Raw genomic sequence first — 43816 nt, 5'->3', positions numbered from 1 at the left:
ACCCCAAGCCGTTCATCTGGACCAAGACCGCCGACGACATCCTCGACACCCTCGCCGCATACTGCACACGAATTAACGACTCAGGACACTAGGAACCAGTGATTCCCAAGCTCAGAGCGCGAGTTCGATTCTCGTCACCCGCTCCACGACGAAGGCCCTGGTCGGAGACCAGGGCCTTGTTGCTGTCTCGACCACCGTCACGGCGCATGCCACTGGCATGCCGTAAGTGCCCTTCCAACCGGCTCAGCCGCGCACTGCAGCAACATCGCGCTTCCCTTGCCTGCGAGCGGCAACACCCCCACGGGACCGTGGAAACCGGCGCTCACCCGACGCGACAGCCGGGCTGTCAGCCTGACCGCCACCAGCTCAAACAACTAAAACGGCACACCGAAGAAGCCGACGGACCGACACGAAGGATCGAGGTTAACGGGCAGGTCAACAGACTGCCCGACACGCCGACGCCTACGAGGTCAAGATCATTCGCACCAAAACAGCTCCAACCCAAAGCCGCTTCACCGACCTTCGTAGCAAAAACCTCTGAACTGATCGAAGAGGTGAAGATACTCGGCCCTGAAGGACTCGCACCGATCACGTATCCGTTTGAAACTCTGCACGAGATCATCACGAACGCCGTAATCCATAGGGACTACGGAACCGCAGACGACGTGCACGTCAGAATTTTTGATAATCGGGTCGAGGTGGAGAGCCCCGGACGCCTACCTGCTCACATCACGACTCGCAACATTCTCAAAGAGCGATTTTCCCGCAATGGCGCAATCGTTCGACTAATTAACAAGTTCCCAGATCCGCCAAACAAGGATGTGGGTGAGGGTTTGGCCACAGCGTTTGCCGCCATGAAAAAGCTGAAACTGAAAGACCCCGTAATCGAGGAACTGGAAAACTCCGTCCTCGTCAACATTCGTCACGAGCGACTGGGATCACCTGAAGAAATAGTGATGCAGTACCTCACTAGTCACGAAGAAATCAACAACCGGACGGTACGATCACTAACCGGAATTGGGTCGGAGAATAAGGTTAAAACCATTTTCCTTCGTCTGATCGACGCTGGACAGATTGAGCGTGTCCCGGGGAAGAGGGGGAGCGCTTCCGCTTACCGAATGGCGACCAGCTCCGAGTAGAGCTTGGGGACGCCTCCGTAGCGAGGTAAACCAACCGCGTACCTCGTGCCCCGTCTCATTCAGGCCGTTCAAGTTAGTTCAGACCGGACCGCACAGCTTCTTGGCTGCCCAGACCGCACACCCCGTACGCAAGTGAACGGCCGCAGGCTCAAGCCGCCTGGCCGCGAAGCAGCGCACTTCCCCAGTCTGTAGTGGCGTCCGGCGGGTCGTCCGAGCTGGGGCGCCGGTCCCGCTCGGCCGGCGACCCCAAGCTCAGCGCGGGTTGCATTCTCGTCACCCGCTCTACGAAAAACCCCAGGCCAACGGCCGGGGGCTTCCTTGTATGCGGCATCTTGTCACCGTCCGGTCGGCTTCGGCGACCTCTCCCTGGATAATCGACGTATGGCATCACAGCCCAGCCTTTCCGATCTCCGCCGCGCCAAGTTCGCCCGGCGTCTGCCCGCAGCACTCTCCGAGCTCGCCGGCCCCGAGCACGGCACGGTGAGCCTGCCACTTCACCTGGCGTGGTCGGGACTGACCAGGTTCGATCTCGATCAGCCCCGGCTGCGGATGAGCTACTACCGCATCGTGCTGGCCGAGGGCCAGCACGACGATCTGGTCCGGTATCTCGATCGCGGCCTCCTCGTCAGCTTGTGGCCCACACTGCGCACTCTGATCAGCCGTGATGTGCGTGAAGTGTGGGAACGCTCCTTCGACGAACTCGCCCACAGCACCCGGGCCGCTGCGTGAATCTCACCGACCTTCACCGTCGCCTTCTTGCAGACGTGCTCGCCGTGGGCGGCTCTTACCCTTTGGCGCTAACCGGCGGCTACGCGGTCCAGGCACACGGCCTGGTCGATCGGCTCAGCCAGGACCTCGATGTCGCGACCGAGAACCCCGATCATATGGAAGACATTGCCGCTTCCGTGCGAACGGGCCTGGAACAGCGCGGATGGCAGGTCAGTGCTCTGGAAACAGACCCACTCTCCGCACGCCTGATCGTCACCGACCCGGCGAGCCGTGAAGAGTGCGAGGTCGACATCCTCAAGGAAGCACTCTGGCGGCCGCCCGTACATACCGAGCACGGCTTGGTCCTGTCCCTGGAAGATGTCGTTGGGACCAAGGTCCGCGCACTGGCCGACCGCGGACTCGCCAGGGACCTGATCGACGTACAGGCCGCCGCGAACCGCTGGAGCCATGCCGAACTCGAGGAACTCGGACGGCGTCATGCCCGCGACTCCTTCGATCTGAGCGAGCTCCAAGCGCGACTGGGTGGAGCCGACTGGATCGACGACACAGAATTCGCCGCCTACGGACTCGACGAGCAGGCAATCACCGGGCTGCGGCAGTGGGCACAGGCATGGGCCGACGACATCGGCGAACGACTCCAGGAGCTGGAAGCTCCGCACGAAGACTGATGACTGTATAGAGACCATGCGCTAACAGGATGCACATCAGGCTGCTCAGACCTCAACGACCGTGCCCCATCCGTGCCCTTCGGAGCGGACAACAGCGGTCAGGAGCAGTGCCCAGAGACCGCGCCAACCTCGCCCCACCCAGTCGAACATGCAGCTCAAAAGCACTTTGGCTGCCCAAGAACCGCTGATTCCCAAGCTCGGAGCGCGAGTTCGATTCTCGTCACCCGCTCCATGAAAAAGCCCCAGGCCAGCGGCCGGGGGCTTTCTTGTCGGCCCGAAGCGGAACGCGGATGTCGCCCATCGGCTTCGGTCACCTGCCAGGCCGGGGGAGTACATCAGCCCACGTAGGCCTGCCGGGCCGACCCCGGCCGCGCCTGTACGAGCGGACTTGCTCATGACACTGTCGCGTCTGTCCGGCGTGCGCTCACCAAGCCGCAGGACCCGGGCAGCGGGGAACTCCACCGGCCGAGCAGGCCGTCGTGTCGCAGCGGTGACGTCACCGGGGCCCGGGATGCGGCCGGGGAGTCAGGCGGCGATGAGGTCCTGCTCGCGGTCCGGTGTACCGACCCTGGGCTGCTTGTTCGGCAGTGCGAGCCGGAAGACCTTGTGCCACGCGGAGAACACCTGCTTGGGCAGCGGGCCGGTGACGTACTCCAGCTCGTACTTCTCGAACAGCGCGCGTACCTTCACCGCGACCTCGGCGTACCGGTTGCTCGGCAGGTCCGGGAAGAGGTGGTGCTCGATCTGGTGGGACAGGTTGCCGGTCATGAAGTGCATGGCCTTGCTGCCACTGATGTTCGCCGAGCCCATCATCTGGCGCAGGTACCACTGGCCGCGTGTCTCGCCCTTGATCGACCGGCGTTCGAAGACCTGTACGCCCTCGGGGAAGTGCCCGCACATGATCACTGAGTGGGTCCAGATGTTGCGGACCAGGTTCGCGGTGAACGTGGCGGCGAGTGTGCTGAGGAACGAGGGGCCCGACAGCAGCGGGTGGATCACGTAGTCCTTGAGCACCTGCTTGCGGATCTTGCGGCCCACGGCCCCGGCCCGCGCGCGGAACTCCGGGTTCTTGCGGCGGCGCTTGGTGAGGTTCTTGCCGAGCTCCAGGTCGTACGCTGCGATGCCGTACTCGAAGAAGCAGGCGTTGAGGAAGTTCCACAGCGGCTGGCCGAGGTGGAAGGGGTGCCACCTCTGGTCCTCGTCGACGCGCATGATGCCGTAGCCGAGGTCGTTGTCCTTGCCGATCACGTTGGTGTACGTGTGGTGCAGCTCGTTGTGCGAGTGCTTCCACTGGTCGGACGGCGAGACGTGATCCCACTCCCACGTGGTGGAGTGGATCTTCGGGTCCCGCATCCAGTCCCACTGGCCGTGCAGGACGTTGTGGCCGATCTCCATGTTGTCCATGATCTTCGCCACGGACAGTCCGGCGGTGCCGATCAGCCACGCGGGCGGGAAGATCGAGAACAGCAGCACACCTCTGCTGACCAGTTCCAGCTTGCGCTGCACCGAGATGACCTTACGGATGTAGGCGGCGTCCTTCTCGCCGCGGCCGGCGATCACCTCGTCACGGATGGCGTCCAGCTCGCGGCCCAGCTCTTCGATCTGCTCCGCGGTCAGGTGGGCGGTGGGGTCGATGGCGGTCAAGGTGCTCCTACCGTTCGATGTCACAGGGGCCCGCCGCGGCGGACACGCAGGTCTGGATCAGGACGCCCGGCTCGGCCTCGGTGATCTCGCCGGTGCGCAGGTCGCGGACAGCGCCGGCCTTGAGCGGCGTGACGCAGCCGAAGCAGATGCCCATACGGCACCCGGAGGGCATGAGCACGCCGGCCTCCTCGCCGATGTCGAGCAACGGCGTGGCGCCGTCCGCGTCGACGGTCCTGCCGGTGGCGCTGAACGTGACCTCGCCGCCGTCGCCGGTGACGACGATGCCGGGGCGGAACCGTTCGGTGTGCAGGCGTTCTTGGACGCCCTGTTCGGTCCAGTGCTCCTCGGCGGCGTCGAGCAGGCCTGCGGGCCCGCAGGCCCAGGTCTCGCGCTCGGCCCAGTCGGGCACGAGTTCCTGGAGACGGGCCATGTCGAGCTTGCCGTCGGTGTCGGTGTGCACCTCGGTGAGCCGAAGCTTCTTGTCCGCGACCAGGCTGTGCAGTTCCTCGCGGAAGATCACGTCCTGCGGCTGTGGTGCGCAGTGGACCATGACGACGTCGTCGAGTGCGCTGTCGCGCAGCATGCCCATCACGGGCGTGATGCCGCTGCCGGCCGTCAGGTAGAGCACCTTGGCGGGCTTGGCCCGCGGCAGGACGAAGTCACCGGTCGGCTGGTCGAGCTGGATCAGCGTGCCCGGTTTCGCCCTGCGGACCAGGTGGTTGCTGACCTTGCCGTCCGGGATCGCCTTCACGGTGATCGTGACACGGCCGTCCCGGCGGTCGGTCGGCGAGGTGAGGGAGTAGGCACGCCACAGGCGCACTCCGTCGACGTCGACCCCGACCCTCACGTACTGGCCGGCTGTGTGGCCGCGCCAGCCCCGCCCCGGCCTGATCACGACCGTCGCGGCGTTGTCGGTCTCGGAGTGCACGGCCTCGATGCGCCCACACAGGTCGGCGCCCGCACGCAGCGGGCTGACCAGGTCGAGGTAGTCCGACGGCAGCAGCGGCGTCGTGACCATCTCCAGCAGTTTCCACGCCCTGCTGCGGAGGGCTCCACTCGTCATGACACCAGCTTGCTGCGCCTCCAGGCGTAAAGTCCTGACCACAGGACGTAAATCTGGTCGACTGAATTGTTCGCAGGGAACAAAAATGAGCTATGCAATCCGGAGGGCCAGCGAACTGACCCTCGATGAGACGACGGTCACCGCCCTTCGGGCCGCGCTGAGGACCACCGCCGACGAAGTCGTCCAGGCGATCATCGACGAGGTTCCTCCCTACGCCCATGCCTTGTCGGGCCGCATGGGCGCCGCCATCCGCAGAGCCGTCCGCACCGCCCTGGGGCACTACCTGGACCTGGCGAGCGGGAACGCCACGGGCGGCGACGCCGGGGACGCCGCCTACGAGCTGGGCCGCGGCGAGGTGCGTGACGGCCGTTCGATGGACGCCCTGCTCAGCGCCTACCGCGTCGGCGCCCGGGTCGCCTGGCGGTGTCTGGCAGCGGGTGCCGTACCCGCGGGACTGCCCGCCGCCGAGGTCGCAAAGTTCGCCGAGCTGACCTTCGCCTACATCGACGAGCTCTCCGCCGCGAGCGCCGCGGGCCACGCCGACGAACTGGCCGCCCGGGGCAGAGCCCACGAGCGCCACCTGGAACACCTGGCCCGCGACCTCCTCGCCGGCGCGAGCCCGGACGTGCTGCTGGCCTCCGGCCAACGGGCCAGGTGGCAGCCTCCGGTTTCGCTGACCGCCGTCCTGCTGCCCGCCGCCCAGGCCCGGCCCGCCTACCGGAGACTCGACTCGAGCACCCTCGTCCTCGACGATCTGCCGGATGCCACCGGTGTGCTCCTCGTCCCCGATGCCGACCGATCACGTCTCCTGCGGCAGCTGACCGACCGCGCCGCCGTGGTCGGCCCGGCCCGGCCATGGACCCACGCGTCCGCCTCGTACGCACGGGCCCTACGCGCGCGCTCCCTTTCCTCCGACATCCGCGACACCGAGGACCACCTGCCCGACCTGGTGCTCAGCGCCGACGCGGACGCGTTCGCAGACCTGCGCGCCCGAGCCCTCGCACCGTTGCAGACCTTGCCCGCCGCAACCGCACGACGGCTGGAGGAGACGTTGCGGGCGTGGCTGCTGCACCAGGGCAGGCGGGACGAGGTCGCGGCGGCACTGTTCGTCCATCCCCAGACGGTTCGGTACCGGATGTCGCAGGTGCGGGAGCTGTTTCCCGATCTCGGGTCACCGCACCGGGTCCTCGAACTGACGTTGGCGGTCGGTCTCCGGGTCAGCTGACGCGTCACCTGTCCACCGCCGCGTCCGCGAGCGTCCGGACGTCGTGCTCGTTCCCGGTGCCAGGCCGCCACGGCCCGGAAAACGGCTTTCCGGCCCTCGTGCCACGGGCCCGGGCAGCTCGTCCCGGGGACCACCGCCGTCCCGCGACGGCCCCTACCCCCTTCCGGCAGCCGGCCAGGGCCGACCTGGCACATCGCGCGGGGGATGATGGGACGGAGTACGGAACATGAGGTCAGGAGCTCCCATGACGAAGCAGGTTCACCGACCTCGTGAGGACGCGGAGTTCAGTTTCATCCTCGGGAGAAGCACGGTTCCGGTTCTCGCGTACTTCACCGGGGCATGGCCCAAGGCAATCGAGCCCTGCCGGGCGATGGATGCCGTCGTGGGCGACATCGCCGCCGCCTACACGGGCCGCCTGACGGTCGTCCGCACCGACATCACGCGTTGCCCGGCGGCGACCGAGCGATACGGGATCACCGGAGCCCCGTCCTGCCTCCTGCTGAAGGAGGGCGCGGCGGTGGCGCACGGCACGGGGCCCATGACCATCGACGAGGTACGGCAGTTCCTGGACGATCACCTCTGAGCGGCCGCTGCGGCCGAAGGGAAGCTTTCCCGCTGTCCGGACCTCGACCCGTGGTTGTCCGGAGTCCGACGTGTGCCGTTCGCGTGCCGTCGGTGCGCCGACCCGGTCCCGACCTCGCCTCCGCATCGGAGGCTAGGCTCCTGGCGGCGTCCCCGACGCCGCTGCGGCCCGTCCGTCGCTGCTGAATCCGCAGATCACCTCACACCATCCCGGGAGAGCCCATGACCGTGAGCAAGAACATCAACAACCCCGTGGGCATGGGCGGCGGCCAGCGCAAGAGGCTGTCCCGCGCCGAACGGCAGAACAACGGTCCGCACCGCAACCTCGACCGCAAGGGTGCCGCCGACCAGAAGGCGGAACTGGTGCGCAAGATGCGCGAGAAGGCAGCCGCAGCCGAGTCCGCGGAGCAAGCGGGTGACGACACCGCGCAGAGCTGACACACCGCTGCGGTGGTCGCCGGGCTGGACGGCCCGGTCTGGGCCCTGTGTGAGCACGCCGGCCCGCTCCTCCATGGCACAGGGCCGGCGGCCCTCCGTCGTCGCACCGGACGCGCGCCTGCCTTCCGGCTGCTGATACCGCTCCCGGCACCGAGGCGGTCTGACGCGGACAGCGCGTGAGCGATCCGCCGGACCGGACCCCGGCCCCTGCCTCGGAGCACAGGTGCCCGAGGTCCGACGGCCGCGCGGCGCCGGGAACTCCGCCGGACGCCGGAACCCCCGAACCCCGGTGCCGGCACCGGCCCGGAAACCCGACGCCAGGACCCTCGGTTCTCCGGAACCCGTGCCCCGGATCCCGGCTCCCGGAAGCTGATCGGGTGGGCCGGGAACAGCAGGTGCGGTCGGCGCCGTTGCATCGTCCGGAGGCCCGGCTCCGCACGGGAGGGACCACGGGGACCGTACGGTCGCCCGTCCACCAGGATCCCCACCCGGATCCCGACCAGGATCGCCACCCGGGATCCTCGCCGGACCCCCGTGAGGATCCCGGTCCCAGGATCGTGTGCGCACGCCGCGTGTCCGGACCACGACGTAGTTCCGCAGGAGGACTGTTTCCCATGACTGACCGGCCCTTGACGCTCATGGCAGTGCACGCCCACCCCGACGACGAGGCCACCGGGACCGGAGGGGTGCTCGCGCGGTATGCCGCGGAGGGCATCCGCACGGTGCTCGTGACCTGTACCGACGGGGGTTGCGGCGACGGGGCGGGGGGTGTCAAGCCGGGCGATCCCGGGCACGACGCGGCGGCCGTCGCCGTGATGCGGCGGCAGGAGCTGGAGGCGAGCCGCGAGGTCCTGAAGATCAGCGATCTGGAGACGCTGGACTACGCCGACTCCGGGATGATGGGCTGGCCCAGCAACGACGCACCCGGGTCCTTCTGGCAGACCCCCGTGGAGGTGGGTGCCGCCCGGCTCGCGGAGCTCATGCGGCAGTACCGGCCCGATGTCGTCGTCACGTACGACGAGAACGGCTTCTACGGCCACCCCGATCACATCCAGGCCCACCGCATCACGATGGCGGCGCTGGAGATGACCACGCTGACGCCGAAGGTGTACTGGACGACGATGCCCCGCTCGATGATGCAGCGCTTCGGGGAGACCATGCGCGAGTTCCAGGGGGACGCGCCGGAGCCGGATCCCGCCGAGGCCGCCGCGATGGCCGAGATCGGTCTCCCCGACGACGAAGTCACCACCTGGGTGGACACCACCGCGTTCAGCGGCCAGAAGTTCGACGCGCTGGCCGCGCACGCCAGCCAGGGGGAGAACATCTTCTTCCTCAAGATGGGCAAGGAGAAGTTCGGCGAGCTGATGGGCATGGAGACCTTCCTCCGCGTCCAGGACGCCACGGGCGCGGCCGTGCCCGAGAACGACCTCTTCGCCGGACTGCGCTGATCCACCGGCCCGGTGCCGGGACGCCTGGCCGGCCGCCCTCCCCGCGGGGCCACCGGCCGTGGCGGGGAACCCCCGACCGGGCCACCTCCCCCGGGGCCGGGACGCCGGCCCCCGGCGGCGCCGGCCGCTGGTGGTCCCGGAGGAGTCGCGAGCAGCTGTTCCACGGGGCCCGGGCTTGCAGCGGGCCCCCGTTCGCAACGAAGAGCCCGACCGTCACCGGTGCCTCCTTCACCGAGCGCGGACCCTGCCGCCATAGGGGCCTGCCGGCCCGCGTACCGGGGGACAGCGTCCCCACCGCTGCCGACGCGGACCGGTACGGACCCGTGCGGACCGCCGCGGCTCCGCGGCGGGATCTGCGGCCACGGGGAGCGCGGACCGGCACCGCGCACCCGCCCCCGCACACGCGGAGGAGCCCGTCAGCGAACTGACGGGCTCCCCGGGGATCTGATCTGCGCTCAGGTCAGATCGTCGGCGTGTCGTCCACGACCTCCTTGTGCGGTTCGACCACGAACTTCCAGCCGTCGCTGGGCTCCAGGAAGCGCACGCGGGTCGGGTAGATGTCCAGGGCGCGGCGGTCGCGGCTCTGCGGGTTGTTCTTCCGCCCCCGCGCCGGCTCCTCGTACAGGTCGATCTTGACGTCCGGCACCGCGACGGCTTCCTCGCTCCACCGCTGGACGATGCCCGCACCGAACGCGTCGCGCGCGGCGCCGTACAGCGCGTCCAGGGAATCCCTGTTCCCGTCGGGCACGAAAAGGGCGAGGTTCAGGAGAACGCCGGCGCTCTTGAGCACCTCGACCTCCTCCCCCGTCTTGTCAGCGATCCAGATACCGCGCTCTTCGACATTGTCCGGGAGGACGTGAATTTCCTTGCCGAAGATCGTCCTCACGGCGAAGGAACCACCCTCGAAATTCTTACCCGGCTCCGTGAGGAAAGCCGGGGCGAAGCAGTCGAGAGGAAGGTCATCCATCTCCGCCGACACGAAGATGCCGTCCTGGAGGCCCAGTTCCGAAACCTGTTCGGCCGTAAGACGTCGAGCCGTAACCTTCTCGGTATTCACGCCATTCCCCTTTTTTCGCGGCGTCCTGCAAATCCATCAGGACTATATCACGAAAATGATCAGCCAGTTCCTTGCGCTTACCCCGCACGCGCGGCAGCACGGCCAGACTTACCGGCAATTCTCTCCGGGAGGGCAGCGAAAGGCAAATACCCTCGCATCATCGGAGAAATTCGACGCTCCGCCGAGAAATGCGTGCGGACGCGGGGGCGCAGCCGGCTCGGGGCACCCGCGCCGGCGCCCGGCGGGCGCCGTGGACAACGCGGCGGGGCGGGGAGCGCGGCGGGGCGGGGAACGCGGCGGTGGGCGACGCCGGACCCCGGAGACGCCGGACCCCGGGGACGCCGGACCCTGGAGGCGCCGGGAGGCGGCGGTGCTTCCGTCGGGCCGTGGTGGCCGCGCAGAGTGGGGTGCATGACGACACCCGCGGAGTCGCTCCGCTCACTCGCCCGCACCCGCGCCTCGCTCGACGGCGAGGAGGTCACCTACTGGTGGTCGGGGGACGTGTACTCCTGGGCCCCGGACGAGCCCTACCGGCGCGTGTTCGGCTTCGAGGGGCTGAACGTCGCCCGGCTGGTCCAGGACACCGAGGCCGGACCCGACGCCTTCCGGCTGCTCACCCGCGAGGCCGCCTTCTACCTGGACCCCGTCACCCGCGAGATCCTGGAGACCTGGGAGGACCTGCCGGTGGTGCACGTCTGGAACGACCCGGCGAACCAGACGTGGCGCCCCTTCCCCGTCCCGACGACCGAGCTGGGCGGACAGGTCTGCTTCAGCATGGAGATCCCCCTGTCCTACCCCTCGCCGCTGCCGGTCGCGCAGTACCCCCTCCACTCGGCCGGCGACACGTACAAGGCGCTGGAGCTCTTCCAGTTCTTCGCCGACCGCGCCGACCTGGCCGGATCCGCCCCCGGCGTCCCGGCCACCATGTCGTGGACGCGCATGTCCCCATGGCTCCCGTGGATGGCCCGGGGGCAGCGGCCGGGCGGCCTCACCTTCCACTGCCGGGGCCGCAAGCTCGGCTCGTACGCGGAGGCACCCGAGCGGATCCGCGCCCATATCGCCGATCACCACCCGGAGTTCGCCCACGCCCCGGAGACGTGGAGCGAGCCGAACGAGACCAGCTGGACGTACTTCCGCAGGCTCAACCCGCCGGAGTAGGCGCCACGGCGGGGGACTTCACGGAACACGGGACGGGGAATCCCGGCCGGTCGGCACAGCCGCGCCACACTCACCACCTTGGGTCCCTCGGACGCCACACAGGGCGACACCGCTTTCGCGCGGGGTGCATGCGGCCCGCGGCGCCCCGGAGTGCGTCACGGAGCTCCGCGGCCGACGCGGTCCGGGCCCGCCCGGCGCCCGGTTCACCGCGCTCCGGCCGGCCCGGGCGGGAAGGGCTTCCCCGTCGCCCGGCCGCCTCCGCGCCCGCCGTCCGGTTCGGGGAGACCTTGACCACATCCGGCCCGGCATGGGGATGCCGGGGCGCCGCCGCCTTGTTGGCGACGGGTGGACCTGACCCCATCCCGAACAGGACGCACCGTGACCGACGAACATGCCCGCCGTGCGGCGGACGCCCTCTCCCGCCCCTTCTCCGTCCGCGGACTGACCTCCCGCAACCGCATCGCCATGGCGCCGATGACCCGGCAGTTCTCCCCCGACGGCGTCCCCGGCCAGGACGTGGCCGACTACTACGCCCGCCGGGCCGCCGGAGGCGTGGGACTGATCATCACCGAGGGCACGTACGTCGATCACGCGTCGGCCGGGACCAGCGACCGGATCCCGCGGTTCCACGGCGAGGACGCGTTCGCGGGCTGGTCGGCGGTGGCCGACTCCGTGCACCGGCAGGGCGGGGCGATCATCCCGCAGCTGTGGCACGTCGGTGTCACGCGCACCGAGGGCGCGCCGCCGGTGGCGGACGCGGAGCCGGTCGGCCCGTCGGGCGTGTCCCTGTCCGGCGAGCCCAAGGGCCGGGCGATGACGCAGAAGGACCTCGACGACGTCATCGCGGCGTTCGCCGACGCGGCCGCCGCGGCGGAGCGCCTCGGCTTCGACGGCGCGGAGCTGCACGGTGCGCACGGCTACCTGATCGACCAGTTCCTCTGGGAGGGCAGCAACCGCCGCACCGACGCGTACGGCGGCGGCATCGTCGCGCGGACCCGGTTCGCGGCGGAGATCGTGGCGGCGTGCCGCGCGGCCGTGTCCGACTCCTTCCCGCTCTTCTTCCGCATGTCGCAGTGGAAGATGGACGCCTACGAGGCGAAGCTCGCCCGGACGCCCGAGGAACTGGACGCCCTCCTCACGCCGTTGGCCGAGGCCGGCGTCGACGTCTTCCACGCGTCCACCCGCCGTTACTGGCTGCCGGAGTTCGAGGACTCCGACCTGAACCTGGCCGGCTGGGTGAAGAAGATCAGCGGCAGGCCGACGGTCACCGTGGGGTCGGTCGGTCTGGACGGCGACTTCTTCAGCGCCTTCCAGGGCAACAGCTCCTCGGTCACCGGGATCGACCAGCTGCTGGACCGGATCGAGCGCGACGAGTTCGACATGGTCGCCGTGGGCCGTGCGCTGATCGCCGACCCGGAGTGGGCCGCGAAGACCCTGCGCGGACGCACCCGGGACATCACGCCGTTCGGGGCGGAGATGCTGACGACCCTGCGCTGACCGGACGGGCCCGGGGACGGGGGCCGGCCGCACCGTGCGGTCCGGCACGCTGCGGCCGGCCTCCCGCCGTACGCCGTCCGCCTCCCGGCCCCGGCCGTACGCCGGCCGCGGGTGCCGGAGCGGCGGGCAGGGCAGCCCTCCGCTCTCTGGTTCCGCCCCCGTCCGGACCCGCCGCGAGGTACAGTTTCCGGGTCCTGTCGTCTCCGATAGAGGTGGACGTTGCGCATCTGAGGTCCGCGATCATCGCGCGGTACGGCCCCTGCCGTAGCCCGTCACGTCCTGTCGGCTTTCCTGCCGCCCCGTGACCCTCCGCGTCGATGCGACCTCGGTGCATCAGCCGTCCCCCGCACGTCCGGAGGATTGCACCTCCCCCTGTCCCGGCCGGTCGCCGCGTGGTGCTCGCACACGAAGCCCCTGTTCCCACGCTTGCGACTGCGAGGACCCATGGCACACCCCACCCCACCCGCCGCCTCCCTCGGCTGCTCCGCCCTGTCCTTCCGGTGGCCGGACGGTACCGAGGTCTTCGAGGGGCTGTCCCTCTCCGTCGGCCGGGGCCGCACCGGGCTCGTCGGGACCAACGGCTCCGGCAAGTCCACCCTGCTGCGGCTGCTGGCCGGTCTGCTGGAACCCTCCGCGGGCTCGGTGACCGTCGGCGGGCACCTCGCCCACCTCCCGCAGGACCTCACCCTCGACACGGACCTCCGCGTCGAGGACGCCCTCGGCATCACCGCACGGCGCGCGGCGCTGCGCGCCATCGAGGCCGGCGACGTCGCCGACGGCCACTTCGAGACGGTCGGCGACGACTGGGACGTCGAGGAACGCGCGCTGGCGACCCTGGGATCGCTGGGGCTCACCGGTCTCGGTCTGGACCGCACCGTGGGACGGATGTCCGGCGGCGAGACCGTGCTGCTGCGGCTCGCGGCGCTGCTGATGGAGCGCCCCGACGTCCTGCTGCTCGACGAACCCACCAACAACCTGGACGTGTTCGCGCGCCGACGGCTGTACGAGGCCGTCGAGTCCTGGCGCTCCGGTGTGCTGGTCGTGGTCAGCCACGACCGGGACCTGCTGGAACGCATGGACCGCATCGCCGACCTGCGGTCCGGGGCGGTGAGCTGGTACGGCGGGGGCTGGTCGGCCTACGAGGAGGCCCTGGCCGCGCAGCAGGAGGCGGCCGGACGCATGGTCCGGTCCGCGGAGTCCGACGTACGCCGCCAGAAGCGGGAGTGGGAGGAGGCACAGATCAAGATCGCCCGGCGACAGCGGCACAACAAGAAGCTGGACGGCCAGCGGCGGGCGCCGAGAATCGTCGCGGGCGCGCACAAGAGGTCCTCGCAGGAGGCTGCGGGCAAGCTCCGCGGCCTGCACGAGGACCGGCTCCAGGAGGCCCGCGAGCGCCTGGACACGGCGTCGGAGGCGGTCCGGGACGACGCCGAGATCCGGGTGCGGCTCCCCCGCACCGCCGTCCCGGCGGGCCGTACGGTCCTGAGCGCACACGGGCTGCGTCCCCGTTTCGGCTCCCTGCGCGACGGCGTGCTCCAGGTCAGGGGACCCGAGCGCATCGCGCTGATCGGGCGCAACGGAGCCGGCAAGACGACCCTGCTGCGCACCCTCACCGGGGAGCTCGCGCCCGAGTCGGGCGAGGCCAGGACCTTCGTACCGCTGCGGTTCCTGCCGCAGCGGCTCGACGTCCTCGACGACGGGCTGAGCGTCGCCGCGAACGTGGCCCGTGCGGCGCCCGGCATCACCGACAACGAGATCCGCTCCCAGCTGGCCCGCTTCCTGTTCAAGGGGGCGCGCGCCGAGCAGCCGGCGGGCACCCTCTCGGGCGGTGAGCGCTTCCGCGCGGCCCTCGCCGCGACGTTGCTCGCCGCACCGGCCCCGCAACTGCTGATGCTGGACGAGCCGACCAACAACCTGGACCTGGCGAGTGTGCGGCAGCTGACGGGTGCGCTCGCCTCCTACGAGGGCGCGCTGATGATCGCCGGACACGACCTGGCGTTCCTCGCCTCGGTCGGGATCACCCGCTGGCTGCTCGTGGGCGAGGAGCTCACGGAGCTGAGCGGGGAGGAGGTCGGCGAGCTGCTCGACGCACCCGACACGATCGGCTGACCGGAGCGGTGCGGAGCCGGCCGGCCGGGACCCTCACCCGGGGCCCCGGCCGCCCGGCCCGCACTCCCGCGGCCCCGGCCACCCGGCCCGTGCGAGCCAGAAGCGCTAAGGCCCGTGCGGACCGCACGGCGCCAAGTGTGCCTCCGTCAGCCGCCGTTCAGGTCGTCCGGCAGCTCCAGCCAGCGTGCCGTGCCGGGATCGACGACGTACGCGCTGCCGTCCAGCCGGACCCGGACGCCCGGCCGTCCCGAGTCCGGCACGGCGATCCGCAGGCGCTCGGCGCGCAGGCGCAGGTCCACGTCCCAGTGCCGGCGGAAGCGGATCCGCATACGGAACTTCGAGAGCTGCGGCAGCGTGGCCGGGGCGAGCCACAGGGCGTCGTCGCGGGTCTCCAGCCCCGTCATCCCGCGCTGCACGAAGTCGAGGGTGCCCGCCATCGCCCCCAGGTGGATGCCCTCCTCGGTCGTGCCGCCCTGGATGTCGGCCACGTCGCCGATCAGCGCCTCCTCGCAGTACCGCCAGGCCTCGTCCCGGTTGACCCGCGCCAGGACCCAGGCGTGGACGAGCGAGCTGAGGGTGGAGCCGTGGCTGGTCCGCGCCGCGTAGTGGTCGACGTTGGCCCGCCACGCCTCGTCGTCGAGCGTGTGGCCGAGCCGCCGGAACAGTGCGGCGAGTTCCCTGGGGGAGAAGAGGTAGCCCAGCATCAGCACGTCGGCCTGCTTGGACGCCTGGTAGCGGTTGGCGGTGTCGCCCTCGGCCTCCAGGATCCGGTCGAGGCGCCTGATGTCCCCGTACCGCCGCCGGTACCCCTCCCAGTCCAGCTCCTCCAGGTCCCCGTAACCGGCGAACTGGCTGATGACACCGCGGTGGTGGGGCACGTACAGCTTCCGGGAGACGTCCTCCCAGCGGTCCGTCTCAGCCGGGTCCATCCGGATCAGGTCGAGGAGCCGCTCCCGGCGGCTGGGGGGCAGGTCGCGGAAGAGCTCGCCGGCCCGTGCCAGCACCCAGGACGCCGTCACGTTGGTGTACGTGTTGTCGTCGAGGCCCGCCGCGGCGGAACCCGGATAGGCATCGTGGTACTCGTCTGGCCCGACCACGCCCCGGATGCGGTACCGCCCGAGGCCCGCGTCCCACTCGGCGCAGTCCGCCCAGAAGCGGGCGATCTGCATCAGCATCTCGGCGCCCTTGGAGTAGAGGTACTCCGTGTCGCCGGTGGCCTGGCAGTACTGCCACACGTTGTACGCGACCGCCGAGCCGACGTGGTGCTGCAAGCGGGAACGGTCGGGCAGCCAGCGCCCCGAGCGCGGGTTGAGGTGGACCTCCTGGGTCTCCTCGCGTCCCTCGTCGGCGCTCTGCCACGGGTACATCGCCCCCGCCCGGCCCGCCGCACGGGCCGCCGCGCGGGCCGCGGGGAGCCGGCGGTGGCGGTAGTCGAGCAACCCCCGGGAGACCTCCGGGAGATGCATGTTCAGGAAGGGGAGCACGAACAGCTCGTCCCAGAAGACGTGCCCCCGGTACGCCTCCCCGTGCAGCCCCCTGGCCGGGACCCCGACGTCGAGTTCGGCGGTGTGCGGGGACAGCGTCTGGAGCACGTGGAAGAGGTGCAGCCGCAGGATCCGCCCGGGCTCGCCCGGCACCTCCAACTTCACCTGGCGCCACAGGTCTTCCCAGGCCCGGCGGTGCGAGGACCGGAGCCGGGCGTACGCCGGCGCCGCGGTGACCGCGGACACCGCGGCCCGCAGCGGACTGCCGATCGCCGGGTCGCGGGAGGTGTAGAGGCCGACCGTCTTGTCGACCACGGCACCGGAGTCCGGGGCGAGCGGGAGCAGCAGCGCCTGGTGGACGGCGCGCGGTTCCTGCCGGGGTTCCGCCCGGTGGTCGCCGTCGTGCTCCGGGCCGCAGGAGGCCACGGTGCGGGCGGCCAGGGCGACGCCGATGTCGGACTCCAGGGTGCGGCAGCGCAGCCACACCAGGGAGTCCGGTTCCGTGCCGGTCTCCCAGCCGGTGAGGTGGCGGTCGGCCAGTGCCCGGTAGCGGGCGACACCGCTGTTGCGGACGTCGCCGTCGATCCCCGACTCCACCTCCAGCCGCCCCGTCCACCCCTCGGCGGTGAACACCGTGTGCAGCGCGGCGAGATGGGGGTCGCCCATGTGCACCAGGCGTTCCTGTTCCACCGTCAGCCGCCGGCCGTCCCCGTCCTCGTACACCGAGCGGCGGGTGAGGATCCCGCCGCGCAGGTCGAGCCACTGGCGGTGGTCCACGAGCTGGTCGTGGTCGGGGGTCAGCCAGGGGCCGGGGTGCGCGCCGTCCGGGTGGAGGCGGTAGCGCAGCGGCAGCCAGTCGGGGAGGTTGACCAGGTCCTCGTTCTCGATCCGGCGGCCCTGGACGGAGGAGGTCAGCCGGTTGTAGCAGCCCGCCACGTAGGTGCCCGGGTAGTGCGTCCCGCCCGCGGGTGTCTCGGGTGCGGCCCCCCGGGTCGCGAAGTAGCCGTTGCCGAGCGTGCACAGGGCCTCGCGCAGGCGTTCCTTGTCCGGTTCGTACCCCTCGTACGTCCAGGTCCAGCCGCGCGCCATCAGTCCTCCCCGGTGATCAGCAGCTCCCCCGGGTCGGCGACCACGACGTCCGCGCCGTGGCGGCGCAGGTCCGCGGCGCCCCGGGCGCTGTCCGACCGGTCGACGCCGACGACCAGCCCGAAGCCGCCCCGGCGCCCCGCCTCCACCCCGGCCAGTGCGTCCTCCACGACGGCCGTGTCCCCCACCGGCACCCCGAGGCGCCGGGCCGCCTCGGTGAACAGCGCGGGGTCCGGTTTGCCGGGCAGGCCCAGGCGCCGGGCCTCGTTGCCGTCGACCACCGCCGTGAACAGTCCGAGGAGGCCGGCCCCCGCGAGCAGCTCGGTGGCGTGCCGGGACGCGGACGCCGCGGCGAGCGGCACCCGCGCGTCGTGCAGCACCCGCAGGAGGCGGACCGTCCCCGGCCAGACGGCGACCGGGTGGCTGCGGATGCTCCGGGTGAACTCCTCCTCCTTGCGGGCGGCGACGGCCGACACGGTCCCGGTGCCCGGCGGGTCGTCGGGGCTGCCCTCGGGGAGGACGAGGCCCCGGGACGCGAGGAGGGCGGCGGCACCGTCCCGGCGCGCTCTGCCGTCGACGTGCCGGCGGTACTCCTCCACCTCGTCGAAGGGCGGCTGGCCCTCGTGCAGGGCCAGGCAGGCGTCGAAGGCCGTTTTCCAGGCGGCGGCGTGCGTCGGAGCGGAGTCGGTGATCACACCGTCCGTGTCGAGGACGACGGCGTGGACGGAGAGCAGGACCGCCGCCGGTGACGGTGCGCGTGCCATGACCGGGTGATCCCTTCGTCGGCGCGTCGTCCCGTTGCGGGGCACCGGGTTCCCGGAGCGCCCCTCGTGGGGTGCCCGGTGGGTCGCTGCGATCGGGCGGGGCTCCGGGGCGGAACGCCGGCGGAGCGGTTCGTCGTCCTCCTCGGGACTACCGTGGAGGTATGGCCAGAACCGAGCTTCAGACCGGCCGGCGGGCGCAGTACCTGTGTCCGGACTGCAAGCACCCTGTCGCGACCGTGCTGGTGCGGCACAAGACCCTCGGTATCGTCGTCCCGCTCTGGGGCCCGGGTCCGTGTCACCGCACCGGGTGCCGGAGTCATGGGACCGGGTCGTCCGAGGCCTCCCGCACCGTCCGGAGGACGGGCTCCGTCGGCAGGTGAGGAGCGACAGCCGGATCGCCGCACCGTCGTGCCCCGTGCAGCCGGACTGCCGGACGGCCAAGCAGTCAGCGGGTCAGGCGGTCAGGCGGTCAGGCGGTCAGGCGGTCAGGCGGTCAGGCGGTCAGGGCGAGACGCTGACCGGGGAAGATGAGGTGCGGCCCCCGGTCCAGGATCTGGCGGTTCCGCTCGTACAGCGCCTGCCACCCACCGGACACGTCCGCACGCTCGGCGATCACCGAGAGGCAGTCCCCCGGCTCGACGACGTAGGAGTCCTCGTCGGCGAGGTCCTGGGAGTACCGCGTCACGCCGTCGTCGCCGGAGCGGTCGTCGCTGCCGGACGGGCGGCCTTCGGTGCTGCCGGTCGAGGTCCCGCCGGACGAGCCGCTCCCCGAGGACGCGTCGCTGTGCGTGCGGCCGGCCGGACCGTGGCCGGAGGCCGAACCGGCCGTGTCGCTCCGTCCGGCACCGCCGGAGGAGGAAGAGGACTGACCGGAGGACGCACCCGAGGAAGAGGACTGGCCCGAGGACGAAGAGGACGACGACTGGCCGGTGGACCCGCTCGCACCGAGGCGGCCGCAGGTCGGCCAGGCGCCCATCCCCTGGGAGCGGGCGACGCGCTCGCCGACGGCGATCTGCTCGGACCGGGTGGCGAGGTCGGCGCGCGGTGCGTACTGCCGGCCGCCGTAGGCGCGCCAGGTGGAGGGGGCGAACTGCAGTCCGCCGTGGTAGCCGTTGCCGGTGTTGGTGTTCCAGCGGCCGCTGCTCTCGCACTCGGCGATGCGGTCCCAGTCGGTGCCCGCCGTGACGGTCGGCGCGAGGACGGCGCGGGCGGGGGCGGCCTGGGCCGGCACCGCCCGGGCGGGGACCTCGGCGGAGGACCGGGCCGGGGCGTCCGCGGCGCTGCGGCCGGCGAGACCGAGCACGCTCAGGAGGACGAGCAGAAGGGCGAGCACCGTTTCGACGGGCCGCTTGGCGAGGGGTGATGCCGGCATGACGGTATGTCCTCCGCTGCGCTCGAAGATGTGCAAGGGCATGAACAGATAAGCCGCCGATAATCTTTTTTCAGGGCTTCGACGCGATCGACGCCCGCTCATTCACTCGGGTGGAGGGACTTCCATGGCACTGTTCGGCAACGCGCACACCGTCGATCCGGCTGCGGCCCAGCGCGACTACGCGCGGCTCCTCGGGCAGGGGGAGCAGGTGCACGCCGCGTACCTGCTGATCCGGGACACGATCCTGTTCACCGACCGCAGGCTCGTCCTCGTCGACAAGCAGGGGATCACCGGCAAGAAGGTGGAGTACCACTCCGTCCCGTACCGGAGCATCACGCACTTCTCGGTGGAGACGGCGGGGACCTTCGATCTGGACGCCGAGCTCAAGATATGGCTCTCGGGCTCCGCGACCCCGATCCAGAAGACGTTCACCAAGGGCGTCGACATCTACGAGGTGCAGGCCGTCCTCACCCAGTACGTCGCGGGATAGCCGCTCAGCGCTTCCGGGCCCGGTCCCGCAGCCTGGCCATCTCGGCCCGGATCGCGGGGAGTCGTGCGTAGAGCGCCTCGCCGGGGCAGTACGTCCGGAAGGTGTCGCGGTGCCCGGCCACGGCGTGCAGGTGGACCGCCTCGCCCCGCTCGTAGAGGCTCTCGCCGTTCGTCGAGACCATCCGCACGAAGCCCCGGGGGTCGATGCTCCGGTCCAGCTTCCACGCGCCGACCCTCGCGATCCCCTCGATGAGCGCCTTCGGCACCGGCACCCCGGGGCCGAAGGTGCCGAGGGCGGCGATCCCCACACTGTGCGCGTTGAACCCGGTGGCGTGGGCCCCGCGCACGGAGCGTCCGACCCCGCCCGCCCGGCCCTCGTACACGGTTCCGCAGCGGTCGACGACGAAGTTGTACCCGATGTCGTCCCAGCCCTCGCCGCGGACGTGCATCTCCTCCATCGCCCGGAGCATCCGGGGGGCGTCGGCGCAGTCGTACGCGTTGGTGTGGCCGGTGTGGTGGACGAAGACGGCCTTCACCGCCCCCGTGTAGACCGCGTCCTCCTTCACCAGGCTCTCGTCCGCGTGCCACTGGGCCCGGCTGACGATCGCGGGCCGCGGGACCCCGGCCGGCGCCGTCGGCTTCGCGGCGGCGTGCTCGGGCCCGGCGAGCCGCACCGGCGCGTCCCGGAGGACCAGGAAGGCCAGCGGCACGACCGCCGCGCACACGACTGTTCGGCGAAGCCACATAGGGCCACCCTGCGTGCTGACCAGCGGCGTCGCAGGCACCACGCACCCGAACGGGTGATCGGCGCCGGTGCGGCGGAGGCCGCCGCGGACGGGGTCAGGAAGCGACGACCGCCTGCTGCTCCATGATCCGGGCCGCGCGGTGCGGGGAGGTGTCGAGCCGGGCCAGCACCCCGGGGACCGCGTTGTTGGGGAGGATGAGCTCGAAGAGTGCGGATATCTCGGCGACCAGGTCCGGCGGCTCGGCCATGGACTCGGTCACCAGCTGCACCCCGGTCCACGCTCCCACGACCAGCCTGGAGGTGGCCTCCGGATCGACGTGCGGAAGGAGCTCGCCGCGCTCCTTGGCCTCGGTCAGCATCTCGGTGTTGAGCGCGATCCAGTCCGGCCAGCGGGTGCCGAAGAGGGTGCGCGCCCGCGGGTCGACGGACAGCCGGATGGAGGCGCTGAGCATGGGTTCCCGCGGCAGCCGGTAGGCGAGCAGGAGCGCCGTGTCCACCCATTCCTGCAGCTTGAAGGTCTGCGGGGTGACCCCGTCCGAGGTCACCGCCTCCTTGAGGACACCGCGGGCCAGCTCCTCCTTCGACGTGAAGTGGAAGTAGAGCGCACCCCGTGTGAGACCGGCCCGGTCGAGGATGGCGGCGATGGTGGCGGCGTCGTAGCCGTGCTCGTCGAAGACCTCGGCGGCGGCTTGCAGAAAGATGCGACGCGTGCGGATCGCCCGTTGCTGTCGTGCCAACTCGCGCTCCCCTTTGAACGTGCATGACGCTACTTCAAAAAGTACCGGTGAACCGGTATCCTATCAGCGCCGTAACAACCATTTTGCGCCATGTCCGGGGAGGGTCGTGCCCGACATATCCTCCGTTCCGCGCCCACCGCTCACGGCGGCCGGGGAGCGGAACGGTATCCACAAGGAGTACGTCCACCTGGGACGATCCGACATGGTGCTCCTCACCTCCTGGCAGCGTGACGAAGATGGCGAGTTCTCGCTCTCCGGGAGGTGGCCGGCCCCGGCTTCCGGCCTCCCTTACGACCAGCGGATGCTCACACAGACCGTCCGGCAGAGCGGTCTGACCATCGCGCACGCAGCCTACGGCGCACCGCTCTCCGATCACACCGTGCTGAACTACTTCGACTTCACCGTCGCCCCGGGGTTCCGGCTGCCCGCCGGCGAGCCCAGCGACATCATGGTCGAGGTCACGGTGAAGAACGCCAAGGAGCGCGGCCGGAAGGTCAGTTCGCTCGACATGGAATTCCGCATCCACCAGGGCGGACGCCTGGTGGCCCGCGCGGACTCCGAGTTCGGCTGGCTCTCCACACGCGTCTACCGCCGGCTCCGCGGCGAGCACTTCACCGTCGACTGGAACGCGTGGCCGCTGCCCGCGCCGGTCGACCCGCGCACCGTCGGCCGGACCGCCCCCGTCGACGTGGTCCTGTCCGCCGGTGACGGCCCGCACCACTGGCGGTTGCGCAACGACGTGGACGACACCGTGCTGTACGACCACCCGGTCGACCACGTCCCGGGGCTGGCGCTCATGGAGGCGGCCCACCAGGCCGCGACCGCCGCCGTGCACCCGGCGCCCTTCGAGGCGACCACCGTCACCAGCGCCTTCGAGCGCTACGCCGAGTTCGACCGCCCCTGCTGGATCGAGGCGGAGGTCCTGCCCGCCGCCCCCGGAGAGACCTCGGTCCTCGTCACGGCGGTCCAGGACGGGGAGACGGTCTTCCGGAGCCGGCTGAGCGGACCCCGCGGCTGACGACGGGCGGGGCGCCCTACTGGTTGACGAACCCGCCGTCCACCGGCAGGACGGTGCCCGTGAGGAAGGGGCAGCGGTCGCTGAGCAGCCAGGCGGCCGCCTGGGCGATCTCCTCGGGTGCCGCCGTACGCCCCTGCGGCGTCATGCCGTTGACCATCTCCTCCAGGCCCGGGTTGCGCCCGAACCAGTCCGCCGTGATCTCGCTGCGGGTGGTGCCGGGGGCGACGGCGTTGACCCTGATGCCCTGCTGGGCGTACTCGTCCGCGGCGGCCCGGGTGAGGCCGACGACGGCGTGCTTGGCGGCTATGTAGGCCGAGGCCGCCGGTATGGCCACCAGTCCGCCCACGCTGCTGTTGTTCACGATGGAGCCGCCACCGGGGTTCGTCAGCATGGCCGCTATCTCGGGCCGGAGGCAGTTCCAGGTGCCGCGCACATTGGTGTCCATGACCGCGTCGTAGACCTCGTCGCCCATGAGGTGGAGGGGGGTGCGGTCGCCTCCCAGCCCGGCGTTGTTGAAGGCGGAGTCCAGCCGTCCGTGGGTGTCGACCGCGAAGGCGACGGCCCGCGCGGCGTCCTGCGGGACCGTGACGTCGCAGACGACGTAGGAGGCCTCGGCGCCCTTGTCCTTCAGCTCCGCCACCAGCGAGGCCAGCCGGTCCTCCCGGCGCGCGGCCAGGACGACCGTCGCGCCCTCCTCGGAGAACACCCGTGCCGCCGCCGCACCGATACCGCTGCTCGCCCCGGTGATCAGGACGACTCTGTCGTGGAGAAGATCGCTCATGGCCGCAGTGTGGCAGCACGTTCCGGCCACGGCCACGGCCGATTCGTACCGTGCGGTCCTGCCCGGATCCGCCCCGGCTGCGGTGTGTGCACGAGCGTGCACACCTGCGCGGCATATGCCCCGCTCCGCACCCGCCGGGCGCGGCCCGGAGTGACGAGAAAAACATACCGTTTGTGCTGTTTTTGCGCTTTTTTCTCTCCTCTTCCTGAGAAAAAACAGACGGGGACCACCGGATCCCCGGACCCCTGCACGCCCCGCGGTACCGTGCGACATGCTCGCTATCCAGTTCGACCACTTCGGTGGTCCCGACGTACTCCGCCCCGTGGAACTGGCCTCCCCGGTGCCCGGCCCCGGGGAGCTGCTGCTCACCGTCGAGGCCGCCGGGGTGAACTTCGCCGACACCCACCAGACGGACGGCTCCTACCTCGGCGCCGACGCCCTGCCGCACGTGCCCGGCAGCGAGGTCGTGGGCCGCACCCCGGACGGCAGGCGGGTGCTGGCCCGGGTCTCGCACGGGTACGCGGAGCAGGTGACCGCCAAGGAGTCCGCCGTCCTGGACATCCCCGAGGACCTGGAAGCGGCTCAGGCCCTCGCCCTCATGGTCCAGGGGCTGACCGCCTGGCACCTGCTGCGGTCCGCGGCGCGGCTGCGCCGGGGCGAGAGCGTCGTGGTGCACTCTGCGGCGGGCGGCGTCGGCAGCCTCGCCGTGCAGCTGGCCCGGGAGTTCGGGGCGGGCCGGGTGCTCGCGCAGGCCTCCACCCCGGCCAAGGAGCGGCTCGCCCTGGACCTCGGCGCGGACGGGGTGGTCGCCTATCCCCTCGCGGAGAAGGCGGACGTCGTCCTGGACGCCGTCGGCGGGGAACTCTTCGACCTGGCCCTGGACTCCCTGGCGTCCTTCGGCCGGCTGGTGACGTACGGGAACGCCGCGCGCACCGGCTTCACCCCGGTGGACCCGGCCCGGCTCGGACGCCTCAACGCCTCCGTGACCGGGTTCTGGCTGCGCCCCGCCCTCGCCGCCCCCGACGCGGTCGGCGGACCCCTCGCGGAGCTCTTCGCGCTGACCGCGGCGGGCCGCCTGAAGCCCGTCACCGGCGGCAGCTACCCGCTCGCCGAAGCCGGGCGCGCCCATGCGGACCTGCTGGCGCGCCGGACCACCGGGAAGCTGGTCCTCACCCCCTGAGCCCGAGGGGGGACGCACCGCACCCCCGGACCGGGAGGTCTCGGGGGTGCGGTGACGGCCGGGCGTGCGGCCCGACGGGTTACGCGGCCTTGTTCGTCCGGCGCTGGGCCGCGGCGGCCCGCGCCTCCGGCGTCGGCGTACCGGCGTTGGAGCGGCGCCCCTGGCCCGGACGCGCACCGCGCCGGCCGCGGGGGCGGGAGCCGTTGCCGCCCCCCTTGCCGCGCTCGGTCACCGGCGAGCTGATCACCACGGGCACCCCGGACGGCGCCTGGGCCCCCGTGATGCGGCTCAGCTCGGCCTCGCCGGAGCGGACCTGGGCGACCTGCGGCGTGATCCCGGCGTCGGCCATCAGCCGGGTCATGTCGCGGCGCTGGTTGGGCAGCACCAGCGTGACGACGCTGCCGGACTCCCCCGCGCGCGCCGTACGACCGCCGCGGTGCAGGTAGTCCTTGTGGTCGCTCGGCGGGTCGACGTTGACGACCAGGTCGAGGTTGTCGACGTGGATGCCGCGGGCCGCGACGTTGGTGGCGACCAGCACCGTGACGTGACCGGTCTTGAACCGGTCCAGGGTGCGGGTGCGCTGCGGCTGCGACTTCCCGCCGTGCAGCGCGGCCGCCCGCACACCGCTGTTCAGCAGGTGGTCGGTGAGCTTGTCCACGGCGTGCTTGGTGTCCAGGAACATGATCACCCGGCCCTCCCGGGCGGCGATCTCGGTGGTGGTCGCGTACTTGTCGGCCCCCTGGACGTAGAGCACGTGGTGCTCCATCGTCGTCACCGCGCCGGCGGCGGGGTCCACCGAGTGGACGACCGGGTCGTGCAGGTACCTGCGGACCAGCAGGTCGACGTTGCGGTCCAGGGTGGCCGAGAACAGCATCCGCTGCCCCTCGGGGCCGACCTGGTCCAGCAGCTCGGTGACCTGCGGCATGAAGCCCATGTCGGCCATCTGGTCGGCCTCGTCGAGCACCGTGACGGAGACCCGGTCGAGCGTGCAGTCGCCCCGCTCGATCAGGTCCTTGAGCCGGCCCGGGGTGGCCACCACGACTTCGGCGCCCCCGCGCAGCGCGCTGGCCTGGCGGCCGATCGACATACCGCCGACGACCGTGGCGAGCCGGAGCCGGAGCGAGCGGGCGTACGGGGTGAGTGCGTCGGTGACCTGCTGGGCCAGCTCCCGGGTGGGCACCAGGACCAGGGCCAGCGGACGGCGTGCGTCGGCGCGCCTGCCCGCGGTCCGGGCGAGCAGGGCCAGCCCGAAGGCGAGCGTCTTGCCCGAACCGGTGCGGCCCCGGCCCAGGACGTCCCGTCCGGCGAGCGAGTTCGGCAGCGTCGCCGCCTGGATGGGGAACGGCACCGACACACCCTGCGAGGCCAGCGCCGCCAGCAGGGGCTCCGGCATGTCCAGGTCCGCGAAGGACTCGGCGGCGGGGAGAGCGGGGGTGATGGTCACGGGCAGCGCGAACTCCCCCGTGACGGCGGAGGGACGGCGGCCGTGGCCGCCGGAGCGCCGCGGTCCGCCGGAGCGGCCCTGCGCCCCGGGGGCGCCCGGCCGACCCGACCCCGCCGAGCGGAACCCGTTGGCGGTGCGGCTGCCGGCGGACCCGCCGGAGCGGGTCCGAGAAAATCGGTCATTCGTGCGAGCGGTGCGATCGCGGTTCATCCGGAGAACCCTTCCCTCGAATGGCACGTGTCGAGGGATTCTTTCCGGGCGGCTGCAGCCAGGTACGGCGCCAAGAATCGCAAGAACGAGCCGATGAAATAAAGAAGAACAATGCCCGACCATCGGAATAACGATCCGAATTCGGCACTTCATCATGACTGCATACGACCGCCGCGCCACGAACCGCGCGCACCGGGAATCGTCCCGATCGGTGCGGCGGCCCCGGCGCGGCCGGGGAAAAACACAACGAGCCGGGGCCCGCACCCCAAGGTGCGGGCCCCGGCTTCGCCGTACGTCCTGAGGATCAGGCGGGGGTGATGTTCTCGGCCTGCGGGCCCTTCTGGCCCTGCGTGACGTCGAAGTTCACCTTCTGGCCTTCCTGCAGCTCGCGGAAGCCCTGGGCGGCGATGTTCGAGTAGTGGGCGAACACGTCAGCGCCGCCGCCGTCCTGCTCGATGAAGCCGAAGCCCTTTTCCGAGTTGAACCACTTCACGGTACCGGTAGCCATGTCATATCTCCTTCGGGGCGTTGCCCGTGGGCCCACACCGTGCGGGCCCTACGTCGCCGCAAATGATTGCCCCGTCCGGAAAAGACCGGAAATACAGAAGTGCCCCCACCGAAACGATGACGGTGAGCGCACTCGAAGTTTTGGGAACCACAACTGCAACTGGATCAACCGTAGCACGATTCGGCCACAAGCGCGGCGCAGGGCATATCACCGCGCCACCACTCAGCCGCGAACGGCATAAACTCTCACCGCTCATTACGCGTATTTCTGTGCCGGCCGAAACAGATATGCCGCCGTACGCCGCTCAGGAACCGGCGCCGCCGTCGCCGTCCGCCGGCCGCCGCAGCTCCTCGTTGAGGCGCAGCGCCTCCTCCAGCTGGTCCTCCAGGATCACGATGCGGCAGGCCGCCTCGATCGGGGTCCCGGCGTCGACCAGCTCGCGCGCCCGCGCCGCGACGCGCAACTGGTAGCGGGAGTAGCGGCGGTGACCGCCCTCCGAGCGCAACGGCGTGATCAGACGGGCCTCGCCGATGGCCCTGAGGAAGCCTGGCGTCGCACCGATCATCTCGGCGGCCCGCCCCATGGTGTACGCGGGGTAGTCGTCGTCGTCGAGACGGTCGCCGGCACGCGACGGGGATTCCGGGGGCATCTGCACCTCTTCTGCTGCGCACCGGGCCACTGATATGACCTGGCTGCACCAGAAACCCTAGGCGTAGGGGTAGGTCATGTCTATTGCCACCGGACCAGGTTTCCGCGGTCCGGTGGGCTCCGGCGCCCCGGCGGGTGCGGCGGGACGGCCGGCGCGAGGTCTCCGCGGACCCCTCTGACGCCCCAACAGGGCTGACCGATCGGTCAGTTGTCGGGCGACCTGCGACCGGTCATACTGCACGGGTAGCCCTTCACGCATCCCCCGTCGTGAAGGGCTACGTCGACGCCCGGCCGGGTCGTCGCGCGGGACTGGAGCACACACGGCATGAGCGGCACGCGCACCACCGCGGTGGCCCGCACCGTCACGGACGTCCTGCAGCCCCGCAACGTCCTGCTCGTCGGCATGCTCGTCCTCGGTGCGGTCGCGGCCGGTGACTGGACCGGCCTCCCGTGGGGCCTGCTCGGCGCCGTCTGCGCCGGCCTCGTCCCGGCCGGCTACATCGAGTGGGAACGTGCGCGCGGCACCTGGGGCGACCGGCACGTCGTGGACCGGACCCAGCGGGCCCCGATCTTCCTGGTGATCCTGGGCTCGCTCGGCACCGGCGTCGTGATCATGGTGCTGGGCGGTGCGCCCCGCGCCGTCCTGCTCGCGATGATCTCCCTCTGGGTCATGACGACCGTGCTGCTGGCGGTCAACGCGTTCTGGAAGATCTCGGTCGACTCGGCGGTCGCCTCGGCCGTGGTCGCGCTCCTCTGTGCCGCGCACTCCCCGTGGTGGCTGTGCGCGGGCGCGGCGGCGCTCGCGGTGTGCTGGTCCCGGGTGGCGCTGGGCTACCACTCGGTGGCCCAGACGGTCGCGGGAGCGGCCGCGGGGGCCGCGACGGCCGCCGGCTTCCTCTTCGCCTGACCCGCGGGACCGGACCACCGCGCGGTGCCCGCCGCCCCGGCGGCCTCGGGCACCGCGGCGCGGCCGGCCGGGCCGGACGGCTCCGGCCGCCCGGATTGCGGACCCGTCCGGGAGCCGGTTACGTGGACCGGGGGACCGCGCAGCGATGCAACCGGAGGCACCCGGATGCCCAGGAAACCCGCGAACTCCACGGCCGGCCTGCTCCTGAGTCTGGGCGGCAGCGCGGCCGCCGTGGTCCGTACCGCCCGGCAGCTGCGCAGGACCCGGGGGACCCGGGACAGGCTGACCACCGCGAACACCGTGGCGGGGCTGCTGCCCCTGGTCACGTCCGCCCTGCTCGTGCTGCGCCGGCTGCGCGGGCGCTCCCGGCGGTCCGCCGGCTGACCGGCGGGAGCACCCTCCCGCCGGCTCGCTCAGACCGCCTCCGCCCGGGGGCGGTTGCGCAGTGTCTCCAGCACCCGGGCCCGCAGCAGCTCGTACTCCTCGCGGAGCCGCACGATCTCCGCCGGCCGCTCGACGGGGACACCGCCGGTCACGCTCTCGCGCGGGGCGAACTGCTCGCGGGTCAGGTCGATCTCCAGGCCCGCGTCGAGGCGGTTCCACCAGTGGTGGTCGACGCGCTCGCCGTCGACCCGCACCTCTCCGCGCAGCAGCTCGCCGCCCAGCAGGTCGTGGATCACCAGGGCGGTGACGCCGCACTGGTCGCGGGCCGGATTCCCCGGATCCCAGTGCGGCCGGTGCACGGGGGTGGTCGTGTCCGCGCCCCAGCTGCGGCGGACGGCGTCTTCGATGTCGGTGAGGAGCAGAGGTTCCATGCCGGGCATCGTCGCACCGGCCACCGACAACGCCCCGGGGAAGGCCCCGCCCCCCGGTCCCGTGCGAACGCCGCCGCGGGCACCGGGCGTTCAGCAGCCCCGGCTCCGCGAGACGAGCACCGCGATGTCGTCCTCGGCCGTGTCCGCGTACCGGTCCACGACCTCGTCCAGCAGGTCCTCCAGCCGTCCGCTCGCCGGCAGGGTGAGCCGGGTGAGCCGCTCGAGCGAGACGTCGATGTCCTCGTCCCGCCGCTCCACCAGCCCGTCGGTGTACATGAACAGCACGGTCCCGGGGCCGCAGGGGACCACCGTCGTCCGGTACCCGCCGAAGCCCGTCCCCAGCGGGGGCCCCACCTCCAGTGGCGGCATCCGTGCCGCGGGCGCCCCGGGGTCGATGAACACCGGCGGCGGATGCCCCGCACTGGCCACCTCGCAGACCCCCTCGCGCCGGTCGACGACCGCGACCAGACAGGTCGCCGCCCGGTCCAGGCCGGAGTCCTCCACCGCCTTGTCGAGGCGTTCGAGAATGCGGTGCGGCGGCTGGTCCTCCTCGGCCATGATGCGCAGCATCGAGCGGTAGTTGCTCATGGCGACCGCGGCGTCGACCCCGTGGCCCATCACGTCGCCCATCACCTTCAGATGGCGTCCCCCCGTCAGCGGGATCGCGTCGAACCAGTCACCGCCCACCAGCGCGCCGTCGCCCGCGGGCAGGTAGAGCGACGCGATCTCGATGCCCGGGTTCGGGCTCCGGGGCTCGGAGAGCAGGGACCGCTGGAGCTCCCCGGCGATGCGGTGCTCGTGGGTGTAGCGCAGGGCGTGGTCCAGGTCGACCGCGGCGCGGCCCGCGAGCGTCCGGGCGACGACGACGTCCAGCCCCTCGGTGAACGGCGGCGAGGACCCGGCCCGCAGCAGACTGAGCGTCCCCAGCGGGTGTCCCCGCGCGGTGAGCGGGACGACGACCGCCGAGTGCAGACCGATCGCGCGGTAGGCGGCGGCCCGCTCGGGAGCGGGTGCGGAGCCGCCGGTCCGTTCGTCCCCGCTCAGGTTCACGAGCACCGGTGCGTCGGCGGCCAGGCAGCGGGGCACGGGTTCGTCCTCCTGGTGGTCGACGTCCGTCCCGGCCTCACCGAACCGGGCCGTCCCGCCGGTGAGCGCGGGGACGGCGGCGACTCCGGTCCGCCGCAGCCGGAGCACTCCGGGCGGTGGTTCACGCCGGGTGCGCCCGTCGGCCACGGGGATCATCTCCACGACGGCGACGTCGGCCATCACGGGCACCACGAACTCCGCGAGCTCCTGGCAGGTGGTCGGCACGTCGAGTGTCGTACCGATGCTGACGGCGGCGTTGTCCAGGAGCGTCAGGTAGCTCCTGGCCCGCAGCAGCTCCTCCCGCTCGATCCGGGTGGCGGTGATCTCCTGGACGATCACGACCACTCCCCGGACCCGGCCGTCCTCCTGGAGGCGGTGGCAGGTGCCGCGCCAGTAGCGCCGCTTCACGGCGGACTCCACCCGGGTCTGGCCGCTGGTGGTGATCTCGCGGGGCCGCCCGTCGGCCAGCACCCGGTGCAGGTCCTCCAGCCGGATGTCGATGTCCGGCAGCACCTCCCCGATGGTCCGGCCCAGGTGCGCGGCTGCGGGCACGCCGTCGAGCCGTTCGAGGGCCGGGTTCACGTAGACGTAGCGCAGCTCCTCGTCGAACACCGCCACCCCGGCCGGGCTCCCGCCGAGCAGCGCGTCCAGCGCCGGCACGTCGACGGGGGACGGGTCGGCGTGCTCGTCGGCCGGCACAGGAGCCTCCAGAGGGATGCGTACCCCGGCGGGTGCGGGACGGCCGGCCCGGCGGACCGGCGTCCGGACCCTCATCCTCTGCCGGAGCGCACCGCCCCGCATCCCGGCGGGTGCGGCGCCCCGGTGTCGAGGCCGTCCACGGACAGGGTGCCCTCGGAGGCCGTGGCGTCCGGCGGCAGGGCGAACGCCGCCCCGACCGGGCCGGGCAGCGGGGCCGTCCCCAGCAGCCCGGTGACCAGCAGCCCCGACAGCCGGTGCCAGACCGGGGCCCGGCGGATCATCGCGTGGTCGCTGTCCGGGATCGTCACCAGGCAGGTACGGGCGCCGGCACGGCGTGCCCGGGCGGTGAGCGACTGGGACGCCAGGGGGCTGGTGATCCGGTCCCGGGTGCTGTGCAGCAGGACCACGTCGCGGCCCGCGAGCTGCGTCACCGGGTCGCCGGGCGGGCACCACGGGGCGAGCCCGACGACCGCGCGGACCAGCGGATGGCCCGCGGCGTGGAGGGCGGCCCGGGCGCCCATCGAGTGGCCGAGCAGCACCACCGGGACGTCGCCCGCCTCGGCCCGCAGGGCGTCGAGCTCCCGCAGGACGTCGTGCAGCGGGTCCGCGCGGGAGCCGTTCCAGCCGCGGTGGGTGTAGCGGACCCGCCGCACGTGCACGCCGCCGTCCGCGCGCACCGCGCGGGACACGGCGCGCGCGACCGGCAGCATGCGCAGGCCGGGCAGGTTCAGGACTCCGGGCGGCGGCGCCTCCAGGCCCGTCTCGTAGCCACCGTGCAGGATGAGCACCGCTGCCGAGGGCGGTCGTCCGGACAACACGTACCTCCAGATCGTGGCGCGGGCTCCGGCGCCCTCGCCCTGCCCGGTATTCGGTGCCGGAGGGCGCGGGGATGGGTCGCACGCGCCGACGGCGGGAGAGCGGCTCCGCCGGAGGGGCGGCCGGGCCCTCCCGCACCGCGCGGCCGGCCCGCGGTCCCGGGCCGCGCGGCACCGAGGACGGTCCACAGGGTGTGGACAGCTGCCGCCCCTTCCCCCGGTGCCGCGTTCCGCCCTCCCGACGCCTCTCCGCGCGGCCTTCCGGCATCAGGACGCCGCGAAGACTGCCGGACTCCGGCAGTACCACCGGAGAGCGCCGTATGGGACCATTCAGCCAGTTCGACGGAAACATTTCGGGGGATTTCCGAACACCGGGGGAGTGATCACGTGACGGTATTCCTGGGTCTCGGCATTGCGGGAATCGTTCTTCTGGTCCTCTCCCTGATCTTCGACGGAATCCTCGAAGGTCTCCTCGGTGACGCGCTGGGCGGGCTGCTGAACGGCCTCTTCGACGGCCTGCTGTCCCTGCCGGTCATCGCCGGCTTCCTCTCGATGCTCGGCTTCGGCGGCGCGATCGTCCTCGGCACCACGGACGTCGGCACCCCGGTGGCCGTCGCGGCCGGTGCCGTGGCGGGCGTCGTCGCCGGCTGGCTGACCTGGAGGCTGAGCGCGGCCCTGATGAGGGACCAGACCACGGCCACCCCGCGCGGCGAGGACCTCGTCGGCACCTCGGGATCGGTCGTCACGCCGATCCCGGCCGACGGCTACGGCGAGGTCCTGCTGCGACTCGCGGGCCAGACCGTGAAGTTCGCCGCGAAGAGCGCCGTCCCGGTCGAGCGCGGGGCCGAGATCTGGGTGGAGGCCACCCTCTCGACCACCTCGGTCACCGTCCGTCCCGTCGAACGCTGATCACCACCGAGCCATCCGTCTGTCCGAGAGTCGTACAGCCGCACACACCGCCGTCCCGTCGGGAGGGCAAGGGGGACACCACTCATGAGTCCAGTCATGATCGCCGTCGTCGGAGTCGTCGTACTCGTCGCACTCCTGGCGCTCGCCGTGATCACGCGCTACAAGGTCGCCGGGCCCAGCCAGGCCTTCATCATCACGGGCCGCCGCGGCAAGAAGTCCACCGACCCGGTGACCGGGCGCACCAGCATCGACAACAGCGGTCAGAAGGTCGTCGTCGGGGGCGGCGTCTTCGTCGTGCCGTTCGTCCAGCAGAAGTTCACCCTGGACCTCTCCAGCCGGCACATCCCGGTCGCCGTGCGCGGCGCCGTCACCCTGCGCGGCGTGAAGTCCCACCTCGAAGGCGTCGCGATCGTCAAGGTCGGCGGCAGCGAGGACGCGATCCGGGCCGCGGCCCAGCGCTTCCTCCAGCAGCAGAACGGCATCGTCGGCTTCACCCAGGAAGTGCTGTCCGGGGCCCTCCGCGCCATCGTCGGCCGCATGTCCGTCGAGGACATCATCCGCGACCGCGCCGCGTTCGCCGGGCAGGTCGCCGAGGAGGCCGAGGCCAGCCTCTCCGGCCAGGGCCTCATCCTGGACGCCTTCCAGATCCAGGACATCACCACCGAGGGCTCCTACCTGGAGGACCTCGGCCGTCCCGAGGCTGCCCGCGCCAAGCAGGAGGCCGACATCGCCGAGGCCATCGCCCGCCGTGCCTCCGAGCAGGCCCGGCTGAAGGCGGCCGAGGAGATCGCCGTCGCCGAGCGGACCTTCTACCTCAAGCAGGCCGAGATCAAGGCCGAGACCGAAGCCGCCGCCGCCAAGGCCAACGCGGCCGGCCCCCTCGCCGAGGCGGCCCGCCAGCAGGAGGTCCTCAGCGAGCAGGAGAAGGTGGCCGAGCGCCAGGCCGCGCTGACCGACCGCGAGCTCGACACCAAGGTCCGCAAGCCCGCGGACGCCGCCCGCTACCAGGCCGAGCAGGAGGCGGAGGCCCGCCGGATCGCCCAGGTCAAGGAGGCGGAGGCGGACGCGGAGCGCTCCCGCCTCACCGGCCAGGGCGAGAAGCTGCACCGCTCGGCCCTCGCCGACGCCGTACGCATCGAGGGCGAGTCCGAGGCCGCCGCCATCGCCGCGAAGGGGGCCGCGGAGGCCGAGGCCATGCAGAAGAAGGCCGACGCGTTCAAGCAGTACGGCGACGCGGCCGTCCTGCAGATGCTGGTCGAGGTGCTCCCGCAGGTCGTCGCCAAGGCGTCCGAGCCGCTGAGCGCCATCGACAAGATGACGGTCATCTCCACCGACGGCGCCGGCCAGCTGTCCCGCACGGTGGCCGACAACGTGACCCAGGGGCTGGAGCTCCTCAACTCCACCACGGGCGTGGACCTGGCCGCGCTGCTGAGGAACCTGCAGGGCAAGGCGGGCGCCACCGCGCCGGCGGTCCCCGCACCGGCCCCCGCGGCCGACGGCGAGAAGATCGAGATCAAGGACTGACCCCGCCCGACCGTGTGCCCGGCCGGAGACCACCACCGGCCGGGCACCTCCGTGTCCGCCGCCGGTCCTCCGGAACGCACGAGGGGCCTCGGTGCCGAGCGGCACCGAGGCCCCGAAGGAAACTGCTACACCATCCGCCGGCGCCGGTACCGCGCCGGCCTGCCGTGTCCGCACGTCCGCCCGTCTCCGGGGCGGGGGTGCGGGGATCGCGTCTGCGTGACCCGAGACCACCTGCCTCTCGATGCCTGCCGTACCCGGGCACCGACCGCTCCGCCCGGGAGATCCCGATGGTGTCGGACTCCTCCGTTCTCCCTCAGGAGCGCTCACCGGAGCGCCCGCTCTCCGTGCACCTGCGGTGACGGCCCCTCGTCGTGCGGCCGTCCGGTCCGGTCGTCAGTCCCGTCGCCGTCCTGCGAACACCGTGGCTCCGCAACTCCACCACCGCACCGTCCTGCGTGTGGCACGAGCCGGCTCCCGGCTCTCCGCCGGGCCTTGCCGATCTCCTGCGACGAGGTCGACGTTATGCCGGGGGACGGCGGATGTCTACAGTCGCCACGACAGATTTTCTGCGGGCCTCGACGGCGCACTTCTGCCGTCAGCACGACGCGATCCACCACTCGTCCGTGGACCGGAGTAGTAGAAACCGCCCGAGCGGGCAGGAGATGCGTCCAGGCACGAGTGGAGAACCGATCCAAGCGAGGTGGACGCGCATGACTCACACGACGATCCCCGACACCTCGGCGTCGGCAGCGCGGTCCGTGGTCCGGGGCGACAGCACGGAGAGCGTCCACTGGGCCCGCAAGGCGGCCCGCACGTTCACCGACCGCCTCTCCCCCGCGCCCGATCCGGACCTGGCGGACACCCTCGTGCTGGTCGTCTCCGAACTGGTCACGAACGCGCTGCGGCACGGCGGCGGCCGGTTCACCCTGCGCCTCTCCGCCGGCCCCGGCACGGTGACCGCCGCGGTCAGCGACCCCAGCCCGGTCCGCCCGCACGGACGGACCCCGGACCTGGACGGCGCGACCGGGGGCTTCGGCTGGCACATGGTCCGCCGCCTCAGCCAGGCCCTGACCGTCACGCCCGGCCCGGGAGCGGGCAAGACCGTCCGCGCCCGGTTCGCGCGCTAGCACCGCAACCGGCCGCGCGCCCGCGCACGGGCGCACCCTCCTCCGCCGTCCCCGCACACCACCCCGCACCGGGCCGTGTGCGGGGACGGCCGCGTCCGGTGCCGGTCCGCGCCCCGCGGCGTCCCTTTCCGGCCTGCCCCGGCCTGCGCCCATCCGGGTGGTTTGCTCGGCCGGATAAGGTAATGGGCGACTAAAGAGATGATCAAAAGCGTCGCCCCGCCGCCGCACACCTCGGGAGGAAGCCATGGGAACGCACCGCACGTCGCTGCCAGGAGTCGGCGTCCAGTACGACTACACCACCGAGTCGGGCCAGCACATCTCCGTGGTGGTGCACCACGACGGGCGCCGCTTCCTGGGGTTCTACGAGAAGGACGACCCAGATTCGTGCCTGCTCTCGGTACCCCTGACGACCACCGAGGCCACCGGGCTCGCGCACCTCATCGACGCGGCGCCCATCGACGCGGTGCGGACCGAGGGGATCGACCTGGTCACCGAGCACATCCCGCTCGGCACCCGCTCCCCGTACGGCGGCCGGCTGCTCGGGGACACCCGGGCGCGGACGCGGACCGGTGCCTCGATCGTGGCGGTCCTGCGCACGCACAGCGCGCACCCGTCGCCCGGTCCGGACTTCCGGCTGGCCATCGGCGACACGCTCGTAGTTGTAGGAACGCGTGAGGGCGTCGACACGCTCTCCGAGATCATTGCGGAGGGCTGACCGTGCACGACACGACTGCACTGCTGGTGGAGCTGGGCTCCGTCATCCTGGGGCTCGGCATCATCGGCAGATTCGCCGGGCGGATAGGCCTCTCACCGATCCCCCTCTACCTGCTGGCCGGTCTCGCGTTCGGGGAGGGCGGTCTGCTGCCGCTCGGCGCCAGCGAGGAGTTCACCGCCATCGGGGCGGAGATCGGCGTCATCCTGCTGCTCCTCCTGCTCGGCCTGGAGTACAGCGCCTCCGAGCTCGTCACCAGTCTCAAGACGCAGTACCCGTCCGGGGCCGTCGACTTCGTCCTCAACGCGACCCCCGGGGCGGCCGCCGGTCTGATGCTCGGGTGGGGACCGGTGGGGGCCGTCGCCCTCGCCGGGGTCACCTGGATCTCGTCCTCGGGCGTGATCGCCAAGGTGATGACGGACATGGGCCGGCTCGGCAACCGCGAGACGCCCGTCATCCTCGGTGTCCTCGTCATCGAGGACCTGGCCATGGCCGTCTACCTGCCGCTGCTCACGGCGATGCTGGCCGGCGTCGGCCTGGCCGGCGGGAGCATCGCGCTGCTGATCGCGCTCGGCACCGTCGGTTTCGTGCTGTACCTGGCGCTGCGTCACGGCCGTCTCATCAGCCGCGCGGTGTCCTCGGACAACCCGGAGATGCTGCTGCTGGTCGTCCTCGGACTCACCGTCCTGGTCGCCGGGGTGGCCCAGCAGCTCCAGGTGTCCGCGGCCGTCGGGGCGTTCCTCGTGGGCATCGCCCTCTCCGGTGAGGTCGCGGAGGGCGCGCGCAAGCTGCTGACGCCGCTGCGGGACCTGTTCGCCGCGGTGTTCTTCGTGTTCTTCGGACTGTCCACCGACCCCGCCGAGATCCCGCCGGTGCTGCTTCCGGCGGCGCTGCTGGCGCTCGTCACGGTCTTCACGAAGATCGGCACCGGCTGGTACGCGTCCCGGCGGGCCGGGATCGGGCCGCGGGGCCGCTGGCGCGCCGGCGGCACCCTCGTCGCGCGCGGGGAGTTCTCGATCGTCATCGCCGGTCTGGCGGTGGCGACGGAACCGCGGATCGGGCCCATCGCGACCGCGTACGTGCTGATCCTGGTGATCGTCGGACCGCTCACCGCGCGGTGGACGGAGCCGGTCGCCTCGAAGCTCCAGGGGGTGCTGGCCGGCAAGCGCAAGAAGCCGGCCGTCGTGGACGAGGGCCCGATGCCGTCGCACGACGACCTCACGCCGGAGCACGCCGGGCGCGACTCCGACTGATCCGCCGAGGGGTCGCGGCCGAAGGCCCCGGGGGTCAGAGCGGGGTGGCCGCGTGGAGGATGCCGACGAGCGTCACCGTCGCGTTGAGCGACGACAGCGCCGAGGCGGCCGTCCCCGCCGTCGCGGTCACCGCCGCCACGGCCAGGTGCGCCGAGGCCGGGGGCCAGAGCCCGGCCGAGGGCTCGGGGTCGAGCAGGGCGGCGACCCGGCGCGGCACCGGGCCCGCCGCCTCCGCGAAGCCGGGGAGGACGGCGGGCCCCGGCTCGCGGTGGGAGAACAGGGCCGCCTTGCCGACGGCGGTGGCGACGTCCCGGCGGCTGCCGACCGCGTACGCCGCCTCCTCGTCCGCCCAGCGTTCGGTGCTGTACGCCACCGAGGTGCGCAGCGGCACGAGGAACGGGTTGGCCCGCGCCGCCAGTTGGGTCGCCAGCAGATAGCGGTGGTGACGTCCGGTCAGATGGGCGCGTTCGTGGGCGACGAGCGCCCGTCGTTCCCGGGCGTCCAGGCACTCCATCATCGCGGTGGAGACGACCACCCGCCCGGAGTGCCGGCGCCCGCCCGGTAAGGCGTACGCGAACGGATCGGGTGACGGGACGACCGCGAGGTCGCCCCCGGTCTCCCGGTCCGCCGCGGGCCGCAGCGCGTGGGCGGCGCGGATCCGGGCCCTGCGGTGCCGCAGCAGGGTGCTGCCGCAGGCCGTCAGCACCGCTCCGAGGACGCCGATCGCGATCAGCCCGGCCTTCTCCTCGAACGGCACCGCGGCGCGCACCTCCGGGTCCGACCAGCCGTCGGGCAGCGGGTTGCCGGGGAGCTGGGCCGTGCCGACCACCATGAGCAGGGCCAGGCACAGGGTGCTGCACAGCGCCAGCGTCGAGCCGGTGACGGCGAGCAGGCGGGTTGCGCTCCTGGGGTGCAGGTGCTGTTCGGCGAGGCGCGCCATGGGCAGCGCGGTGAGCGGCAGGACGAGTGGCAGGTAGACGAAGACGCCCATCGTGGTGGCTCTCAGCCTTCCGCAGCCGTGGAGTCGCCCCCGCCGGGGTCGTCGGGGCCGTCCGGGCGGGGCGGACCCCCGTCGGGGTGGTCGGCCGCACGGGAGAGCAGGGCGCGCAGCCTGGCCTCGTCGCCGGGGGACAGCGCGGAGACGAACCGGGCCAGGACGGCCTCCCTGTCCCGTTCGCCGTCCAGGACGCGGCGCATGCGCAGGGCCGCCAGGCCGGCCTCGTCGGAGGCCGGGGTCCAGACGTAGGAACGGCCCTGCCGGGTGCGGGTCACGGCCTTCTTCGCGTAGAGCCGGGAGAGGATCGTGATGACCGTGGTGTAGGCGAGGCCGCCGTCGAGGTGCTCCTGCACCCAGCCGGCCGTGGCCGGACCGCCCGCCGAGCGCAGCACGGTCAGGACCTGGGACTCCAGCTGTCCCTGGGCGCGCCGGGGCAGGCGTGGTCCCTCCCGGGTGCCGCCGTCGTCCGTACCTGTGGGCCTGTTCATCCGCCGCATCCTACTGAGTGGCCGATTACCGACCCGTCGCACGCCGTGCGGCCGGTGTCCGCCCCGGGTTCTTCTACACATCTGTAGAGTTCGACCGGTCACCGCAGCACAGGCAACACACCACAGGGAGACGGCATGGCGCTTTGGGATCGGATCAAGGAATCCGCGTCGACGATGCAGACGCAGCTGGAGGCGAAGAAGAACGACCTGAAGAGCGGGGCGTTCCGGGACGCGAGCATGGCCATGTGCGCCCTGGTCTCCGCCGCCGACGGTTCCATCGACCCGTCCGAGCGGCAGCGTGTCGCCACCCTGATCGCCACGAACGACGTGCTGCAGAACTTCCCCGCGGACGACCTCCAGCGGCGGTTCAACGACTACGTGAACAAGCTGACGGCCGACTTCGCCTTCGGCAAGGTCAGCGTGCTCCAGGAGATCGCCAAGGCCAAGAAGAAGCCGGCCGAGGCGCGTGCCGTCATCCAGATCGGCATCGTGATCGGCGGCGCCGACGGGGACTTCGACGCGTCCGAGCAGGCCGTGGTGCGCGAGGCGTGCTTCGCGCTGGACCTGCCGCCGCACGAGTTCGACCTGTAGGGCACGACCCGCGGGTGTGCGGCCCGGCCGGCCGCACACCCGCGGAGCGCGGCGTCCGCCGAGGCGCGGTGTCCGCCGGGGCGCGGTGTCCGCCTCGGCCGCCCGGGGCGTCAGACCACCGCGGCCACCCGGGCCGGTCTCGCCCCGGGGTGTCAGGCCACCCGCGCCATCGCGGCCTCCGGGCCCGCCTCGCCCGCCGGGGCGTCAGGCCGTCGCGGCGGGCGCCCCGGGCCGCGGTCACAGCTCCTTCGCCGGCCAGTCCAGCAGCCGGGCGCCGATCACCGCGGTCTGCAGGGTGTAGCGGTGCATCGGGTCGGACGGATCGGATCCGGTCAGCTGGTGTATCCGCTCCAGCCGGTACGTCAGCGCGCGCACGCTGAGCGACAGCCGGCGGGCCGTCTCGGCGGCGACGCAGCCCGCGTCGAAGTACACCGACAGCGTCCGCAGCAGCGGTTCCGCCCCGCCCCGCGCCTCCCTGAGCGGGCCGAGCTCGCTGCGCACCAGATCGGCCATCGCCTGCCGGTCCCTGGTCAGCACCGGATAGACCAGCAGGTCGGCCGCGTACAGGACGGGCTCGTCCAGGCTCATCCGCTGGGCCAGGTCGAGGGCGTCCAGCGCCTCGTCGTAGGAGTGGACCACCCCTCCGGGGCCGCGGTGCGGGCGGCCCACCGCCACCTGGTGGCCGTCCGTCGCGGCGTGGGCCTGCTTGGCGAAGTACCGCAGGACGTCCGGCTGACTGCCGGGGGCTATGCAGACGAGCCGTCCGTCCTTGGTGGTGAGCAGGATCTTCCGCCCGCTGAACCGCGCGAGCATGGCCGCCTCCACGCTCCGGGGCACCGCGTCGGACTCGGTGTACGCCTCGGGGCCCGCCGCCACGGCGACGGCGTGCGCCCGCGAGAGCCGCAGCCCGAACCGGGTGGCGCGCTCCGCGAGCCGGCCCAGGTCGCTGCGGCCGTAGAGCAGGTCGTCGATGAACTCCCGCCGCGCCGCCTCCTCCCGCCGCACGGTGAGGCGCTGCGCCCGCTCGAAGCCCTCCGCGAAGGCGTCGACCACCTGTTCCACGGCGCGCAGCACGGCATCGGTGGACGAGGAGCGGGCCGCGCCCTCCGGCCAGGCGGCGCGGGCCTCCGCGAGATGGCGCCGCACCAGCGCGCGCAGCTGGTGTCCCGCCTCGGCGGCCTCGCGTCCGAGCGTGCGCCGCACCTCCAGCTCGTCCCGGGTGAGCCGGCGGCCGGTCTGCGCGACCTCGGAAAGGACGCGGGCGTAGCCCTCCAGGAATCGCTCGGGAATCTCGGGCTCCGCCACGCCTGCTCCTCCATACACGATCGGCACTGTCTCCCGGTCAACGCGCGAGGACGGATGCCGGTGCCCGGCAGACGCGAACGGTGAACCCTGCCGGATCCCGGCAATGCGCCGGGACGGGCCCGGCTGGCACGATCGGTCCAGCAACACACGGGGGAAGCACGGGGGATCACGGGGGATCACGGGGGAAGAAACCGGTTGCTGCGGGGCCGTTCGCGGTGCCGCGGCGCCGGCACCTCCGGCCGCCCGGTCTCCCGGTCGCACGACGAGGGGGACGGGGGGGCAGGGCCGATGAACGAGTTCCTTTCCGCAGCCACCACCTTCCCGGCCGTCGTGTTCGGCGCCGCCCTGGTGGTCGTCGTCTGCTTCTGGCTGCTGGTGCTGGCCGGAGCGGCCGGAACCGACGCCTTCGACACCGACCTCGACACCGGAGCGGTCGGCTTCGGCGGGGTGCCGGTCTCCGTGTCGGTGTCGCTCTTCGTCGTCCTCTCCTGGTTCACCTGCCTGACCGGCTCCGTCCTGGTGCTCCGCGGCGGAGCCACCGGCACGCCGCGGGCCCTGCTCCACCTCGCCGTCCTGGCGGGGGCACTTCTGATCGCCTGGGGGGTGGTCCGCATGCTGGTACACCGTTTCCGCAGGTTCTTCCCCGCGGAACCTCCACCGTCCCGGCAGGACTTCGTGGGTCAGGTCTGCACGATCCGCACGGGATCCGTCAGCGCCGACTTCGGCCAGGCCGAGGTGGCGGCAGCCGACGGGTCGACCGCGATCGTGCAGGTGCGGCGCCCGACGGCGCCGTCCGCGCCGGGTGAGGTGTTCACCTCCGGCAGCACGGGGCTCCTCTACGCCTACGACGCCGACGGCGAGTTCTTCTGGGTCTCGCCCTACGATCCGGCGCTCGCCCCGCGCCCCGTGCCGCGCAAGGCCGTCTGACCCCCTTTTCCGCTCTCCGGGCCCCGGCCCGCGGTTCCGCGTGCCGTCGCACGGCCGCGCCCCCGTCTTCGTACGTCCCACCAGCCGCCAAGGACTGTCATGGATGCCATCTCCTGGAGCATCGGCGTGCTCGTCGCCGTCGTCCTGCTCATCACCATCGCCCTGGTCTTCGTCATCACCCGGCTCTTCCGCAAGGTCGAGCAGGGCAAGGCGCTGATCATCTCCAAGACCAAGAAGGTCGACGTCACCTTCACCGGTGCGGTCGTCCTGCCGGTGCTGCACAAGGCCGAGACCATGGACATCTCGGTGAAGACCATCGAGATCCGCCGGACCGGGCGCGAGGGCCTGATCTGCCAGGACAACATCCGCGCGGACATCCACATCACCTTCTTCGTCCGCGTCAACAAGACCGTCGAGGACGTCATCAAGGTCGCGCAGGCCATCGGCACCGAGCGGGCGAGCGACAAGGCCGCCATCCAGGAGTTCTTCGCCGCGAAGTTCTCCGAGGCCCTGAAGACCGTCGGCAAGCAGCTCGACTTCGTCGACCTCTACACCAAGCGCGAGGAGTTCCGGGACCGGATCATCCGGGTCATCGGGACCGACCTGAACGGCTACCACCTGGACGACGCCGCGATCGACTTTCTGGAGCAGACGCCGATGGCGCAGCTCGACGGCGCCAACATCCTGGACGCGCAGGGCATCCGGAAGATCACCGAGCTGACGTCGATCGAGCACGTGCGGACCAACGAGTTCCAGCGCACCGAGCAGAAGGAGATCACCCGGCAGGACGTCGACGCCCGGGAGACCATCCTGGAGCTGGAGCGCCGGCAGGCCGAGGCCGAGATCAAGCAGCGCCGCGAGGTCGAGACGCTGCGGGCCCGCGAGGAGTCGGCGACCGCCCGGGTGCAGGAGGAGGAGCGGCTGGGCTCGCAGAGCGCGTTCATCCGCACCGAGGAGCAGCTCGGCATCCAGCGGGAGAACCAGGCCCGCGAGGTCGCCGTCGCGCAGAAGAACCGCGAGCGGGTCATCGCGGTGGAGAACGAGCGCATCGAGAAGGACCGGGTGCTGGAGGTCATCGGGCGGGAGCGCGAGACCGAGCTGAACCGGATCGCCGCGACGAAGGAGGTCGAGGCGGAGCGCCGCGAGGTCGCGGACGTGATCCGGGAGCGGATCGCGGTGGACCGCACGGTCGCCGAGCAGGAGGAGTCGATCCTGACGCTGCGGTCCGTCGAGGAGTCGGAGCGCACCCGCAGGTCCGTGATCATCGCGGCCGAGGCGGAGGCCCAGGAGAAGCTGGTCAAGGACATCAAGGCGGCGGAGGCCGCCGAGGCCGCGGCGGTCCACCTCGCGGCCGAGCAGCTGACGCTCGCGGACGCCCGCCTGAAGGCGGCGGACCTCGACGCGCGGGCGAAGCTGCGGCTGGCGGAGGGCGTCCAGGCCGAGAGCGCGGCGGCCGGGCTCGCCGAGGTCCAGGTGCGGGAGGCGGAGGCCGAGGTCACCGAGAAGGCCGGGCGCGCGGAGGCGCAGGCGACGGAGGCCCGGCTCAGGGCCGAGGCGGAGGGGGCGCGGCTGAGGGCCCTGGCGGTCGCGGAGGGCACGCAGGCCCAGGCGTCCGCGGACGCGGCCGTGATCGGCGAGAGGCTGAAGGCCGAGGCCGAGGGGCTCACCGAGAAGGCCGCGGCGATGGCGGCGCTCGACGAGGCGTCGCGGGGGCACGAGGAGTACCGGCTGCGGCTGGACGCCGAGAAGGAGATCCGGCTCGCCGAGTTCGACGTCCGGCGCCAGGTCGCGGAGGCCCAGGCGACCGTGCTGGCGACGGGGCTGGAGAACGCGGACATCGACATCGTCGGGGGCGACTCCGTCTTCTTCGACCGGCTGGTGTCCTCGGTCTCGCTGGGCCGGAGCGTGGACGGCTTCGTGGAGAACTCGCAGACCGTGCAGGCGCTGGCCGGGCCGTGGCTCGACGGCCGGGGGTCGTTCACGGACGACCTGACCCGGGTCCTGGGGTCGCTCTCCACCTCGGACGTGCAGAACCTCACGGTGTCGGCCCTGCTGACGCGGCTGATGGGGGCGCCGGGAGCGGCCTCGGGCCAGGTGAAGCAGCTGCTCGCCGCCGCGGAGGAGCTGGGGCTCGCGGGCATGACGGTGTCGTCGCTGGCGGGCACGCCCCCGGTGAACGGGACGGCCCCCGCGCCGCCCGCCCGGAACGGCGCCGCCGCCGTGTAGCGCGGCCCGTCCGGCCGCCGGGATCCCCGGCGGCCGGACGGAACCGGGGGCCCGCCGGGGGGCCCGGGGGGGCCCCGCGGGGGGGGGCGGGGCGCCGCCCCGCCCCCCCGCGCCGCCGCCGGCGCACAGAGAGACAAGCCACACCCAACGACCACACACCCCACCCCCCCCCCCGCCCCCCCCCCCCCCCCCCCCCCCCCCACCACCCCCGG

General features: G+C 72.1%; 41 protein-coding genes. 23 read left to right on the top strand and 18 right to left on the bottom strand.

Annotated elements, in window-relative coordinates; all coding sequences use genetic code 11:
* The first annotated feature begins 308 nt into the window (after positions 1-308).
* The 3 genes from ABZ172_RS26715 (at position 309) to ABZ172_RS26705 (ending at position 2536) form a co-directional block, all read left to right on the top strand.
* Complete coding sequence (locus ABZ172_RS26715; RefSeq protein WP_356887297.1) at positions 309-1139, top strand: ATP-binding protein; 831 nt, start codon at positions 309-311, stop codon at positions 1137-1139.
* 381 nt (positions 1140-1520) lie between these two features.
* Positions 1521-1868 carry a transcriptional regulator gene (locus ABZ172_RS26710; protein ID WP_124281927.1) on the top strand — a complete coding sequence of 116 codons (348 nt, stop codon included), beginning with the start codon at positions 1521-1523 and terminating at the stop codon, positions 1866-1868.
* Positions 1865-2536 (top strand): nucleotidyl transferase AbiEii/AbiGii toxin family protein, encoded by a 672-nt coding sequence (locus ABZ172_RS26705; protein ID WP_356887295.1) that lies wholly within the window; start codon positions 1865-1867, stop codon positions 2534-2536. Before ABZ172_RS26710 ends, ABZ172_RS26705 begins: the two co-directional genes overlap by 4 nt.
* 525 nt (positions 2537-3061) lie before the next feature.
* Here the strand turns inward: ABZ172_RS26705 and ABZ172_RS26700 are convergent.
* Both ABZ172_RS26700 and ABZ172_RS26695 read right to left on the bottom strand, forming a co-directional pair.
* Positions 3062-4180: an acyl-CoA desaturase gene (locus ABZ172_RS26700; RefSeq protein ID WP_356887293.1), complete on the bottom strand. Its 1119-nt coding sequence runs from the start codon at positions 4178-4180 to the stop codon at positions 3062-3064.
* A 7-nt stretch (positions 4181-4187) separates the two neighbouring features.
* Entirely contained in the window at positions 4188-5243 is a 1056-nt protein-coding gene (locus tag ABZ172_RS26695) for a ferredoxin reductase (RefSeq protein ID WP_356887291.1), read from the bottom strand.
* Positions 5244-5328: 85 nt separating this feature from the next.
* Between ABZ172_RS26695 and ABZ172_RS26690 the strand changes: the two genes are divergently transcribed.
* The 4 genes from ABZ172_RS26690 to ABZ172_RS26675 all read left to right on the top strand — a co-directional run bounded on the left by ABZ172_RS26690 (position 5329) and on the right by ABZ172_RS26675 (position 8936).
* Positions 5329-6468 (top strand): helix-turn-helix domain-containing protein, encoded by a 1140-nt coding sequence (locus ABZ172_RS26690; RefSeq protein WP_356887289.1) that lies wholly within the window; start codon positions 5329-5331, stop codon positions 6466-6468.
* A 244-nt stretch (positions 6469-6712) separates the two neighbouring features.
* A complete protein-coding gene (locus ABZ172_RS26685) occupies positions 6713-7051 on the top strand; it encodes a thioredoxin domain-containing protein (protein ID WP_356887287.1) in 339 nt (112 codons plus the stop codon).
* A gap of 221 nt (positions 7052-7272) precedes the next feature.
* On the top strand, positions 7273-7488 hold the full coding sequence (locus tag ABZ172_RS26680; RefSeq protein WP_356887285.1) for a DUF6243 family protein: 216 nt from the start codon (positions 7273-7275) through the stop codon (positions 7486-7488).
* Positions 7489-8102: 614 nt separating this feature from the next.
* Entirely contained in the window at positions 8103-8936 is an 834-nt protein-coding gene (locus ABZ172_RS26675) for a PIG-L family deacetylase (protein ID WP_356887283.1), read from the top strand.
* A gap of 460 nt (positions 8937-9396) precedes the next feature.
* Here the strand turns inward: ABZ172_RS26675 and ABZ172_RS26670 are convergent, their stop codons facing one another.
* Positions 9397-9993, bottom strand: coding sequence for a hypothetical protein (locus ABZ172_RS26670; RefSeq protein ID WP_356887281.1), 597 nt, complete (start codon positions 9991-9993; stop codon positions 9397-9399).
* 411 nt (positions 9994-10404) lie between these two features.
* On the opposite strand from ABZ172_RS26670, the gene ABZ172_RS26665 reads away from it, so the two are divergent.
* From ABZ172_RS26665 to ABZ172_RS26655, 3 genes are all read left to right on the top strand, one after another.
* On the top strand, positions 10405-11151 hold the full coding sequence (locus ABZ172_RS26665; protein WP_356887279.1) for a DUF1838 family protein: 747 nt from the start codon (positions 10405-10407) through the stop codon (positions 11149-11151).
* Positions 11152-11529: 378 nt separating this feature from the next.
* Positions 11530-12648: an NADH:flavin oxidoreductase gene (locus ABZ172_RS26660; protein ID WP_356887277.1), complete on the top strand. Its 1119-nt coding sequence runs from the start codon at positions 11530-11532 to the stop codon at positions 12646-12648.
* Positions 12649-13092: 444 nt separating this feature from the next.
* Positions 13093-14757: an ATP-binding cassette domain-containing protein gene (locus tag ABZ172_RS26655; protein ID WP_356887275.1), complete on the top strand. Its 1665-nt coding sequence runs from the start codon at positions 13093-13095 to the stop codon at positions 14755-14757.
* Positions 14758-14903: 146 nt separating this feature from the next.
* Here ABZ172_RS26655 and ABZ172_RS26650 read toward each other — a convergent pair whose 3' ends face one another.
* The 3 genes from ABZ172_RS26650 to ABZ172_RS26640 all read right to left on the bottom strand — a co-directional run bounded on the left by ABZ172_RS26650 (position 14904) and on the right by ABZ172_RS26640 (position 19463).
* The gene (locus tag ABZ172_RS26650) at positions 14904-17330 is read right to left on the bottom strand and encodes a glycosyl hydrolase family 65 protein (protein WP_356887273.1); all 2427 of its coding nucleotides are present in this window, start codon (positions 17328-17330) and stop codon (positions 14904-14906) included.
* Positions 17330-18091: an HAD-IA family hydrolase gene (locus tag ABZ172_RS26645; protein WP_356887271.1), complete on the bottom strand. Its 762-nt coding sequence runs from the start codon at positions 18089-18091 to the stop codon at positions 17330-17332. The genes ABZ172_RS26650 and ABZ172_RS26645 overlap by 1 nt, the downstream gene beginning before the upstream one ends.
* 493 nt (positions 18092-18584) lie before the next feature.
* On the bottom strand, positions 18585-19463 hold the full coding sequence (locus ABZ172_RS26640; RefSeq protein ID WP_356887269.1) for a transglycosylase family protein: 879 nt from the start codon (positions 19461-19463) through the stop codon (positions 18585-18587).
* Positions 19464-19587: 124 nt separating this feature from the next.
* Between ABZ172_RS26640 and ABZ172_RS26635 the strand changes: the two genes are divergently transcribed.
* Positions 19588-19953, top strand: a complete 366-nt coding sequence (locus ABZ172_RS26635) for a PH domain-containing protein (protein WP_356887267.1) — start codon at positions 19588-19590, stop codon at positions 19951-19953.
* A 4-nt stretch (positions 19954-19957) separates the two neighbouring features.
* On the opposite strand, the gene ABZ172_RS26630 is transcribed toward ABZ172_RS26635, so the two are convergent.
* Complete coding sequence (locus ABZ172_RS26630; RefSeq protein WP_356887265.1) at positions 19958-20698, bottom strand: peptidoglycan recognition protein; 741 nt, start codon at positions 20696-20698, stop codon at positions 19958-19960.
* Between the two features lie 94 nt (positions 20699-20792).
* Entirely contained in the window at positions 20793-21434 is a 642-nt protein-coding gene (locus ABZ172_RS26625) for a ScbR family autoregulator-binding transcription factor (RefSeq protein ID WP_356887263.1), read from the bottom strand.
* Between the two features lie 106 nt (positions 21435-21540).
* Here ABZ172_RS26625 and ABZ172_RS26620 point away from each other — a divergent pair, with 106 nt between their 5' ends.
* Positions 21541-22452: a ScbA/BarX family gamma-butyrolactone biosynthesis protein gene (locus tag ABZ172_RS26620; protein WP_356887261.1), complete on the top strand. Its 912-nt coding sequence runs from the start codon at positions 21541-21543 to the stop codon at positions 22450-22452.
* Between the two features lie 16 nt (positions 22453-22468).
* Here ABZ172_RS26620 and ABZ172_RS26615 read toward each other — a convergent pair whose 3' ends face one another.
* The gene (locus tag ABZ172_RS26615; protein ID WP_356887259.1) at positions 22469-23233 is read right to left on the bottom strand and encodes an SDR family oxidoreductase; all 765 of its coding nucleotides are present in this window, start codon (positions 23231-23233) and stop codon (positions 22469-22471) included.
* Between the two features lie 271 nt (positions 23234-23504).
* Here ABZ172_RS26615 and ABZ172_RS26610 point away from each other — a divergent pair, with 271 nt between their 5' ends.
* Entirely contained in the window at positions 23505-24413 is a 909-nt protein-coding gene (locus ABZ172_RS26610) for a zinc-binding dehydrogenase (protein WP_356887257.1), read from the top strand.
* Positions 24414-24492: 79 nt separating this feature from the next.
* Here ABZ172_RS26610 and ABZ172_RS26605 read toward each other — a convergent pair whose 3' ends face one another.
* The 3 genes from ABZ172_RS26605 to ABZ172_RS26595 all read right to left on the bottom strand — a co-directional run bounded on the left by ABZ172_RS26605 (position 24493) and on the right by ABZ172_RS26595 (position 27224).
* Entirely contained in the window at positions 24493-26067 is a 1575-nt protein-coding gene (locus ABZ172_RS26605; RefSeq protein WP_356887255.1) for a DEAD/DEAH box helicase, read from the bottom strand.
* 304 nt (positions 26068-26371) lie between these two features.
* A complete protein-coding gene (locus tag ABZ172_RS26600; RefSeq protein ID WP_033269772.1) occupies positions 26372-26575 on the bottom strand; it encodes a cold-shock protein in 204 nt (67 codons plus the stop codon).
* Positions 26576-26879: 304 nt separating this feature from the next.
* Entirely contained in the window at positions 26880-27224 is a 345-nt protein-coding gene (locus ABZ172_RS26595) for a MerR family transcriptional regulator (protein ID WP_356887252.1), read from the bottom strand.
* A 324-nt stretch (positions 27225-27548) separates the two neighbouring features.
* Between ABZ172_RS26595 and ABZ172_RS26590 the strand changes: the two genes are divergently transcribed.
* Both ABZ172_RS26590 and ABZ172_RS26585 read left to right on the top strand, forming a co-directional pair.
* Positions 27549-28130: a hypothetical protein gene (locus ABZ172_RS26590; protein WP_356887250.1), complete on the top strand. Its 582-nt coding sequence runs from the start codon at positions 27549-27551 to the stop codon at positions 28128-28130.
* A gap of 165 nt (positions 28131-28295) precedes the next feature.
* Entirely contained in the window at positions 28296-28514 is a 219-nt protein-coding gene (locus tag ABZ172_RS26585; RefSeq protein WP_356887248.1) for a hypothetical protein, read from the top strand.
* 29 nt (positions 28515-28543) lie between these two features.
* On the opposite strand, the gene ABZ172_RS26580 is transcribed toward ABZ172_RS26585, so the two are convergent.
* The 3 genes from ABZ172_RS26580 to ABZ172_RS26570 all read right to left on the bottom strand — a co-directional run bounded on the left by ABZ172_RS26580 (position 28544) and on the right by ABZ172_RS26570 (position 31545).
* The gene (locus tag ABZ172_RS26580) at positions 28544-28945 is read right to left on the bottom strand and encodes a hypothetical protein (RefSeq protein WP_356887246.1); all 402 of its coding nucleotides are present in this window, start codon (positions 28943-28945) and stop codon (positions 28544-28546) included.
* 90 nt (positions 28946-29035) lie between these two features.
* Positions 29036-30730 carry a SpoIIE family protein phosphatase gene (locus ABZ172_RS26575; protein ID WP_356887244.1) on the bottom strand — a complete coding sequence of 565 codons (1695 nt, stop codon included), beginning with the start codon at positions 30728-30730 and terminating at the stop codon, positions 29036-29038.
* 71 nt (positions 30731-30801) lie between these two features.
* On the bottom strand, positions 30802-31545 hold the full coding sequence (locus ABZ172_RS26570) for an alpha/beta fold hydrolase (protein WP_356887242.1): 744 nt from the start codon (positions 31543-31545) through the stop codon (positions 30802-30804).
* Positions 31546-31932: 387 nt separating this feature from the next.
* Here ABZ172_RS26570 and ABZ172_RS26565 point away from each other — a divergent pair, with 387 nt between their 5' ends.
* The 5 genes from ABZ172_RS26565 (at position 31933) to ABZ172_RS26545 (ending at position 37070) form a co-directional block, all read left to right on the top strand.
* The gene (locus ABZ172_RS26565) at positions 31933-32454 is read left to right on the top strand and encodes a hypothetical protein (RefSeq protein ID WP_356887240.1); all 522 of its coding nucleotides are present in this window, start codon (positions 31933-31935) and stop codon (positions 32452-32454) included.
* Positions 32455-32538: 84 nt separating this feature from the next.
* Complete coding sequence (locus ABZ172_RS26560; RefSeq protein ID WP_356887238.1) at positions 32539-33978, top strand: SPFH domain-containing protein; 1440 nt, start codon at positions 32539-32541, stop codon at positions 33976-33978.
* A gap of 710 nt (positions 33979-34688) precedes the next feature.
* Positions 34689-35105, top strand: a complete 417-nt coding sequence (locus tag ABZ172_RS26555; protein ID WP_356887236.1) for an ATP-binding protein — start codon at positions 34689-34691, stop codon at positions 35103-35105.
* Positions 35106-35349: 244 nt separating this feature from the next.
* Positions 35350-35820: a TrkA C-terminal domain-containing protein gene (locus tag ABZ172_RS26550; RefSeq protein WP_277333057.1), complete on the top strand. Its 471-nt coding sequence runs from the start codon at positions 35350-35352 to the stop codon at positions 35818-35820.
* A 2-nt stretch (positions 35821-35822) separates the two neighbouring features.
* Positions 35823-37070 (top strand): cation:proton antiporter, encoded by a 1248-nt coding sequence (locus tag ABZ172_RS26545; RefSeq protein ID WP_356887234.1) that lies wholly within the window; start codon positions 35823-35825, stop codon positions 37068-37070.
* A 34-nt stretch (positions 37071-37104) separates the two neighbouring features.
* Here the strand turns inward: ABZ172_RS26545 and ABZ172_RS26540 are convergent, their stop codons facing one another.
* Both ABZ172_RS26540 and ABZ172_RS26535 read right to left on the bottom strand, forming a co-directional pair.
* Positions 37105-38061 (bottom strand): M56 family metallopeptidase, encoded by a 957-nt coding sequence (locus ABZ172_RS26540; protein ID WP_356887232.1) that lies wholly within the window; start codon positions 38059-38061, stop codon positions 37105-37107.
* 11 nt (positions 38062-38072) lie between these two features.
* A complete protein-coding gene (locus ABZ172_RS26535; RefSeq protein ID WP_356887230.1) occupies positions 38073-38555 on the bottom strand; it encodes a BlaI/MecI/CopY family transcriptional regulator in 483 nt (160 codons plus the stop codon).
* Between the two features lie 135 nt (positions 38556-38690).
* On the opposite strand from ABZ172_RS26535, the gene ABZ172_RS26530 reads away from it, so the two are divergent.
* On the top strand, positions 38691-39146 hold the full coding sequence (locus ABZ172_RS26530; protein WP_356887228.1) for a TerB family tellurite resistance protein: 456 nt from the start codon (positions 38691-38693) through the stop codon (positions 39144-39146).
* Positions 39147-39383: 237 nt separating this feature from the next.
* Here the strand turns inward: ABZ172_RS26530 and ABZ172_RS26525 are convergent, their stop codons facing one another.
* The gene (locus ABZ172_RS26525; RefSeq protein ID WP_356887226.1) at positions 39384-40451 is read right to left on the bottom strand and encodes a helix-turn-helix domain-containing protein; all 1068 of its coding nucleotides are present in this window, start codon (positions 40449-40451) and stop codon (positions 39384-39386) included.
* Between the two features lie 288 nt (positions 40452-40739).
* Between ABZ172_RS26525 and ABZ172_RS26520 the strand changes: the two genes are divergently transcribed.
* Both ABZ172_RS26520 and ABZ172_RS26515 read left to right on the top strand, forming a co-directional pair.
* On the top strand, positions 40740-41378 hold the full coding sequence (locus ABZ172_RS26520; RefSeq protein WP_356887224.1) for a hypothetical protein: 639 nt from the start codon (positions 40740-40742) through the stop codon (positions 41376-41378).
* Between the two features lie 99 nt (positions 41379-41477).
* A complete protein-coding gene (locus ABZ172_RS26515; protein ID WP_356887222.1) occupies positions 41478-43604 on the top strand; it encodes a flotillin family protein in 2127 nt (708 codons plus the stop codon).
* Positions 43605-43816: the final 212 nt, after the last annotated feature.

Source organism: Streptomyces sp. NPDC006296 (assembly GCF_040613235.1).
GTDB lineage: Bacteria > Actinomycetota > Actinomycetes > Streptomycetales > Streptomycetaceae > Streptomyces.
This window is presented reverse-complemented; position numbering and strand designations above follow the sequence as displayed.

What these genes read in the sequence shown, in the direction of transcription:
- ABZ172_RS26650 (WP_356887273.1), bottom strand. Translation starts at nt 17,330, where the DNA reads ATGGCGCGCGGCTGGACCTGGACGTACGAGGGGTACGAACCGGACAAG.
- ABZ172_RS26695 (WP_356887291.1), bottom strand. Translation starts at nt 5,243, where the DNA reads ATGACGAGTGGAGCCCTCCGCAGCAGGGCGTGGAAACTGCTGGAGATG.
- ABZ172_RS26665 (WP_356887279.1), top strand. Translation starts at nt 10,405, where the DNA reads ATGACGACACCCGCGGAGTCGCTCCGCTCACTCGCCCGCACCCGCGCC.
- ABZ172_RS26690 (WP_356887289.1), top strand. Translation starts at nt 5,329, where the DNA reads ATGAGCTATGCAATCCGGAGGGCCAGCGAACTGACCCTCGATGAGACG.
- ABZ172_RS26610 (WP_356887257.1), top strand. Translation starts at nt 23,505, where the DNA reads ATGCTCGCTATCCAGTTCGACCACTTCGGTGGTCCCGACGTACTCCGC.
- ABZ172_RS26680 (WP_356887285.1), top strand. Translation starts at nt 7,273, where the DNA reads ATGACCGTGAGCAAGAACATCAACAACCCCGTGGGCATGGGCGGCGGC.
- ABZ172_RS26640 (WP_356887269.1), bottom strand. Translation starts at nt 19,463, where the DNA reads ATGCCGGCATCACCCCTCGCCAAGCGGCCCGTCGAAACGGTGCTCGCC.
- ABZ172_RS26605 (WP_356887255.1), bottom strand. Translation starts at nt 26,067, where the DNA reads ATGAACCGCGATCGCACCGCTCGCACGAATGACCGATTTTCTCGGACC.
- ABZ172_RS26515 (WP_356887222.1), top strand. Translation starts at nt 41,478, where the DNA reads ATGGATGCCATCTCCTGGAGCATCGGCGTGCTCGTCGCCGTCGTCCTG.
- ABZ172_RS26615 (WP_356887259.1), bottom strand. Translation starts at nt 23,233, where the DNA reads ATGAGCGATCTTCTCCACGACAGAGTCGTCCTGATCACCGGGGCGAGC.
- ABZ172_RS26635 (WP_356887267.1), top strand. Translation starts at nt 19,588, where the DNA reads ATGGCACTGTTCGGCAACGCGCACACCGTCGATCCGGCTGCGGCCCAG.
- ABZ172_RS26710 (WP_124281927.1), top strand. Translation starts at nt 1,521, where the DNA reads ATGGCATCACAGCCCAGCCTTTCCGATCTCCGCCGCGCCAAGTTCGCC.
- ABZ172_RS26530 (WP_356887228.1), top strand. Translation starts at nt 38,691, where the DNA reads ATGGCGCTTTGGGATCGGATCAAGGAATCCGCGTCGACGATGCAGACG.
- ABZ172_RS26595 (WP_356887252.1), bottom strand. Translation starts at nt 27,224, where the DNA reads ATGCCCCCGGAATCCCCGTCGCGTGCCGGCGACCGTCTCGACGACGAC.
- ABZ172_RS26555 (WP_356887236.1), top strand. Translation starts at nt 34,689, where the DNA reads ATGACTCACACGACGATCCCCGACACCTCGGCGTCGGCAGCGCGGTCC.
- ABZ172_RS26585 (WP_356887248.1), top strand. Translation starts at nt 28,296, where the DNA reads ATGCCCAGGAAACCCGCGAACTCCACGGCCGGCCTGCTCCTGAGTCTG.
- ABZ172_RS26655 (WP_356887275.1), top strand. Translation starts at nt 13,093, where the DNA reads ATGGCACACCCCACCCCACCCGCCGCCTCCCTCGGCTGCTCCGCCCTG.
- ABZ172_RS26535 (WP_356887230.1), bottom strand. Translation starts at nt 38,555, where the DNA reads ATGAACAGGCCCACAGGTACGGACGACGGCGGCACCCGGGAGGGACCA.
- ABZ172_RS26520 (WP_356887224.1), top strand. Translation starts at nt 40,740, where the DNA reads ATGAACGAGTTCCTTTCCGCAGCCACCACCTTCCCGGCCGTCGTGTTC.
- ABZ172_RS26580 (WP_356887246.1), bottom strand. Translation starts at nt 28,945, where the DNA reads ATGGAACCTCTGCTCCTCACCGACATCGAAGACGCCGTCCGCCGCAGC.
- ABZ172_RS26590 (WP_356887250.1), top strand. Translation starts at nt 27,549, where the DNA reads ATGAGCGGCACGCGCACCACCGCGGTGGCCCGCACCGTCACGGACGTC.
- ABZ172_RS26560 (WP_356887238.1), top strand. Translation starts at nt 32,539, where the DNA reads ATGAGTCCAGTCATGATCGCCGTCGTCGGAGTCGTCGTACTCGTCGCA.
- ABZ172_RS26645 (WP_356887271.1), bottom strand. Translation starts at nt 18,091, where the DNA reads ATGGCACGCGCACCGTCACCGGCGGCGGTCCTGCTCTCCGTCCACGCC.
- ABZ172_RS26550 (WP_277333057.1), top strand. Translation starts at nt 35,350, where the DNA reads ATGGGAACGCACCGCACGTCGCTGCCAGGAGTCGGCGTCCAGTACGAC.
- ABZ172_RS26675 (WP_356887283.1), top strand. Translation starts at nt 8,103, where the DNA reads ATGACTGACCGGCCCTTGACGCTCATGGCAGTGCACGCCCACCCCGAC.
- ABZ172_RS26540 (WP_356887232.1), bottom strand. Translation starts at nt 38,061, where the DNA reads ATGGGCGTCTTCGTCTACCTGCCACTCGTCCTGCCGCTCACCGCGCTG.
- ABZ172_RS26685 (WP_356887287.1), top strand. Translation starts at nt 6,713, where the DNA reads ATGACGAAGCAGGTTCACCGACCTCGTGAGGACGCGGAGTTCAGTTTC.
- ABZ172_RS26630 (WP_356887265.1), bottom strand. Translation starts at nt 20,698, where the DNA reads ATGTGGCTTCGCCGAACAGTCGTGTGCGCGGCGGTCGTGCCGCTGGCC.
- ABZ172_RS26600 (WP_033269772.1), bottom strand. Translation starts at nt 26,575, where the DNA reads ATGGCTACCGGTACCGTGAAGTGGTTCAACTCGGAAAAGGGCTTCGGC.